Here is a 57,045-nt window from a genome sequence, read left to right as displayed (position 1 = left end):
CGGCGCGGCGCTGACCGGCTTTGCATTGCTCGCGCTGCCGGGATTACCGCTGCTGGTGCAGGCGGTGCTGTTCGCCCTGTTCACCACCGCGGCGGTCGGGCTGGGCCGGCGCTGGTACCACCAGAGCGAAGTCGCGACCGAAGATCCACTGCTCAACGACCGCACCTCTCGCCTGATCGGGACGACGGCCGAAGTGTGCGACGCCATCGCCGGCGGCGAAGGCCGCGTGAAGGTGGGCGACGGCGCCTGGAAGGCCCGTGGTCCTGACGCGGCCGCGGGCGCGCTGGTCCGGATCGTCGGGGCGACGGGCAGCGTTCTGCTGGTGGAGCCTGCCTGACGATTTGGGCTTGATTCAAATGCGGCGGAGATTGTCGCATGAGGCGCTGGACCGGATGCGTTGCGACGGTCCTGCTCTTTCTTATCGTTGGTCCGGACGCTCCCTGGGTTCCGGCTCCTCACCCCACGCATCGCCTCGGACGTGTTCAAGGGTCCACCGTGCCGCGTACAACGGGTTTTCGCACTTGTGGGGGTTTTCGCACTCGTGGACCGGTGGATGCCGGAACAAGCCCGGCATGACGGACGTAATCGATGCGCTCACCCGTTTGGAGCAGCCTCCATTCCCTGATCCATCCGAAAATTCCCTGTTATGCCGTGCAAAATTCCCTGTTATCCAATAACAGGGAATTCTGGGGCAAGGTTCTGATATACAGACATAAAATCTGCTCAAACATGCCGGAAAACGGGCAAAAAAAGAAATTCCCTGTTAATCGCCCATAACAGGGAATTTCCGGCTCGCGCCTGACCCTCAGCTCTTGCCGAACAGGCCCTTGGCGAAGCCGGCAATCTCGTTCATCGGATTGCCGTCACCGTCCTGGTCGATCATCCCGCCGACCTTGCCGAGCATGCCCGAGCCTTCCAGCAAGCCGGCGAACTTCCCCAACGCGCCTTCACCGCCGATATGGCCGATGATCTGCTGCAGCGTGTCCTCCGGCAGGCCGGTGGACGCGGCCGCCGTCGCGACCGTATCGGTGGGTGCCGTATGCGCCTGGCCGAGCGCGGTCACCGCGCTCTCGACCTGTTCGGGGGTCAGCCCGACCTTGGCCGCGAGGTTCTTGATGTCGACATTCTGGGCCACTTGTCCCAGCAGTCCGTCGAGCAGTCCCATGATGCGTTCCTAAGGCCATTTGATGTTCGGCCAGTGTATCACGGTACCGGAAGCAGCGCGAGGTCGGGTGCCGCGAATTTGCGCCGGGCCGCCACGGAAAACAGCCGGTTGCGGCTGTAGAAGCCAAGCGGCCAGTCGCGCGTGCCCATCGGACTCGCGAGCAAGGCATTGACGGCGTCGACAAGGGGTTCGTTCGCATCACGGCCGACAAGGTGCAGGCGAATGCCCGCCACGAACACATGCGTGATCGTATCGTGATAGCCCTGGGTGTCGTCATTCACGCCGCCAACGCTCTCATTGTAGCGCGCGATGATCTCGCCGATCCGCGCATCGACATCCACATCGGGGCGATCGCGGATCAGCCAGAGCGTGGCCGCGAGATGCGCCTCGTGAGTCCATTCGGCGCGCGGCAAGGTGCACGCGAGCAATCCTTCCCCGATCCGGCGGATCGAGGCGTCGTCAGCAAAGGGTCGGTACGGAAGGTCGGTCATCGATCGGGCTTTCTCTGGCCCGATCGATGACCGGGTCGGTTACGCGGCTTCTGCGGTCCTGGGAGCGGCCTGGCGCACCCCCTCGTCCACATCGTCCGCGAATTGCGCGAAATTATCGACGAACAGGTCGACCAGTCTGGCCGCCGTCGCGTCATATTCGTCCTTGTCCGGCCAGGTTTCGCGCGGATCGAGGATCGCGGTGTCGACGCCCGCGACGCTGACCGGGACCCGGAAGCCGAAATTGGGATCGGTACGGAATTCGGCGTTGTTCAGGCTGCCATCGAGCGCGGCGTTGAGCAGGGCGCGGGTCGCCTTGATCGGCATGCGCCGGCCGATGCCGTATTTGCCGCCGGTCCAGCCGGTATTGACCAGCCAGCAATCCACGCCGCCCTTGGCGATCCGCTCCTTGAGCAGATTGCCATAGACCGACGGGTGCCGCGCCATGAACGGCGCGCCGAAGCAGGTCGAGAAGGTCGCATCGGGCTCGGTCACGCCGATCTCGGTGCCGGCGACGCGCGCCGTGTAGCCCGAGAGGAAGTGATACATGGCCTGTTCCGGCGTCAGCTTCGAGATCGGCGGCAGGATGCCATAGGCGTCCGCCGTCAGCATCACGATGTTGCGCGGCACCGGCCCCATATTCTCTTCCGAGGCATTGGGGATGAAGTCGATCGGATAGGCGCCGCGGCTGTTCTCGGCGAGGCTGGCGTCGTCGAGGTCGAGCTGGCGCGTGACATTGTCCATCACGACATTTTCGAGGATCGTGCCGAACCGCTTTGTGGTCGCGAAGATTTCCGGCTCGGCATCGGCCGACAGGCGGATCATCTTGGCGTAGCAGCCGCCCTCGAAATTGAACACCGCCGTGTCCGACCAGCCATGCTCGTCGTCGCCGATCAGCGTGCGCGACGCATCGGCCGACAGCGTGGTCTTGCCGGTGCCGGACAGGCCGAAGAACACCGCGGTGTCCCCCTTTGGCCCGATGTTGGCCGAGCAATGCATCGGCATCACACCGGTCGGCGGCAGCAGATAGTTGAGCAGGCTGAACACCGACTTCTTCATCTCGCCGGCATAGCGCGTGCCGCCGATCAGGATCAGCTTCTCGGTGAAGCTGACCGCGATCACGGTCTCGCTGCGGCAGCCATGGCGCGCCGGGTCGGCACGGAAGGTCGGCAGGTCGATGATGGTGTATTCTGCCTCGAACCCGCGCAGCTCGCTCTCTTCCGGGCGCACCAGCATGGTGCGGATGAAGCTGTTGTGCCAGGCAAGCTCGTTGACGATGCGCACGCGGACGCGGTGTTCCGGCTGCGATCCGCCGAACAGGTCCTGGATGAACAGGTCTTCCTTTTCCTTCAGGGCGGCAATGAAGTCGGCCTTGAGCGCCGCGAAATGCTCCGGCGTCATCGACTTGTTGCTCTTGCCCCACCAGACGGTGCTCTCGGTCTCGGCGTCGCGGACGATGAACTTGTCCTGGGCCGACCGGCCGGTGTGCTGGCCGGTCTCGACGACCAGCGGGCCTTCGGCGGACAGCTTGCCCTCGCCGCGCGCGACGGCGGCCTCGATCAGGCGGGCCGTGACCAGATTCCAGTGCAGGGTAGCGCGTGTTTCAATGCCCTGCGCTTCGAGGCCTGCATCGGGAATACGATCGCTCACGGTCCTTGATCTCCTGTTTCGGGCGTGCGGTCGACACCGCTGGAATACTATCGTGACACGAGTCGCGCATATCGCCAGGAACGGGCAATTGTCCAGTCGAGACAATCGGACTGGGTAACCATATTTCACATTGAGTTGAGCCCCGGGTCAGTTTGGACTAGTCCACCCGCAACAGCACAAGGGTTGCACCGCCGATGACGGCTTCGATCGCGCTCGTCGACGACGACCGCAACATCCTCACCTCCGTATCGATCGCGCTCCAGGCCGAAGGATTCGTCACCCGGGTCTATTCCGATGGAGAAACCGCGCTGAAGGCGCTGATCGAGAATCCGCCGGATCTCGCCATCTTCGACATCAAGATGCCGCGCATGGACGGGCTCGAGCTGCTCCGGCGGCTGCGCGAGAAGAGCACCACCCCGGTGATCTTCCTGACATCCAAGGATGACGAGCTGGACGAGGCGCTCGGCCTGGCGATGGGCGCCGACGACTATATCTCCAAGCCCTTCTCGCATCGGCTGCTGATCGCCCGGATCCGTGCGATCCTGCGCCGATCGGAGCTGGCTGTGGCGGGCACCGCGGGCGAGGATGAGAATCCGGGTGGCACGCTGGTCCGCGGACGGCTGTCGATGGACACGGCCAGGCACAGGGTGACCTGGAACGACGCCGGCGTGACCCTGACCGTCACTGAATTCCTGATCCTGGAAACGCTGGCGCAGCGGCCGGGCATCGTGAAGACGCGCAATCAGCTGATGGATGCCGCCTATCACGACGACATCTATGTCGACGACCGCACGATCGACAGCCACATCAAACGCGTGCGCCGCAAGTTCCGGCAGATCGACCCCGAGTTCGATGCCATAGAGACCTTATATGGCGCGGGTTACCGATTCTCCGAGGAATGACGATCGCGAGCTGACGCTTCGCTGGTCAGGGCAGGTATCGCTCACGCCGCGCATCCTCGCGGTCAACATCATCGCGCTGGCGATGCTGGCCGGCGGCTTTTTCTACCTCGACAGTTATCGCAGCCGGATCGTCGACAACCGCGTGGCGCAGGCGAGCCGCGAGGCGCGGTTGATCGCCGAGGCGATGGGCGCGGTAACGCCGGATCGCCACAATATCCTCGCCCTGCGGCTGGCGCGCGACACCGGCGCGCGCATCCGGGTCTATGACAACCAGGGCAAGCTGGTCACCGACACGCGCGCGCTCGGCCTGCGCAACGTCGTGCTTCAGGATCCCGACAAGGAGGATTGGCAGCAGGACACCGCACGCTTCCTCGACGCGGTGATCGACACCGTGGTCGGCGCGCCTCGGGCGCCCCTGTACCGCGAGCGCGCCGAGGGCCTGGAATGGCCCGATGTCCATACCGCGCGCAGCACCGAGAGCGCGCCGGCGACAGTATGGCGCGCACCCGATCGGACGCCGGTGATCACGGCGGCGGCGGCCCTGCCAACCGGCGGCGTGGTGATGACCACGGTCAACGCCCGGGATATCACCCAGACGGTGCGGGTCGAACGCTTTCGGCTGGGCGTCGTGCTGGCGATCGTCTCGGCGATCTCGATCCTGCTCTCGCTGTTCCTCGCCCGGACGATCGTGCGCCCGTTGCGGCGTCTCGCGCGCGCCGCGGTGCGAGTGCGGCTGGGGCGCGCGCGCGAGGTCGTGGTGCCTCGCCTGCCCTCGCGCCGCGACGAGCTGGGCATGCTGGCCCGCGCCTTGTCGGACATGAGCCTCGCGCTGCGCGCGCGCATCGACGCGACCGAGGCCTTTGCCGCGGACGTCACGCACGAGATGAAGAACCCCCTCGCCTCGCTGCGGTCGGCAGTCGAAGGGCTCAATTCGGTCAAGGACCCGGAGCTGCAGGAGCGGCTGCTGGCGATCGTGCGCGACGATGTGCACCGGCTCGACCGGCTGATCACCGACATTTCGGAGGCCTCGCGCCTCGACGCGCAGCTCAGCCGCGCCAAGTTCGAGGATGTCGATATCGGCGCGATGATCGCCGCCCTACTCGATCAGCGCGCCGAACGCGGCGTCGAGCGCGACATCCAGATCCGCTTCGACCAGCGCAAGGGCGAGACGCTGATCGCGATGGGCGAAGGCGGCAGGCTCGAGCGCGTGTTCGAGAACCTGATCGAGAACGCCGTGTCCTTCTCGCCCGATGGCGGCCTGATCGTAGTGTCGGCAGCGCGGGACGGCGACGAGCTGGTCGTGCGGGTCGAGGACGAAGGCCCCGGCGTACCCGAGGAAGCACGCGAGCAGGTGTTCAGCCGCTTCCAGTCGCTCCGCCCCGATGGCGAAGAGTTCGGCAAGCATAGCGGGCTGGGCCTCGCCATCGCCCGGACCATTGTCGAAGGCCATCAGGGCGCGATCTCGGTCGAATCGCGCGAAGACCGCCTGGGCGGGGCGCGTTTCGTCGTGCGCCTTCCTATATCGGACAGAAGATGAGCGAGACGATCCATGCCTCGACCGTGGCGATCGGCGGCTATGCGGTGCTGATCGAAGGACCGTCGGGCGCCGGCAAGTCCGACCTGGCCCTGCGCCTGATCGATCGCGGCGCGGTGTTGGTGAGCGACGATTATACGATATTGGCCAGGGCGGACGATCGGTTGCTCGCCAGCGCACCCGCGACGATTGCCGGACGGATGGAAATCCGCGGCGTGGGAATCATCTCCGTTACCCATGTTGAGCCTGTGCCGGTGGCGCTGCTGATCCGGCTCGGCGCGCAAGTCGAACGCCTGCCGGAACCCGCGCCGCGCTGGTTCGAGGGCGTACTGGTACCGGCGATCGCCCTCGATCCGCGCGAGGCTTCGGCGCCGATCAAGGTGGAACTTGCCTTGAAGCACCTGCTAGAGCGCGCGCCATGAAGCGCGACCCCAAGGATATATTGCTCGTCACCGGCATGTCGGGCGCGGGCAAGTCGACCGTGCTGCGGACGCTCGAGGATCTGGGCTGGGAGGTGGTGGACAATCTGCCGCTGCTCCTGCTCGACCGGCTGCTTGGCGCCCCTTTGCCAGAAGGGGCCGAGCGGTCCTCGCAGCCGCTCGCCCTCGGTATCGGTGCCCGCACCCGCGATTTCGACCCCGATCGGATCGTGAAGCGGATCAAGAAGCTCCGCGAGGAACACGGCCATGACATCGGCACCCTGTTCCTCGATTGCTCTGGTGGCGAGCTCGAGCGGCGCTATTCGGAGACGCGCCGGCGCCATCCGCTCGCGCTCGATCGCCCCGCCTCGGACGGCATCGCGCGCGAGCGCGAGTTGCTCGCGCCGCTGCGGCGCTGGGCCAACCGGCTGATCGATACCACCAACCTCACCGGCAATGAGCTGGCGCAGCAGGTGCGATCGACCTTTTCAGGCGAGGGACTTGGCGAGCCGACGCTGTCGGTGATGTCGTTCGGCTATGCCCGCGGGCTGCCGCGCAACGCCGATCTGGTGTTCGACATGCGCTTCCTGCGCAATCCGCACTGGGTACCGGAGCTTCGTCCCGGAACGGGCCTGGACAAGGATGTCAGCGCTTATGTCGCAGCCGATCCGGCTTATGATATGGCGATGACGCAGATCGAGTCGCTGCTGCTGTTCCTGCTCCCGCGTTATCGGGCCGAGGGGAAATCCTATGTCACAATGGCCTTTGGCTGCACCGGCGGGCGGCACCGTTCCGTGCATGTGGCGGAGCGAGTGGCCGCAAGGTTGCGCGACGAAGGATTTTCGCCCACGGTCGCGCACCGCGATCTTGCTGCAGCGCCGCAAGACTCGCTCGAGGGTGCGGCAGAAAATGCCCAAGGGGACGGTCTTTCAGTGAGTGAAACTGCAATGAAAGAGTCGGGGCAATGATAGGCCTGGTTCTGGTGACGCACGGACGCCTCGCCGAGGAATTCGTGACCGCGATGGAGCATGTCGTCGGCAAGCAGGAACGCATCGCGACGATCGCGATCGGCCCTGACGACGATATGGAGGCGCGCCGCGCCGACATCGCGAAGGCGATCGCCGCGGTCGACAGCGGGCGCGGCGTGATCGTGCTGACCGATCTGTTCGGCGGCACGCCATCCAATCTTGCCATCTCACTGATGGAGCGCGGCCGTATCGAGGTCATCGCGGGCATCAACCTGCCGATGCTGATCCGGCTCGAATCGGCCCGCAAGGCAATGAAGGTGGTCGATGCCGTCGCTGCGGCGCGCGAGGCGGGACGCAAATATATCTCGGTCGCCTCCGAGGTTCTTGGCGAGGCGGCTGCCTGATGCCGGTCAGTCGCACGGTCCTCATCACCAACAAGCGGGGGCTTCACGCCAGGGCAAGCGCCAAGTTCGTCACCCTCGCCTCGACTCAACCCGTCGAAGTCGCGGTGGAGAAGGACGGCGCCGGCAGCGTGACCGGCACCTCGATCATGGGCCTGATGATGCTCGGCGCGGCGATGGGCGATTCGATCGTCATCAGCGCCGAGGGCGACGGTGCCGAACAGGCCGTCGGCGCGCTGTGCCAGCTGGTCGAGGCCAAGTTCGGGGAGGAGTGAGCCTCCCATGCCCCGCGAGATCACCGCTTATTCCAACCCGCTCATCAAGCGCGTGCGCGCGCTTCGCGAGAAAAGGCATCGTCGCGAGGAAGGCCTGTTCCTCGCCGAGGGCCTGCGCATCCTCACCGAAGCGCGCGAGAGCGGCCGCCTGCCCCAATATCTGTTCTTCGCCCGCGACAGCGCCAACCACGCCCTCGTCCGCGCGCTGATCGCCGATGTCGAGGCGGCGGGCGGCGAAGCGATCGAGACGGTGCCCGACATCCTCTCCAAGCTGTCCGGCAAGGACAACCCGCAGGCCGTGGTCGGCGTCTTCGCTGAATTCGCCAGCAGCCTTGAAAAGCTGGACCGCTCGAGCGCGACGATCTGGCTGGTCGCCGAGCGGCTGCGCGATCCCGGCAATCTCGGCACGATCCTGCGCACCGGCGATGCCGTCGGCGCGGGCGGGCTGATCCTGATCGGCGAGTGCGTCGATCCCTTCTCGGTGGAGGCAGTACGCGCGAGCATGGGGGCCCTGTTCACCGTGCCGATCGTCCAGGCCGGCTGGGCCGACTTCGTCCCCTGGCTCCGCGCCGCCCCGGGGCAGCTGGTCGGGCTGAGCCTCGATACCGAGCACGACTATCGCGCCGCCGCCTACACCGCCCCCACCTTCCTGCTGACCGGCAACGAAGCGCAGGGCATGCCGGCCGATTACGCCGCAGAATGCGACCTGCTGGTGAAAATCCCGATGCTCGGCAAGGCAGACAGCCTCAATGCTGCTGTCGCGACGGCGGTTATGGCCTATGAAGTACTCGCACAGACAAAGCCTTCGCGCGGCTGAACGGGTGCGTAACGACCGGTTCAGCCTGGCGTGCCTATCCGGCGGTCGAGGAGACCCGAGATGAAGTTCGCGCTTGCCCTGATCCCCGCCCTGTTGACTGCCGGCGCCGCCGCCGCGCAGCCGCGCGAGGTCCCTTACAAGGCCGTCGGTACGGAGCCCGGCTGGGCACTGACCATCGAGAAGGGTCTGATCCGCTATGTCGGCGACTATGGACGCACTCGTGTGACGACCGCCGCGCCCGTGCCCCGTCCAAGCTTCAACGGTCTGCGCTATGTCACGCCGCGCATCACGATCGACGTCACGCGCGCGCGGTGCAGCGACGGGATGAGCGACCGCGACTATCCCGACAGCGTGACCGTGACGGTAGGCCGCAGGACCGTGCGAGGCTGTGGCGGCGATCCGATCGCCCGCCCGCCCCACGCCGCGGTGATCGAGGGTAATTGGGAGATCCAGGCGATCGAGGGCCGCACGGTCCGCGGCCCCCGCCCGGCGACGATTTCCTTTTCCGGCAATACGATCAGCGGCAACAGCGGGTGCAACAGCTTCCGCGGCTCGTTCCGTTTCGAGCGCGGCTATCTGGTCACCGGCCCGCTGATGTCCACCAAGATGGCGTGCATGGGCCCGGCGATGGTGCAGGAACAGGCGATCATGTACCTGCTCGGCCAGCGGTTGAGCGTGAGCAGCAATCGCGACGGCAAGCTGGTACTGAGCGCCACTGGCTTGCGCACTCTGGTGCTGGTGAAAGCTGGGCCGCGCCTCCACTAACCCTGGCGCCGCACATATCGCCGGAACCTCGAACCTTGCCATATCGTTGAGCCCTGCAATAATTGCAGAGGGGGGCTCGATAAGATAGTGGATCCGGCCGGCCGGAACGGGCCGCTGAACCGGCGCGGGCGCGCCTGATGGGCCTCCCGTCGAACCAGGGTTCGGACGTCTTCATCGGCGCCAGTGAAATGGCGTCGCTGATGCGCGCCAAGGATTGGTCGCAAACCTCGCTCGGGCCGGTCGCCCACTGGCCCGAGGCGTTGCGCGTCGCCGTCCGCATTCTGCTTACCAGCAAGTTCGACATGTGGATCGGCTGGGGTCCCGACGTCGCCTTCCTTTATAATGACGCTTATCGCCCCACGCTCGGCCTGAAGCATCCGCGCGGCCTGGCGACGCCGACATCGGTTCTATGGTCGGAAATATGGTCGGATGTCGGGCCGTTGATCCAATCGGTCTATGAAACCGGCGAGGCCACCTGGAGCCAGGCGCTGCTGCTGTTGCTCGAACGCAGCGGTTATAGCGAGGAGACCTATCACACCTTCTCCTACAGCCCGATCTTCGACGATAGCGGCGCCGTGGGCGGCCTGCTGTGCGCCGTGGTCGAGGAAACCGATCGCATCATCACCGCCCGCCGGCTCGAAACGCTTCGGGCGCTTGCGTCGGACCTGACCGGGATGGACACGATATCGGCGGTAACCAGCGCCACTAGTGCGCGCCTGGCCGGCAACCCGCACGATCTCCCCTTCACGCTCCTCTATCTGTTCGAGGACGACGTCGCGCGGTTGATCGAGCAGACCGGCTTCGGCGCACCGCACGCCGCGGCCCCCACCCGGATCCGGCTCGACGAAATCTCGCCCTGGCCACTTGCCGGGGGCCAGGCGATCGTGTCGCTCGCCGACAGCGAGGCACTCCCGCGCGGCGCCTGGAACAAGCCGCCCGAGCACGCAGTGGTGCTTCCGTTACAACGTAGCGGCAGTGAGTTTCCGGTCGGCGCCCTGGTAGTCGGGCTCAACCCACATCGCCGCGCGGATGCCGACTATCTCGGGTATCTCGACCTTCTCGCCGGTCAGATCTCGTCCGCGCTGGCCAGTGCCGAGGCTTATGAAAGCGAGCGTAGCCGTGCCGCCGCGCTCGCCGAAGCCGGCCGGCTCCGCGAAGCGGCGGCGGAGGCGTTGCGGCAGGTCAATGCACGCCTTGCCTCGGAGGTCGAGGCCCGCACGCACGAACGTGACCGCCTTCGCGCCCTGTTCCAGCGCGCGCCGGGCTTCATGTGCGTGCTGCGTGGCCCCGACCATGTGTTCGAGTTCATGAACGAAGCCTATCTCCAGCTGATCGGCCACCGCCATGTGCTCGACATGCCGGTGCGCGAGGCGCTGCCGGAGATCGGCGGCCAGGGTTTCTTCGACCTGCTCGACCAGGTCTATCGTACGGGCCAGCCTTTTGTCGGGCAGAACATGGCGGTCGACCTGCAGCGGGAGCCGGGCAGTCCACTGGAGAAACGTTTCCTCAATCTCGTCTACCAACCGATCGTCGAAGGCGATGGGACGATCACCGGCATTTTCGCCGAGGGTCATGACGTCACCGATCAGGTCCGCAGCGAAGAAGCCCTGCGCGCGCTCAACGCCGATCTCGAACGTCAGGTGATCGAGCGTACCCAGGCACGCGGCATGACCTGGCATCTCAGTCCCGATCTTCTCGGTGCGCTGAATTCACAGGGTTATTTCGAAACGTCGAACCCGGCGTGGAAGAGCCTGCTCGGCTGGAGCGAGGAGGAGGTCGCAGGCATGTCGATCTTCGAAATGCTTCATCCCGACGATGTCGAACGCACGCGTGGCGGCTTCCAGCTGACTCAGCAGGGCGAGCCGGCGATCCGCTTTCCCAACCGCTATCGCTGCAAGGACGGCGGCTATCGCTGGATTTCCTGGGTCGGCATCCCCGAAGACGGCATGGTCTATTGTAACGGGCGTGACATCACCGAGGAAAAAGCCGCCGAGGCCGAGCGCGACCGGTTATGGACGCTGTCGGAGGACATGCTGGCACGTGCCGACTATCAGGGCGGCATGGTGGCGGTGAACCCCGCCTGGACCAAGGTACTGGGCTGGTCCGAGCAGGAGCTGCTGACCAACCCCTATGCCGATATCATCCACCCCGACAATGTGCCGGCCGTGACCAGCGCGCTGGAGGAAATGGGCCGGACGGGGCAGCCGACCCGGTTCGAGAACCGCATCCTGTCGGCCGACGGCGAGTGGATTCCGATCGGCTGGACGGTGTCGCCGGAGCCGGACGGCGTCCATTTCATCGCCGTTGGACGCGACCTGAGCGAGGACAAGGCTCGCGAACGCGAACTGCAACTGGCGCAGGAGGCCCTTCGCCAATCGCAGAAGATGGAGGCAGTGGGTCAGCTCACCGGCGGTATCGCCCATGATTTCAACAATTTGCTCGCTGGTATTGGCGGCAATCTCGAACTGCTCGAATTGCGCATCGGCCAGGGTCGGTTGGCCGGACTGGAACGGTATATCGGTGGCGCACAGGACGCGACCCGTCGCGCCGCGTCGCTGACTCAGCGCCTCCTCGCCTTCTCCCGCCGCCAGACTCTCGACCCCCGGCCTACTGACGTCAATCGCCTGATCGCCGGTCTCGAGGACCTGATCCGCCGTACCGTCGGCCCCAGCGTCGACGTGGAAGTCGTCGGCGCGGGCGGACTATGGCTGACCCGGGTCGATACCTCCCAGCTCGAGAACGCGCTGCTCAATCTGGCGATCAACGCGCGCGACGCGATGGCGGGCCATGGGCGCATCACGATCGAGACCGCCAACAAATGGCTCGACGATCGCGCCGCGCGCGATCGGGAATTGCCACCCGGCCAATATGTATCGCTGTGCGTGACCGATACCGGATCCGGCATGACGCCGGATATCGTGGCCAAGGCGTTCGACCCGTTCTTCACGACGAAACCGATCGGCCAGGGGACGGGGCTCGGCCTGTCGATGATCCACGGCTTCGTCCGCCAGTCGGGCGGACAGGTGCGGATCTACTCGGAGCCGGGAAAGGGCACGACGATGTGTCTGTATTTCCCGCGTTTCACGGGGGAACTCGGCGCAGGCGACGAAGGCGAGCAGGAATTCGCAGACCAGGGTCATGGCGAAACCGTGCTGGTGATCGACGACGAGGCGATCGTGCGACAGCTCGCGGTCGAGATCCTCGAGGACGCCGGCTATGCCGTCATGGAGGCCGCGGACGGGCCCGCCGGGCTGAAAATCATCCAGTCCGCCGCGCGTATCGACCTGCTGGTCACCGATGTCGGGCTGCCCGGCGGGTTGAACGGCCGCCAGGTCGCGGACGCGGCGCGCATCACGCGGCCGGACCTGAAAATTCTCTTCATCACCGGCTATGCCGAGAATGCGGCCGTCGGAAACGGCCTGCTCGACCCGGGCATGGAAGTGATCACCAAGCCCTTCACTGTCGTCGCGCTGGGCAACAAGGTGCGGGAGATGCTCGACCGGTAGATGCTGCCTCGATTGGTTACTCCGCGGCTTCGTTCAGCGAACCATCGATCAGGATCGGCGTGTCGCCATAGCGCGCCAGTGCTTCGACCGGTTCGACACCTTCGATCTCACGCGCGCCGGGCTCGATATTGAGGTCGCGCAGCTTGCGGGCGGTCACCAGAGTCCGGCTTTCGAAGCTGCTGACGAAAACATTGTAGTTGTTCACCGCTGACGTCAGTCCGCCACCCACCTTGCGCAGATCGCCCGCTGCCTTGGCCAGCCGATCATACAGCTCCTTGCCCAGTTCGCCGATCTGGCGCGCTTCCTTGGCGAGTCGTTCCTGCCGCCACACGGCGGAGACAGTGCGCGCGATCGCGATCAGGTTGGTCGGTGTGGCCAGCAGCACGCGCTTCTCGAAAGCGAAATCCCACAAGGTCGGATCATGTTCGAGCGCGGCGGAGAGGAAATGCTCACCCGGCACGAACATGATCACATAATCGGGCGCATCGGCGAACTGGCTCCAATAGGCCTTGTTGCCCAGGCCGTTGACGTGCGCGCGCATCGAGGCAGCATGCGCCGCCAGGCCGATCGTCCGCTGCGCCTCGTCGACCGAGCCGAACGCATCCTGATAGGCGTTGAGCGAGACTTTGGCGTCGATCACCAGCGATCGCCCGCCCGGCACCTTGATAATGGCATCCGGGCGAAGCCGCCCACCCTCGTCGCCGCCGGAAATGCTGACTTCAGTCTGGAAATCGGTATGTTCGGATAACCCACAGGTTTCCAACACATTCTTGAGCTGCTGCTCACCCCAGCGGCCGCGCGATTTCGGCGCGTTGCGCAGCGAGTTGACCAGCTTGGCCGCTTCGCTGCTGACCTTCTCCTGCCCGACGCGCAGGCCCTCTAGCTGGCCCTTGAGCTGGTCGAACGCGCCCTTGCGCTCATTCTCCACCTTGGTGACGGTTTCCTCATATTTCAGCAGGCGGTCGCTGACGGGCTGGAGCATCGATTTGAGGTTCTGGCCGGCCGTCTCCTCGGATTGCTTGAAGCGGGCCTCGGCCCGTTCGAGGAACTGCCTCTGCGCGTCGTTGAGCAGCTTTGCGGCGGTCTCGTTGAAATGACCCGTCATCGCCTCGCGCGAGTTCTTGAATTCAGCGAGCCGCGCTTCGAACGCCTCGGCATGAGCGCGAAGCGTGGCGTTCTCGGTACGGAAACCGTCCCGCTCCTCGCGGGTGATGTCGAGCTGGTCGCGAAGCTGCGCCGCCGTGCGAGCCCGTTCTTCCGCCCCCGCCAGGTCGATGATCGCGCGCTTGAACTCCTCGGTACGCGCGTCGAGTTCGGCCCGGATCTCGGCCACGCCGCGCTTGCCCAGCCACCAGCCGATGGCCAACGCCCCCAGGATGGCAAAAACGATAATGACGAGGGTAATCGGGTCCAACTTCTGCTCCTCCGGAACGAAGCGCGAACTTACCGCCCCGGGGCCGCGTTAACAAGTGCCGCGGGTTTCGGTTGGCCGCGCCGATCATGGCTGAGTCGTCGCAAAATAGGATCATGCCGAGCTTGCGGCCGGCCGGCCGTTCGCTACGACTGCGCGCCATGCTGACCGACATCGCCATCTCGCGCGCCGCCACCCTGAAACCCATCAACGACATCGCCGCCCGGCTCGCCATCCCGCCCGAGGCGGTCGAGCCCTATGGGCATTTCAAGGCGAAGATCGATCTGGCGCGCGTTCCGGCGACCGGACAGGTCGGCAAGCTGATCCTGGTCACCGCGATCAGCCCAACGCCGGCCGGCGAAGGCAAGTCGACCACTTCGGTCGGCCTCGCCGACGGCCTCAACCGCATCGGCCGCAAGACGGTGCTGTGCCTGCGCGAGCCATCGCTCGGCCCCTGTTTCGGCACCAAGGGCGGCGCGACCGGCGGCGGCTACGCTCAGGTAGGGCCGATGGAGGACATSAACCTCCATTTCACCGGCGATTTCCAYGCCATCACCASCGCGCACAACCTCCTSKCGGCGMTGATCGACAACCATGTCCATTGGGGGAATGCGCTCGACATCGACGTTCGCCGCATCGTGTGGCGTCGCGTGCTCGACATGAACGACCGGGCGCTGCGCGACATCGCCCAGTCCCTGGGCGGCCCGGCCAATGGGTATCCGCGCGAATCCGGCTTCGACATCACCGTCGCGTCGGAAGTGATGGCCATCCTGTGCCTGGCGAGCGGGCTGGAGGACCTTGAGGACCGGCTCGGCCGGATCGTTGTCGCCTATACACGCGACAAGCGCCCGGTGACGGCGCGCGACCTCAAGGCGGACGGCGCGATGGCGGTGCTGCTCGCCCAGGCGATCAAGCCCAACCTGGTGCAAACGCTGGAGGGCAATCCCGCCTTCGTCCATGGCGGACCCTTCGCCAATATCGCGCATGGCTGCAACTCGGTGATCGCCACGCGCGCGGCACTCGGGCTCGGCGACTATGTCGTGACCGAGGCCGGCTTTGGCGCCGATCTGGGCGCGGAGAAGTTCTTCGACATCAAATGCCGGCAATCGGGCCTGAAACCCGCCGCCGCGGTGATCGTCGCGACGGTGCGGGCGCTGAAGATGAATGGTGGCGTGGCCAAGGCCGATCTCGCCACACCTGATGTCGAGGCAGTGCGGCGCGGCGGCGTCAACCTGGCGCGACATATCGAGAATGTGCGGCAGTTCGGTGTTCCGGCGGTCGTCGCGATCAACTTCTTCGGGACGGACACCGAGGCCGAGATCGACGTGATCCGCGATATCGCGGCCAGCCACGGGTCCGAGGCGGTCCTGTGCACGCACTGGACGGACGGCGGTGCCGGTGCGGAAGCATTGGCCGCCAGGGTCGCCGATCTGTGCGACCATGCCACGCCGCAATTCGCGCCGATCTATGACGACGATCTGTCGCTGTTCGAGAAGATCAACACCGTCGCGACGCGCATCTACCGCGCCGAGGAAGCGATCGCCGATCCGAGTGTCCGCGCGCAGCTCAAGCGCTGGGAGGATGCCGGGTTCGGCCATCTGCCGGTGTGCATGGCCAAGACTCAGTACAGCTTCTCGACCGATCCCGCGAAGCTGGGGGCGCCGACCGGCCATGTCGTGCCGGTACGCGAAGTGCGTCTGGCGGCCGGCGCGGGCTTCGTGGTGGCGATTTGCGGGGAGATCATGACGATGCCCGGCCTGCCGCGCGTGCCGGCAGCCGAATCGATCCGGTTCGGGGTCGATGGGGAGATCGAGGGCCTGTTCTAACGACAGGCCCGGCGAGTAAGATCAGGCCGCCTTGCGGGCCTTGGCGAGCTTCTTCAGCACCATGTCGCGCTTCAGGCGGGAGATGTGGTCAATGAACAGCACGCCGTTCAGATGGTCGATCTCATGCTGGATGCAGGTCGAGAGCAACCCATCGAAATCATCCTCATGGACGGTCCCATCGAGGTCCAGCCATTTCACCCGGCACCGCGTCGGGCGCTCGACCTCGGCATATTGCTCCGGGATCGACAGACAGCCTTCGTTGTAGATCGACGTCTCCTCGCTGACCGAGACCAGCTCCGGGTTGATATAGACCAGAGGCGTGCGCACGGGCTTGGCGTCTTCCGCGTCGCTTTCGGGTTCCTGCAAGTCGATCACGACGATGCGCTGCTCGATGCCGACCTGAGTCGCGGCAAGGCCGATGCCCCGTGCGTCATACATGGTGTCGAACATGTCGGAGACGATCGTGCGGACAGCGTCGTCGATCGTGTCGACCGGCTTGGCAACGGCGCGCAGGCCCGGATGCGGGACTTCGAGGATTTCCAGAACAGACATGCAGGCGAGCTAGGAAAGCGCGGGCCCGCCGTCAAGCGACAGGTCGACGAGCCCGCAGTGCCTGGGCCAGCGTGCCCTCGTCGAGATAGTCCAGCTCGCCGCCGACCGGCAGGCCGTGCGCGAGCTGCGTGACGCGGATCGGGAAGCGCTCGATCCGTTCGGCGATGTAATGCGCCGTGGTCTGGCCCTCCAGGGTGGCGTTCATCGCCAGCACGACCTCGTCGATGCCGCCGGCCTCGATACGGCGGACCAGCGAATCGATGCTCAGATCCTCCGGGCGAACCCCTTCCAGCGCCGACAGCCGTCCGCCAAGAACATGAAACCGCCCCGGGAACAGCCGCGAGCGGTCGAGTGCCCAGAGATCGGCCACTTCCTCCACGACGCAGAGCGACCGCGCATCGCGGCGCGGGTCGGCGCAGACCCCGCAGGGATCAATCGTATCGATATTACCGCAAATCGAACAGGTTGAGAGCCTTTCCTCAACCGCGGTGAGGGCAGACAGCAATGGACCGAGCGCGACCTCGCGCTTCTTGAGCAGGTGAAGCACCGCGCGCCGCGCCGATCGCGGCCCGAGACCGGGCAACCGGGCCAGCGCTTGAGTGAGGGCTTCGATCTCGGGAGATGCCATGGAGAACAGATAGGGGGTTGCGTGCCCCTCTGCCAAGCGGCCAGAGCGTAACCATGCGGATCGTCTTCATGGGAACGCCCGAATTCTCGGTGCCAGTGCTTCAGGCGCTGGTGGATGCAGGCCATGACGTCGTCGCGGCGTACAGCCAGCCACCGCGCCGTGCCGGGCGCGGCAAGGCGCTGACGCCCTCCCCCGTCCAGGCGCGTGCCGAGGCGCTCGGCATCGCCGTGCGAACGCCGGTGTCGCTCCGCGATCCTGACGCCCAGGCCGAATTCGCGTCGTTCGGGGCAGATGTGGCGGTGGTGGCGGCGTACGGCCTCATCCTGCCGCGCGCGGTGCTCGAAGCGCCATCGCTGGGCTGCCTCAACGTCCATGCCTCGCTCCTGCCCCGCTGGCGCGGTGCCGCGCCGATTCAGCGCGCGATCCTCGCCGGCGATGCCGAGACCGGTGTCGGCATCATGCAGATGGAAGCCGGGCTCGATACCGGGCCGGTGCGGCTCGAGGGGAGGACGCCGATTGACGGCAAGACCGCCGGCGCCCTGACCGACGAACTGAGCGCGATGGGGGCAATGTTGATGGTCGAGGTGCTCGGCAACCTGACCGCTTATCCTTCGGTGCCGCAACCCGAGCAGGGCGTGACTTACGCCCCCAAGATCGACAAGGCCGAGGCACGGATCGACTTCTCCCGGAGCGCGGCCGACGTCGAGCGGCAGGTTCGGGCGTTCAACCCAGTCCCAGGCGCCTTTTTCGAGCTCGGCGCGGAGCGAATCCGGGTACTTGCCGCCGATGTGCTGCCCGATCGCGGCACGGAGGGTCGGGTTCTCGACGAGCGACTGGCCATTGCCTGCAACGACGGCGCAATCCGTCCGACGCTGCTGCAACGCGCGGGACGCGGCGTCATGACGTCATCGGAGCTGCTCCGCGGTTTCACGATACCACCCGGAACCCAACTCTCATGACGCGCTTTGCGCTGACCGTGGAATATGACGGCCGACCTTTCATGGGCTGGCAGCGCCAGGCGCACGGGCCGAGCGTGCAGGAAGCAATCGAGGCGGCCGCGCTGCAGATCACCGGCGAGGCCGTAGCGGTCCATGCCGCCGGGCGTACCGATGCCGGTGTCCATGCGACCGGCATGCGCGCGCATGTCGATATCGAACGGACGATCACGCCGTTCCGCCTGATGGAAGCGCTAAACGCCGTCGTGCGCCCAGCACCGGTCGCGGTCCTGGCGTGCGAGATCGTACCGGACGAATGGCATGCCCGTTTTTCCTGCCTGGCGCGTCATTATGAATATCGCATCGTCACTCGGCGCGCGCCGCTGACCTTCGAGAACGGACTGGCCTGGCGCGTTCCGACACCGCTCGATGCGGGCGCCATGGCAGAGGGTGCCGCGCGCCTTGTCGGCCGGCACGACTTCACCACCTTCCGCTCGGCACATTGCCAGGCGGACAGCCCGTTACGGACGCTGGATCGGTTGGACGTGGTGGCCAGTGGCGACCGGATCAGCGTGTTCGCTTCGGCCCGTTCGTTCCTGCATCATCAGGTAAGGTCGATGGTTGGCTGCCTCGGGCTGGTCGGGCAGGGAAAATGGTCGCCCGACGACATGCAGGCAGCTCTTGAGGCGCGGGACAGGTCGCAACTCGGTCTCAACGCGCCTCCCGATGGACTATATTTCCTGCGGGCGGACTATCCCTAGCGGCTGAACTTTGCCGCCAGTTCCACATGCGTCGACCAGCGGAACTGCCCAACCGGCTGAATCCATTCCAGCGTATATCCACCCTTGCACAATATCTCCGCGTCGCGCGCGAAGCTGCTGGGATTGCACGAAACATAGGCAATGACTGGCGTCTTCGCCTCGGCCAGTTGCACCACCTGCTCGCGCGCGCCTGCCCGGGGCGGATCGAGTATGATCGCGTCGAACCGGTCGCACTCCGCCGTCGTCAACGGCCGGCGGAACAGGTCGCGATGATCGGCAAACAGTTGCCGCCCGGCGCGAGCGCCCGCCCCCTTGAGTGACAGGATGGCGTCACGCGCCGCCTCCGCCGCATAGACGCGCGCCGATAGCGCCAGCGCGAACGTGCCGAGGCCGGAGAAGAGATCGGCCACCGTCCCCGCTCGCCCGATCGCCTCGCGCACCGCGGCGACCAGCGACGCCTCCCCCTCCCGCGTCGCTTGCAGGAAGGAATTGTGCGGCATCGGCACGGGCACACCCGCCAGCGTGATGGTGACCGGCTCCGGCTCCCACCGCGTCTCCGGGCCCAAGCCATTGTCGATCGACAGCCGCGCGACGCCGTGGCGTTGGCAAAACGCCGTGATCGCCTCGGCCGCTTCCAGCCCTTCCGCTTCGATGCCCTCGATCAGCAGGTCGATGCCCTGATCCGCTTCGGTGAGATGCAGCCGGGCGCGCCGATTGGCCTTGAGGAAGCGCCCGAGCAGCCCGCGCAACGGCGCCACCAGCGCGAACAAGGTTGGCGTCAGGATCCAGCACTCCTGGAGATCGACCAGTGCATGGCTCGATCCTTCGCTGAAGCCGATCCGGACACGCCCGGCCTTGGCCTCGGCCTGTAGCGCCGCGCGGCGCCGGGTGTGGGGCGGCGACAGTGCGGCGGGCCGGATATCGCCGGCCAGACCCTGCGCCTCGAGCGCCCCGGCGATGCGATCGCCGATAAAGCGCGCATAGCTCTCATCGTCGAGATGCTGGAGCTGGCAGCCGCCACAGGTCGGAAAATGGCGGCATGGCGGGACCTGATGATGCGGGCCGGGGACAACCTGCCCCTCCGCCGTCAACATGTCGCCGGGCGCCGCCAGCGCCGCATGCCGACCATTGGCGGTGATGCCGTCGCCCCGCGCGGCGACCCGGACGATCGTGTCGCTCACAACGTGGCCCGAGCGGCGCTGAGGGCCTCAGCCAGATCGTCAGCGATAAAGGCGGCGCCCAGCCTTGCGGCAGCCGCGCCGTGAAGCCAGACGCCGGCTCCGGCCGCATCGATCGCCGAGCCGGGCCGCGCCGCCAGCATCGCACCGATGGCGCCGGCCAGCACGTCGCCGGTTCCGGCGGTTGAAAGCCATCGGCTCGCGCCTTGGGCAACCCGAACCTGACCGTCGGGCGCAGCGATGACGGTGTCGGCCCCCTTGAAGACGATGATCGCACCGATACTCGCCACCGCCGCGCGGGCACGGTCGATCTTGCTGCCGTCATCCTTGCCGAACAACGCATCGAATTCGCCCGCATGCGGTGTCAGCACGACCGGGGCGGCATGGGCGCGAAGCCTTGCCAAGCGGTGCTCGTCGAGAAGGTGGAGCGCGTCCCCGTCGATGACGAGGGGGCGGGACGACGCCAGCGCCAGATCCAGCCGCGTTCCGGCGACCGCGCCCCTCCCCAAGCCGACCCCGATCACCACCGCCCCGATGCGCGTGTCGTTCAGTGCCTCCGCCGCGAACCGCCTGCGAACGATCGCATGCGGGTCTCCGGCAGTGCCGTCGGCTAGCAACAGGACATAGCCTGCCCCTGCCCGCATCGCCGCCAGAGCCGCGAGTTCGGCCGCGCCCGGCATCTCCCCGCCGATGATGGCAACCATGCCGCGTGTATATTTGTGGGAGTCCGGTCCCGGCGCGGGCAGGCGCGGCTCGCCGAGGATTGCGGCGTTGCTCGATACCGTCACGCCGATGTCGAGGACGCGAACGGTGCCGCAATGGCCCGCCGCGGGATAGAGCAGATGCGAAGGCTTGGCCGCACCGAGCGCCAGCGTCAGGTCGAACGCCGGAATCCGGTTCAGCACGGCCCCGTCATCGGTCGCGACGCCGCTCGGCAAGTCAACCGCGATCGCCAGCCTTGCCCGGTTGCGCAATCGGACAAGATCGGCGACGATCGCCTCGTCGAGCGCGCGAGACAGGCCGGTTCCGAACAGCGCATCCACGAGGATCGGCGCTGGCGCGGCCCTATCTAGCGTCTCGACCTCCCCGTTCCACCGCGCACGGGCGTGTTTCGCGGCATCGGTGCGGGGCTCAGCGCTGGCCGCGACACGGACCGGCACACCGGCTTCATGCAGGGCGGCTGCGGCGACATAGCCGTCTCCGCCGTTATTCCCCGGCCCGCACAGGACAAGCACATCGTTGCCCGAGCCCAAGCGCCGGACCATCTCCGCGACCTCGCGGCCGGCGCGATCCATCAGGCCCTGCACCGTGGCTCCACGGACGATCGCCGCTTCCTCCGCGGCCCGCATTTCTGCGGCTGTCAGCAGGGGCTTGCCGGCAAGCGACGTCATGGCATCTCGTTCGACGGCCCGCGCAGGGCCCCAAGCACCGCTCCGCTAGATATCCGCATAGACATGGGTTTCGGCGCTCGCTCCAGGATGCGTGACCGCGCCCTTATAGGCAGGGCCGACCGTGGCCGCATAGCGCCAGAGCGCGCCGGATTGATAGTCATGCGCGCGCGGCACCCATTTGGCACGGCGCTCGGCGAGCACATCCTCGGCTACATCAAGGTCGATCGTGCCGGCTTCTGCGTCGATGCTGATGATGTCGCCATTCTCGACCAGAGCGATCGGGCCGCCATCGGCCGCCTCGGGTCCGACATGGCCGATGCAGAACCCGCGGGTTGCGCCGGAGAAGCGCCCGTCAGTGATCAGCGCCACCTTCTCGCCCATGCCGAGGCCGTACAGCGCAGCGGTGGTGGACAACATCTCGCGCATGCCGGGGCCGCCCTTGGGACCTTCATAGCGGATGACGACGACTTCGCCTTCGTTGATCTCCCGCGCCTCGACCGCGGCGAAGGTATCCTCCTCGCAGTCGAACACCCGCGCCGGGCCGCTGAACTGCAGCCGGTGCATGCCGGCGACCTTCACGATCGCGCCATTGGGCGCGAGGCTGCCGCGCAGGCCGACGACACCGCCAGTCGGGCTGATCGGCGCCTTCACATCGTAGATGACCTTCTGGTCCGGGTTCCACGTCACCTGATCGATATTCTCTCCCAGCGTCTTGCCGGTGACCGTCAGGCAATCGCCGAACAACAGGCCATTGGCGAGCATCGTCTTCATCAGCATGTAGACGCCGCCTGCCTCGTACATGTCTTTGGCGACATACTTCCCGCCAGGCTTCAGGTCAGCGATGTAGGGCGTTGATTTGAATATCTCCGCGACGTCGAACAGGTCGAAATCGATGCCTGCTTCGCTGGCCATGGCGGGCAGATGCAGCGCGCCGTTGGTCGAGCCCCCCGTCGCCGCCACGATGCGCGCCGCGTTGATGAACGCCTCGCGCGTGCAGATGTCGCGCGGGCGGATATTGGCGGCGAGCAGTTCCATCACCTGCGCGCCTGCCGCGACGGCGATCTGCTCGCGCGTCGTGTAGGGCGCCGGCACCATGTTCGAATTGGGCAGCGACAGGCCGATCGCCTCGCCGACGCACGCCATGGTGTTGGCGGTGTACTGGCCGCCACAGGCACCGTGGCCCGGGCACGCGACCTTTTCCAGCTCGGTCAGGTCCTTGAGCGGGCAATTGCCGGCGGCGTGCTGGCCGACTGCCTCGAACACGTCGACCACGGTGACGTCACGGTCGTGATAGCGGCCGGGCAGGATCGACCCGCCATAGACGAAGATGCTGGGCACGTTGAGGCGGAGCATCGCCATCATCATGCCCGGCAGCGACTTGTCGCAGCCGGCAAAGCCGACCAGCGCGTCGTAGCAATGGCCGCGCACGCTGAGCTCGACCGAGTCGGCGATCACTTCGCGGCTGACCAGCGAGGACTTCATGCCCTGATGACCCATCGCGATACCGTCGGTAACGGTGATGGTGTTGAAGCGCCGCGGCATGCCGCCGCCCTGAATCACGCCGGCACGTGCCGCATCGGCCTGCGCATCAAGCGTGGTATTGCACGGCGCGCTGTCGTTGCCGGCGCTGGCGAGCGCCACGAACGGCTTGGCGATATCCTCCTCGGATATGCCCATCGCATAATAATAGCTGCGGTGCGGGGCGCGCTCGGGGCCGACCGAGACGTGCCGGCTCGGGAGCTTGGATTTGTCGAACTGGTGAGTCATGCGGCGCCTATGTCGCCAGAGGGGCCTTTCGCGCAAGACTATTGCTGATTTTTATCAGAATAGGCCCGAGAATGTCGGTCCAGCGCGCCAAACCCGCTGCATCGCGGATCAGATCGTTGCGGATTTCGATGGCGAGACTCGGGATACCATTGGCCTCACCATGCCGGTTGAGCGTCGCATTGAGCACCCGGCCGGAATAGGGCTCGTTGTCGCCAGTCTCGATTCCTTCGGCCTGCAACATCGCCACGGCGAGGTCGGCGGCGCGGCGATCACGATTGTACAGGATGCCGGCATGCCAGGGCCGAGCCCCTCCCCCGCCACTTTCCAGCTCGGGCGTGAAGCTGTGGATCGAGGCGAGCAAGGTCGGCCGCTGCGCCTTGATCAGCGCCGCCAGCGCACGGTGATAAGGTGCGTGGAAGCGCACGATCCGATCCGACCGGTCTGCATCGATATTGCCCGGGATCGCATGGCCGTCGCTCGTGGCCGGGATCAACGAAGGATGATCGGGCTGGCGATGGAGATCGATCACCAGCCGTGAGACCGTCGCGAGGATCGCAGGCGCCCCCAGCCGCGCGGCCAGCGCCTCGGTCAACGGCCCCGCCCCGATATCGATCGCGATATGCTTGTCGAACAGAGCGGTACCAATGCCGAGGTCGACGCCCGCCGGCACCGCATTCGAGGCATGATCGCAGATCAGCAGGATGCCGCCGGATGCGCCGGGCCGGATGATCGGCGCGCTCATATCACGCGAGCGTCGATTCGAGGCACCACCAGCCGGGACGCATGGCGCGGATGGCGCGCGCCGCGGTGGCGCGGTCCTCGGGCCGGTCATACAGGGCAAAGCAGGTGGCGCCCGAACCGGACATCCGCACAAGCCGCGTGCCGTCGCTGTCGAGCAGCAGCGCCAGCGCCTCGCCGATCGCCGGCGCGATCTTGCGAGCGGGTGCTTCGAGGTCGTTGCGGCCAAGCAAGGCGCGGCCGAGCAGGGCCCCCTCGCCGATCGGCCCGCGGTCCCGCCCATCCCAGGCAGCAAAGACTGGCCCGGTCGAGACCGCGACGCCCGGATTGACCAGCAGCACCGGCATGCCGGTCAGGCCGTCCACGGGCTCGAGCTGTTCGCCCCTGCCCCGCCCCAGCGCGCTGCGGCCGAGCAGGCAGGCGGGCACGTCCGACCCGAGCCGGTCAGCAATGTCGAACAGACGCGGATCGTCGAGCGCCACGCCGTCCCGCCGCGCCAGTGCCCGCAACGCCGCGGCAGCATCCGCCGATCCGCCGCCGATGCCGGATGCCACCGGCAAGCGCTTCACCAGGGTGAATGCCCCTTCGGCCGGAGCGGAAAAGGCCGTGGCATAGGTATAGGCCGCGCGCGTGACGAGATTGTCGCCTTCGCCCGCCAGCGCGCCGGCAAAGGGACCTTCCACGGCGAAGGACGGCGGTCCCTCGGCAAGCCGAACCTCGTCGCCGTCCTGCAGAAAGGCGAACAGGGTCTCGATCTCATGATAGCCGTCGTCGCGCCGCGCGCGGACGTGCAGCGCCAGATTGATCTTGGCCGGAGCCTGTTCGACGATCACGGTTTTGCGCGAAGCCCGTTGGCGATCTTGGCGGCGATCCGCGGCCCGTCCTCGGCATCCGCGACGATCGCAGCCGCCTGCCACGCGTAGCGCGCCTCGTAACGGCGCCCGAGCGACCAATAGGCGTCACCGAGATGCTCGTTGATCGTCACATTGGCCGGCTGTCCGCGCGCGGCCAGTTCCAGCATCGGCAGCGCCTTGCGCGTGTCACCGCGCCGGAAATAGGCCCAGGCGAGCGAATCGATGATCGATGCGTCGCCCGGCTGGAGCGCATTCGCCTTTTCCAGCAGCGCGATCGAGGCAGCGGGTTCCTCGCCATGCTCGAGCCGGGCATAGCCCAGATAATTGAGCGCGACCGCCTCGTCGGGCGCCATGTCGACCGCGCGCTCCAGTGCCTTGCGCGCCTCGGGCCAGCGGCCGGCCTGATCCAGCGCGCCGCCAAGTTGCAGGAACAGAGTCCAGGACGGCGCGTCTCCGGAGCGCTTGATCGCGAGCGAATAAGCGCGTGCCGCGTCGTCGAAACGCCCGGCGCTGGTCAGGAGATCGCCGACCCGCGCCGCGTCCATGCTGGTGGCATCCTTGCGACCGGACAGGATCGTCGCCGCGGCCAGCGCGCCGGCGCCCTCGCCCGCGCCGCTCAGCACCGCCACGCGCTCCTGAAGCCCCGCTTCATGAAACGGACTGGACGGCTCGACCTGCGCGAGCAGGGTCAGCGCCCGATCGCTCGCCCCGCCCCGTGCCAGCGCCTGGGCGAGGAGGATGCGCGCCCGGTCATTCGCCGGATCGAGCCGAAGCGACGCCCGTGCCAGCGCCGTGACGATCGGAGACGGCTCGCCCTCCGACAGATCGGCGGCAAGCCGCGCAAACAGCCGCGAGGCACCGAAGGCGCTCGACGGCGGCACGCCATCCCCGATCGTCCGGCGAAGCGCGACCACCGCGCTGTCGCTGCCGGTGAGCAGCGCCCTGGCGATATCGGCCCGCCCCTTGGCCGCGAACAGTTCAGCAGCATTGATCCGCAGGTCGAGGCTGCCTTGATCGGCACCGAGCAGCGCCTGAAGGGCAAGGGCGCCTTCATCGACCTTGCCGGTCGCGATCAACAGCAGCGCGCGGTTTTCCGCAGTGTAGCGACGCGCGACCGCATTTGCCTTGCCTTCGCTGAGCTTGGCGACGGGATCGCCGCCGGCGTCGAACGCTGCCCAGGCACCGAGCAGGTTCGCCACGAAATCGAACGGCCCCGCGCCGATCCGCGTCAGGATCGAGGCGGCAGCCGCCTTGTCCCCCGCGCGCACCGCCCCGGCATAGCTGAACAGGATTGCGTCCGGCGGTGCTGCGCGCGCCGCATCCAGGGTCACGATCGCACGGTCGGCCAAGGCATCGTCGCCGGCCTCCATCGCCTCCCGATAAGCCCGGCGCGCGATGGCTAGATTGCCCGGCGCGCCGGACAGCGCAGTGGCATAGCCCGCCGCGGCCTGCTCCACCCGGCCGTCGCCATCGGCGGCGCGGGCGCGGGCGTAGGCGGCCAGATCGTCCGCACCGCGGTCAGCCCAGGCGGGCGTCGCGACGGTCAGCGCCAGCAGCGTCAGGCCCAGTCGATCACATGTTCGGATAATTCGGTCCTCCGCCGCCTTCCGGCACCACCCAGTTGATGTTCTGGGTGGGATCCTTGATGTCGCACGTCTTGCAGTGGACGCAATTCTGCGCGTTGATGACGAACTTCGGATCGCCGCTTTCCTCGCCCACGATCTCGTAAACGCCCGCGGGGCAATAACGCTGCGCCGGCTCGTCGTACATCGGCAGATCATAGGCGACCGGGATGGTCGGGTCCTTGAGCGTCAGATGGACCGGCTGGTCCTCCTCATGATTGGTGTTCGACAGGAACACCGAGGAAAGCCGGTCGAAGGTCAGCACGCCGTCGGGCTTGGGATAATCGATTTTCTTGACCTGGTCCTTGCGCCACAGGCTCTCGTTGTCCGGGTGATGCTTGAGCGTGAACGGCATCTTGATGCCGAAATTCTCCAGCCACATGGTGATGCCCGACAGGCCCGATCCGAGGAAATCGCCGAAGGTCTTTACCAGCGGCACCACGTTGCGGACGATCGAGAGCTCCTTCTTCACCCAGCTCTGCTCGAACGCCTCGGGATAGGCGGTCAGTTCGTCGCTCGTCCGCCCGGCCTGGATCGCGTCATAGGCCGCGTCCGCCGCCATGATGCCGCTCTTCACCGCGGTGTGGCTGCCCTTAATGCGGGGCACATTGAGGAAACCGGCCGAATCCCCGATCAGCGCCCCGCCCGGGAAGACCAGCTTCGGCACCGACTGAAGGCCGCCGTCGCTGATCGCCCGCGCGCCATAGGAGACCCGCTTGCCGCCCTCCAGCATCGACGCGATCGCGGGATGAGTCTTCCAGCGCTGCATCTCCTGGAACGGCGAGACATAGGGGTTGGTATAGTTGAGCCAGGTGACGAAGCCGATTGCGACCTGCCCGTTCGCCTGGTGATAGAAAAAGCCGCCGCCGCTCGTGCCGTCGGACAGCGGCCAGCCCTGGGTGTGGATGACGCGGCCGGGAACATGATGCTCCGGCTTGATGTCCCACAATTCCTTGATGCCGAGACCATAGACCTGCGGCTGCGCGTCCTTCGCCAGGTCGAAGGTGCGGATCAGTTCCTTGCTCAGATGCCCGCGCACGCCCTCGCCGAGGAAGGTGTACTTGGCGTGGAGCTCGAGGCCTGGCGTATAATCGGGTTTGTGCGTGCCGTCGCGCGCCACGCCCATGTCGCCGGTCGCGACGCCCTTGACCGACCCATCCTCATTGAACAGCACCTCGGCCGCGGCGAAGCCAGGAAAGATCTCGACGCCGAGTTCTTCCGCCTGGCCGGCCAGCCAGCGGCACAGATTGCCGAGCGACCCGGTATAGGTGCCCTTGTTGTGCATGAAAGGCGGGGTGAGAAGATGCGGCAGGCCGAACTTCTTCTTTTTCGTCAGGATCCAGTGCTGGTTGTCGGTGACCGGCACCTCGGCCAGCGGACAGCCCTTGTCGCGCCAGTCGGGGATCAGTTCGTCGAGCCCCTTGGGATCGACCACCGCGCCGGACAGGATATGCGCGCCGACCTCCGAGCCTTTTTCGAGCACGCAGACCGAGATTTCGCCGCCCTTTTCGGCCGCCAGCTGCTTCAGCCGGATCGCGGCGGACAGGCCAGCAGGCCCGGCGCCGACGATCACGACGTCATAGGGCATGGACTCGCGTTCGCTCATTATCGTCTCCAATAGGGACGAAGTGCGCGCTCTCGTCGCGCCACAGCAACGTCCTGTCCATTCAGCGGTGCCAGCGAATTGACCGCGTCGTCAACACTCGACTCTATAGGAACATCATGGGGGCGGACCAAAATATCGATTGGCGAACGGCAGCAGCAAGCGCGCTGGATTGGTGGCGCAACGCCGGCGTCGATGCGTCGATCGACGAGGCGCCGCGCGACTGGCTGGCTCCAGTCGAAGCGCCCAAGCCGGTCCGGCACGCGCAGGCCGTAGCGGAACCGGCGGTCGCGCTGCCGATGCCCGGCACGCTGGCCGCGTTCGAGGCCTGGCGGATCGGGCCGGACGCGCCGGAGGCCGGCTGGCCCGGCCAGCCGATCGCGGCGCAAGGCTCTTCCGCATCCGATATCATGGTGCTGATCGACGTGCCCGAACGCGAGGATGCCGAATCGGGTCAATTGATGAGCGGCCCGGCCGGCCGCCTGTTCGACCGAATGCTCGCCGCGATCGGCCGGGACCGGGCTTCGATCTATCTCGTGCCGGTCTGCGCGACGCGACCGGTTGCCGGGCGTATCGCCCCCGAAATCGAAGAGCGGCTGAACGACGTCGCGCGCCATCATGTCATGCTCGCGAGCCCCAAACGGCTTTTGCTGCTCGGCAATGCGCCGAGCCGCGCGCTGCTCGGCGCTGACATGATGGGGATGCGCGGCACGGTGCACAGGGTTGACCTTCACGGCGATGACGCTGCTGCGCCGCAGGCGGTGGCGAGTTTTCATCCCCGCTTCCTGATCGAGCGACCGGCCGCCAAGGCCGAAGCTTGGAAAGATTTGCAGATGCTGACCAGGGATCTGGAAAAATGACCGCAAAATTCATCCTGGCCTGCGCGATCGCGCTGGCGCCGCTCGGCGTGGTGCACGCCGCCGATGTGGAGCGTACCGGTCCCATCGCTGTTCGTGCCGTGCCCGACCAGCTCGATGCCGAGCAGCGCGCCGGCTACCGCGCCGTGTTCAAGAGCATTCGCGACCAGAAATGGCTCGACGCCCAGATCCAGCTCGATTCGATGAAGCCCGGCCCGCTTCACGCCATCGCCCGCGCCGAGCTGCTTACCGCCAAGGGCTCGCCCAAGGCCGATCTCGATCCGCTGGTGAAGCTGCTGAGCGAGGCCCCGGAGCTTCCCCAGGCGCAGCAGATCGCCGTGCTGGCGAGTTCGCGCGGGGCCGTCGGACTTCCGCCCCTGCCCGAAGCGCGCAGGCTCACCTGGATCGACGGTGCCCCTGCCCGTCTGCGCGCCAAGAGCATCAAGAGCGACATGGTCGCGGCCGAGCTCGCCATCCGCATGCAGCCCTTCGTGAAGGCCGATGACGGCGTTTCGGCCCAGGCGCTGCTCGAATCGATGAGCAGCCTGTCTCCCGACGCGCTGACCGAGTGGCAGCAAAAGGTCGCCTGGATGTATTTCCTGGCGGGCGACGACAACAACGCCCGCACCATGGCGACCAGGGCGTCGGCGGGGACCGGCGACTGGTCGGTGCAGGGCGAATGGGTCGCTGCACTCGCCGCTTGGCGCCAGCGCGACTGCGTCGCCGCCGGTCAGGGCTTCGCCCGGGTCGCGGCGCGCGCCAATGATATCGAGCTGCGCGCGGCGGGCCTTTATTGGGCATCGCGCGCCGACATGCAGTGTGGCCGTCCCGACCTGATCGAAGGCCGATTGAAGAACGCCGCGCAATATCGCGAAACCTTTTATGGCCTGCTCGCCCGGCAGACGCTCGGCATCCGCGATCCGGCCGGTCGCCCGGCCGATGTCATGCTCGCCAATGACTGGCAGACCCTGGCGCGTCGCCCGAACATCCGCGTTGCCGCCGCGCTGGCCGAGATCGGCGAAAATGCACTGGCGGACGAAGTCATCCGCCAGCAGGCAAGAATCGGCGATGCCGCAGAATTTCCGGCCCTGGTCCGGCTGACGGGCGCGCTCAACCTGCCTTCCACCCTGGTCTGGCTCTCGCATAACGGCCCGGTCGGTGCCACGCCGCCGGTGGAGGCCCGCTTCCCCGCGCCGAACTGGACGCCCGATGGCGGCTGGCGCGTCGACAAGGCGCTGGTCTTTGCCCACACGCTGCAGGAATCCCGTTTCCGCACCGATGTGGTCAGCTCGGCGGGCGCCTACGGCCTGATGCAGGTCCGCCCCGGCGCCGCGACCGACATCGCCCGCAAGCAGGGCCGCACCTTCGATCGCTCGGCGCTGAGCAACCCCGGCACCAATATGGAGGTCGGCCAGAGCTATCTCGAGCAGCTGCGCGACCAGCCCTGCACTGGGGGCCTGCTGCCCAAGGTGATCGCCGCCTATAATGCCGGACCGCTGCCGGTCGAGGCGTGGAATGCCCAGGCGCGCGATGGCGGCGATCCGCTGCTCTACATTGAATCGATCCCGTTCTGGGAGACGCGCGGCTATGTCATCACCGTGCTGCGCAATTACTGGATGTATGAGGGACAGACCGGCAAGACCGCGTCGCCCAGCCGTGTGGCGCTGTCGCAGGGTCTGTGGCCGCGCTTTCCCGGCATGGCCGGCGCCAGCTCCGTGCGCCTCAGTTCCAGCGCGACCAATCCCAACGCGCTGAGTTCCGTCTCCGTACCCGCCTCGGTCGCCAGTGCCAATTGACGAGAACGCCGCGTTCCTACCGGTCAGGATCGCGGTGCTCACCATCTCCGACAGCCGGACCCTGGCCGACGACCGATCGGGCGACACGCTGGTCGCGCGGCTGAGCGCGGCGGGCCATGTCCTGGCGGATCGCGCGATCGTCACTGATGACGTCGCCGCGATCGTCAGCCGCCTCCATGGCTGGATCGACGATCCGCAGGTCGATTGCGTCATCACCACCGGGGGCACCGGCGTGACCGGGCGCGACGTGACGCCCGAGGCGATCGAGCGAGTCCAGGACAAGCCGATCCCCGGCTTTGGCGAGCTGTTCCGCTGGCTCAGCTACAAGACGATCGGCACCTCGACCGTCCAGTCGCGCGCCTGCGCCTGCGTGACGCGCGGCACCTATATCTTTGCGCTGCCCGGATCGACCGGCGCGGTGAAGGATGGATGGGACGGTATCCTCAGGGACCAGCTCGACAGCCGTCACCGGCCCTGCAACTTCGTCGAGCTGATGCCGCGCCTGATGGAGCGCTGATCCTCGCCACGGTCCGGCGAGCAGTTTCCCGGTTATCGCCGGTGGGATCATGGAAAATTGTGGGGCGACCAGCGGCATTGATGATTGCAACGATTAGAAAGAGCTGACCCGGATCTGGCAGACTGGCGGCAACGCGCGTGCCTGATCGAATGTTGAATCGATGCCCTGCGTAAGAAGCGTGTTTCGTCACCTGGATAGGTGTAAATTCACTCTGACCCCTTTTCCCCCGCGACTCAGCATGAGACCTAGGTTCCAGGCTTGCTTCCAGCCGCAGCGTCGCGCTTCTCCTTGATGAATCCGCTCAATTCGGAGTCCATCGAGGCGTACCAGTCGATATAATCCTTGAAATTCTCGTATGTCATGTTGCCCAGGGCCGAGACGTAGAGATATTCGGCAAGGTCCCCGTCGCTGTCGATGGCAACCTTAAGGAAGCGCTTTTTCACATTCCACTCGTTCGCCATGTCGGCCGAGAAGAAGGGCTCTTTCTTGAAATAACTGTAGAATTCGAAGGAATTACACCCCGTATCGTTTTTGCAGCCGTAAAAATTCAGCTGGAATCCACTGCCGTTGGCGCCGCTCGTTATATAGCTGTCGCCGTCATCGCCCTTCTTGATCTCGGCCTTGTACCCCGCTTCCTGAAGAAGCGCGGCAACGCCCTTCACGCTGCTGACATCGACCACCCGATCGGCGGCCATCGCCGTCGAAGGCGCCGTCACCGCCGCGAGCGCGAGCGCCAATAGTCGAATCCGCATATCCCTTTTCCCCCAAAGCCCGACCGGCATGACCTGACCATATGATGCCCGATAACGACATGCCACCCGCCGTCATGCGGGTGCGTCGGGCTGCATCACGGCAAGCTCATGACCCGCCGGATCCCGGAAGTGGAAACGCCGGCCGCCAGGAAAGGCGAAGATCGGCAGGGTGAGCGTCCCGCCGGCCGCGCTCACCGCCGCTTCGGCCGCCTCGAGATCATCCACTTCGATCACCGGCAGCAGCTGCGTGGTGGATTGCGACGAATCGCCGTTGAGGCCGAGATCGGTGTCGCCGGTCATGGTCGCGGCATAGTCCGGCCCGAAATCGGTGAAGGTCCAGCCAAAGGCCGATGCGTAGAAGGACTTGACCGCAGGCACGTCGCGCACGGGCAGTTCGAGATAGTTGAAACGAGCCATGAAGCCTCCTGAAATGGCAAGACTGTTCTTGCTATGTTCTCATCGATCCTCTATGCCGAGTCAATGCCAAATTCCGGGCCGAAACCAGGCGTCAAATCCCGTGCCGTCCGCGGCGCTACGTTGAACCAGGAAAGTAGCAGGTTCAACCTGCCGGAGCGCGAGGCGGATGGCGACTGGCTCGACGATCGCGAATTGCTTGACGAAGGACCGCCGCCGCTGCGGACCATAGTGACGGTCGAGATGCCGCGCACGATCATCACCCGGAACAGCTCGCCGGACATCGGTTTCGATCGTTCGATCAACCCCTATCGCGGCTGCGAACATGGCTGCATCTATTGTTTCGCGCGGCCGACCCACGCGTTCCACGACCTGTCGCCGGGCCTGGATTTCGAAAGCAAGTTGTTCGCCAAACCGGATGCCGCCACCCTCCTCCGTGCCGAACTGGCCAAGCGCGGGTATGTCGTGCGGCCGATCGCCTTCGGGACCAATACAGACCCCTATCAGCCGATCGAGGCCGACTGGCGCATCACCCGGCAATGCATCGAGGTGCTCGCGGAAACGGGGCATCCGCTGACCATCACCACCAAGTCGGACCGGGTCACGCGCGATATCGACCTGCTCGCACCGATGGCGGCCAGGGGGCTCGCCGCGGTCGCGGTGTCGGTCACGTCGCTCGATCCGCGCATCGCCATGACCGTCGAGCCGCGCGCGCCGGCACCGGAACGGCGGCTGGCCGCCGTGCGCAAGCTCGTCGACGCCGGCATCCCGACCTATGTTTCGATTGCCCCGGTCATCCCGCAGATCACCGATCACGAACTGGAGCATCTGGTCGAGCGCGCGGCGGAGGCAGGCGTACACGGCGTCACCTTCCTCCCCGTCCGCCTCCCCTATGAGGTCGCGCCGCTGTTCAGGGCCTGGCTCGACGCGCATTTCCCGGATCGCGCCGGCAAGGTCATGGCGACGATCCAGTCGATTCGCGGTGGGCGTGACAATGATCCGAACTTCCACACGCGCATGCGCGGCAGCGGCGCCTGGGCCGAGCTGCTCCGGACTCGCTTCACGATCGCCTGCCGCAAGCACAACCTGGTCGGCGCCTGGAAGCCGCTTCGCACCGACCTGTTCAGGCCACCGCCGGGGCGTCAGGGCGATTTGTTCGGCTGAACCCCGGCCAGTGCCTCAGGGAGCAGTCCCCGGCCGGTCGGCCGGCGGCTCGTCCCCGCCGACCGGCACCGCGCCCGGCCGGCCGTGCCCGCCGCCGGGCCCGCCGGATATCCGCGGCAATTCCTTGCGCTCGATCTTGCCGTCACCATTCTTGTCGAGCATCGCGAACCGGGTTTCGGCCGCGCGCTGGAATTCGGCCGGGTCGACCCCGCGATTGAAATTGGTGTCGGCGATCGTCACCGGCTCCGGAAAGTCGAAATAGCTGAACCGGGCAGCGCCCTGCTTGCCATAGGTCATGCGCGTCTCACCGCCGCCCGGCGCCCCGCTTTCGCCGCCGCCGCTACCGCCGACCCGATGGCCACCACCACCGCCGCCGCGATGCCCCCCGCCGCCACGGCCAGCGCCGCCCGCGAAACGGCCGCCGCCCCCGCCCCCACCGCCGACGCGGATTTCAGGGGCCAAGACGGTCTCGTAATAGTCGATATCGTCGGGATCGATCTCGCCGTCATGGCCGCGATCGAGCACGGCGAAGAAGCGCGACGCGTCCCTTGCGAATTCGGCACGGCTCAGCGCGCCATCATGGTCGGTATCGGCATTCTGGAACCAGATGTCCGAAGGGTCGCCTGCGCCGCGGTCACCGCGGAACGGCTCGCCCATCGGGCTGATGAACAACGGGCCGCGCGGCCCCTCTCCTTCCGCGCCACCACGGTGAAACCCGCCAGGTGGCCCATGCCGGAATTTGGGGTGCTCGCTACCCGCGCAGCCGGCGGTCAGCAGGACAAGAGAGGTCAGAAGGACAAGACGCATAAACTACCCGCTCACTTGAGGAGCCCCCGGGACCTGCGACAAACGACCCGATCTGTGGCGATTTCAAGGAGCGAAGGACCACTTTGGACCCAAGGCCCGGTCGCCAACTTCGCTGTTCCGGGCAAAGAACAGGGAAGTTAACAGGGAAATTGTCTTTTTCTCCGGCACTTCGGTCAAAATATCCATGATTTATCTATCAATATCAATAGCTTGGTCTGATTTCCCTGTTCCGGAATAACAGCGAACGTCGCATACCGAACAGGGAATTCGATCGTAGGAACAGGGAAGTGCGTTTTACCGGCGTGGACCATGAAAAAGAGCCGAGCCCCGGCAACGCGCCGCGCCCGACATCATGCTGCGCCGATTGCCCGCTATGTTGAATCGATCCGGCTCAGGAAGCAGGAGGCCAGGACGGACCGATCCTGGCCTGAAGCAGGCCGGCGAGACGCTGGTGGTCCTCCAGCGATGGGTGCCCATCGCAGCCGTCCAGATCGAGGCCCCCGAAATGAACGGTCGCAATCCGCCCCGGCGCGCCGGGCACCAGCTCGGCCGCAACCTGCTCGACATCGGCGATAAAGGCGTCCGACCCCATCAGGATCAGCCTGGCCTGTGGCTGCCGTGCCATCACATCGCGCGCGAAGCCGACATAACGCGCCCGATAGGCAGCGTGCAGCGCGGCCTGGTCCTTCCAGGCCTCCCCGGCGTGGAGCGGCGTCGAGAAATCGTTGGTGCCCAGATTGATGACGATGATCTGAGGGCGCCAGCCGCCCGGATCGGACTCCACCGCCGACGGATCCGAAGGGATGAGCCTGGGATAGAGACCAGGCATGGTTTCGCCCGCCCGGCTGCCGTCATAATTGCGCACGATGCCGAACCCGGAATAGGCGTTGACGCGATAATCCGCGCCGAAGCGTCGCGCGAGCAACGGGCCAAAGGCGCGTTGCGTATCAGTGGCCCGATGCATCTCGGCGTTCGTGCAGGTCGGCACCGGTGAGCTGTCGCCGTATCCGACCGTGTAGGAATCGCCGATGAACTCGATCTGCCGCCCGGTCCTGGCAGGCGGGGCGAGCGGCGCGCCGCTCTTGCCCGGATAGAAACCGATCAGGCGCGTGACGTCGCTCTGGGTCTCGCTGAGCTTTTCCAGCCTGACGTCATGCTGCCCATCGCCGAGGCGATCGATCGTGACGTCGATGTTTCCCGAGCTTTCGAACCGCTGCCGTTCCACGCCGTCGATCAGCAGCCGCAGGCGACCATAGCCGTTGCGCAACCGGACCGTCAGGCTGGTTCCGGTGAAGCGCCCCTCGACATAGACCCCCGGCCAGCCGAACAGCGTCGCCCCGTCCGGCTCGACCACGGCGCGTCCGCCGACATAGACCGGCAGCGGCGCGCCGTAATTCTTCGCGCCGCAGCCGGTGGCGACGGCGAGGAATCCGACGGCAAGGGCGGTACGAAGCCACATTCCCGGGCCAGCGCTCACGCCTTGCCGGCGCGGCATTTCATCAACGGCTGAATCCGGGTGCCAAAGGCTTCCACGCCCTCGATGAAATCGTCGAAGGTCAGCAGGACACCGCCTGTATTCGGCACTTCGGCCATCTCGTCGAGCATGCGCGCCACGTTCTCATAGCTGCCTACCAGGGTTCCCATATTGATGTTCACCGCGCCTTCCGGCGCGGCAAGCTGGCGGACATTGGTGGTGGCGTTATGCTTGTCGGCCGCGCCCTGATCGGCGAGCCAGGCGATCGCCTCGAGATCGACGCCGTCATTGTAGGATTTCCACTTCGCCATCGCCTCCTCGTCCGTCTCGGCGGCGATGATCATGATCAGCACGAAGATGGAGACGTCGCGGCCGGTCTTCGCGGTCGCGACGGCGAGGCGCTCGTTGTTCGCGGCAAAGGCCTTGGGCGTGTTGACGCCCTTGCCCAAACAAAAGGCATAGTCCGCCCATTTGGCCGAGAAGGCGAGCCCCTCGTCGGAGGAGCCGGCGCAGATGATCTTCATGTCCCCGGTCGGCGTCGGCCGCACGCGGCAATCATCCATCTGGTAATAGTCGCCCTTGAAGTCCGAAACGCCCGTCCCCCAAAGCTCGCGCAGGATGCCAGCATATTCGTCCAACATCTGGTATCGATTGCGGAAATGGTCGTCCCCGGGCCACAGACCCATCTGACTGTACTCGGGCCGCTGCCAGCCGGTGATCAGATTTAGCCCGAACCGCCCATGGCTGATCGAGTCTATCGTGTTGCACATGCGCGCGGCGAAGGCGGGCGGGATGACGAGGGTGGGACAGGTTGCGTAGATCTTGATCTTCTCGGTGACGGCGGCGAGCCCGGCCATCAGGGTGAAGCTCTCCAGCCCATATTCCCAGAACTCGGTCTTGCCGCCGAACCCGCGCAGCTTGATCATGGAGAGCAGGAAATCGAGCCCGTGCTTCTCGGCGCTCAGCGCGATCTCCTTGTTCATGTCGAAGCTCGGCTTGTACTGCGGCGCGTTCTCCGAGATCAGCCAGCCATTATTGTTGATGGGCACGAAAACGCCGACTTGCATGTGCTTAGCTCCCCAGAAATTCGAGCACGAGTGAAGTGAAACCATCGGGATCGGTGACGTTGCAGGCATGACCACCCCACGCCATGGTCGCGAGYCTGGCCTGTGGCAGCCGATCGGCGAGATTCCGCGCGCAACGCGACGGCACGAGCATATCGTCCTCCGACGCAAGCACCAGAATATCTGCCGCCACATCGTCGGGGAGTTCGAACGCTTTCGCCGCGGCGATGCGCTTTTCGAGGATGTCGGCCGGCGGAAACTGCGCCAGCTGATGCACGCCCTCGGCATCGAGCTGCGCGCTATTTTCCGAAATCCAGTTGGCCGGATAGAGTAAGAGCGGCTGCGCGCGGACATAAGCGGCCGGCCCGCTTTTGTGCAGCAGCTCAAGCCGCGTCTCGAAACACCGCTCGAAATGCGGATCCAGGCTCGCCCAGCCGTTGATCACGACGACCTTGCCGATCCCCGGGAAGATCCGCGCCAGCTCCAGGCCGATCAGCCCGCCCAGCGCATGGCCGATAAAATGCGCCTGCCCGATGCCGAGCTCCGCAAGGAGCGCCAGCACGTCCGTTGCCATGGTGGCAATGGTGACCTCACCCGCCAGCGTCCGGTCGCTCCGCCCCGTCCCGCGATGATCGTAGAGCAATATGCGGTAGTCCGCGGCGAGCGCATCGAGGTTGGGCGCCCAATATCCAGCCGAGCCGCCCATGCCGGGCGACAGGACGACGACCTCGCCACGTTCGGGTCCATGCCATTCATACCAGAGCCCGGCCGCGTGAGGCATCAGCCGATATGCGCCACGCTGGCAATCTCGACCAGGCAATCGGGCTTCACCAGATCGCATCTGATGCAATAGCGCGCGGGCTTCGCGCCGGGGAAATACTCGGCATAGACCGCGTTGAACGCGGCATAGTCCGACAGGTCCTTCAGGAAGATGTGGTTCATCGCCACATCCTCCAGCGTCGCGCCGCCCGCCTCGAGCGTGATGCGGATGACGTCGAGCACATGCCGGGTCTGGCCTGCGACATCGCCGACATGGAGCACGGCACCGCCCTCACCCAGCGCCAGCACGCCCGAGACATAGACCGTGTTGCCCGCCCTGGCGCCGGCCGAATAGGGCGCGATCGGGGTCGGGAATTGCGGCGGATTGATCGGTTCGAAGGGCATTTCGGTTCCTCGTTCTGTCAACCGTTCGCTCTGAGCTTGTCGAAGAGCCGTTCTTCTTCGCGACGTCGCAGAAGAAAGGACAGTGCTTCGACAAGCTCAGCACGAACGGGGATGAATTTCATTTCTCCGGAACCTGGCCGAAGCTGCCGCAGAAATCGGCGACGGTGGAGACCCAGCCGAAGAATTTCTCGACATTGTAGACGGTGGCCTGCTGGATGAACTCGGGGCCGAGATGATGCGTCGCATCCTCCAGCATCACCCCGAAATATTCGAGGTGGAAGCCGTCGCGCAGGGTCGATTCGACGCACACATTAGTCGCGATGCCCACGAACACGATGTTGCGAATGCCGCGCGCGCGGAGCGTGCTGTCGAGCTGCGAGTTGAAGAAGGCGGAATAGCGCGTCTTGTGCAGGCTGATATCGCCCGGCTGCGGCTTCAGCGCGTCGACCAGGTCATAATCCCACCCACCCCGCGCCAGCAGCGTGCCCGCCAGTTCGGGCCGCTTGCGCATCGTCTTCAGCGCGTTGGACTTGTGCCAGTTCGGCGATCCCGGCCCGCCCGCCTCGACATAGTCGGGATCCCAGCCATTCTGCAGATAGATCACCTGCACCCCCGCGCGCCGCGCCGTATCGAGCACCGTGGCGATCTTCCCGATCGTGCCTGCCGCGCCCGAAATGTCGAACCCGGCCTGGTCGACATACCCGCCGGGCGAGGCATAGGCGTTCTGCATGTCGATCACGACGACGGCGGTCTCGCCCGGCGACAGGCGCAGCGCCTCGGGCCGGGCCGGCAACGTCACCGCGCCGGCCGCGCTGCCCACATTCACCGTCGCGCCGTCGTCCGCCACATTTCGCTCCCCAATGCCAGGATCATGAATCCAGCCGGGGAACTTGAACCACTCCCGCCTCACCCGCAAGCGGTGCTTGCCCGGCGCTCACGCTTTGCCCATGATGCCATGACGGGTCGCTTTCCAACGAGGGAGCGCACGCATGATATCAACCGACACCCTGATTCTCCAGCTGAGCTACGCGCTGCTGGTCGTCGCGCTGGTCGTGCGCACGCCGCGACGTATGCGGATGTTGATCGCCGCTGCGGGCTTCGCGACGCTGGTGCATGCCGTGCTGCGGTCCGATTACGCCGCGCTCGGCTGGATGCTGCTCCTGCTCGGGATCTGGCTGATCAAGCTGTGGGGCGACCGGAACGAAGGCAGGAAGATCCGCTTCACGCCGTCCGAGGAGTCGATGCGTGGCACCTGTCTCGACCAGCTGCCCCGCGGCGCCGCGCGCCAGTTCATCGATCTGGGCCTGTGGCTGCACGGCGACGCCGGCGATGTACTGACCCGGGAAGGCGCGCCGGTGGCCAACCTCTATTATCTGATCAGCGGCGAGGCCCGCGCGACGATCAGGGGTCGCGAAGTCGGCGCCTGCCGTGCCGGCGACCTGATCGGCGAGGCGACCATCCTGTCGCGCGATGACGCGACCGCCACCGTCACCCTGACCGGGCCCGCCACCTTCTGGTGCGCGCCGACACCGACGGTCACGCGCTTCCTCGACGATCATGAAGGGCTGCGCAGCGCGATCGAGCGGAGCTTCTCCAGCGCGGTGAAGGACAAATTGCGCGCGACCAACCTCGCGATCGCCGAGGCGGACCGCGCCGGCCGGGATCAGGCCGCCGCCAGCTTGTGATCCTTGAACCGGGCGCGCAGCTCGGTCTTGAGCAGCTTCCCGGTGGCGGTGTGCGGCAGATCGTCGACAAAGACGATCTCGTCCGGGAGCCACCATTTGGCGACATGGTGCGACAGATGCGCGGTGATATCGCTGGGCGACACCGCGCTGCCCGCCTTGCGGACCACCAGCAACAAGGGCCGCTCGTCCCATTTGGGATGGTGTACGCCGATCGCCGCGGCCTCGGCCACGCCCGGGCAACCGACCGCCGCGTTCTCCAGATCGACCGAGCTGATCCATTCGCCGCCCGATTTGATCACGTCCTTGGCCCGGTCGGTGATCTGCATCGTCCCGTCGGGATGCAGCACCGCCACATCGCCGGTGTCGAACCAGTTCTCCGCATCCACCGCATCGGCATCGGCCTTGAAATAGCGCTTGATCACCCAGGGCCCGCGGATCTGAAGCCGGCCGGAACTCGTCCCGTCGCGCGGCAGCACGACGTCATCGTCATTCACCACGCGCAGCTCCACGCCGAACGGAACCTGGCCCTGTTTGGAGACATGGTCGAGCTGATCCGACAGGCTCATCTCGTCCCAATCCGGCGGCGGCGCGCCGGCCGTGCCGATCGGCGAAGTCTCGGTCATGCCCCAGAGATGCTTGACCGTCACGCCCATGCCCATGATCCGCTCGATCATCGCGCGCGGCGCCGCGGAGCCGCCGATCGTCACCTGCTGGAGATGGCGCGGCGCCTCGCCGGTCGCATCCATATGCTGGAACATGCCGAGCCAGACAGTCGGCACGCCGGCCGAATGCGTAACTTTCTCCTGGTTCATCAGCCGGCACAGGACCACCGGGTCGTTGACTGCCGCATAGACGAATTTCGCCCCCGCCAGCGCGCCCGCGAAGGGCAGGCCCCAGGCGGCGGCGTGGAACATCGGCACGACCGGCAGCACCACGGAGCGCGACGAGAGATTGAACACCGCCGGTGCCACCTCGGCCATCGCATGGATCATCGTCGAGCGATGCTGATAGAGCACGCCCTTGGGATTCCCGGTGGTGCCGCTGGTGTAGCAGAGCATGCAGGGATCGCGCTCCGGCCCCTCGACCCAGGCATAATTCCCGTCCTCGCCCGCGATCAGCGCCTCGAACCCGTCATCGCCGTCGCTGTCGAACACCACATAGCGCTCGATGCTGGTCCATTGGGGTTTCAGGCGGTCGACGATCGGCTGGAACACCCGGTCGTAGAACAGCACCAGGTCCTCGGCATGATTGGCGATATAGACCAGCTGCTCGTCGAACAGGCGCGGGTTGATGGTGTGGATCACCCCGCCCATGCCGATCGCGCCATACCAGGCGACGAGATGGCGGCTGTGGTTCATGCCAAGCGTGCCGATGCGGTCGCCCGGCTTGCAGCCTATTTTCTCAAGAGCTTGCGACAGCTTCCTCGCGTCGCGTGCGATGCCGGCCCAGTCCGTCCGCGTTTCCTGCCCATCGGCCCAGACGCTGACGATCTCGCGCCCGCCATGCTCCCGCTCGGCATGCTCCAGCAATCGCGGCACCCGCAGCTCGAAATCCTGCATTCCGCCCAGCATTCGCCCTCTCCCGGCTTGTTCCACCGGTACTGTCGCCCGCTTTGCGCCCGTTTGTACAGTCCCGGCCCCGCGTCGATCGATAACGGGTTGACGCGAACGTCATGCATGTCGGCCGCGTCGTCAAGCCGGACACGGCCCGGCAACATGCTTCCCGCTCAGCCGACCAGCGCGAGCCTCGTCTCCGAGGTCTTCAATACGACATTGCTGATGCCGTCCAATGTCTCGATCCGCGCGGCGAGTTCGCCGTCGAGCAGAAAATCCCGGCCGAGCAGCACGCGCGCGGCACCGCCTTCGGGCAGCGCCGCGTTGACCCAGACCTGGCCGCGCGCGCCACGCGCTTCGGCGAGCAGTGCGCCCAGCGTCGCCATCGCCGCCGGCGTGTCGACCGACAGCTCGACCACGAAACGCGCGGTGTTGGCGAGCGACTCGAAGGGCTGAATGCGCTTGATGCTGACGCGGGGGCTGTCCTCGCCCGGCCGGCGATCGAGTTCGACTGTCAACAGCCCGCAGCCGCCATTGCGCGCTGCCTCTTCCAGGTCGGCCGCCACCGCATCGTCGAAACAGGTGGCGACGAACTGGCCCGAGGGATCGGACAGCGTCGCCATCATATAGCGCTTGCCCCGCGCAGAGGTCCGCCAGCGCGCATCCTCTACCAGAGCCGCCATCGTCGCACCGGCGCGCGTGCCGTCGTCGGGGATGGACAGTTCGCCCAACGCGGCGAAGCTGCGCGCGCCGTGCATCTTCGCCAGATGGCCATGCCGGTCGACCGGGTGCGCCGAGAAATAGAAGCCGAACGCTTCCTTTTCCTGATCCATGCGCTGCGCCAGGGTCCAGCGCGCCGACAGCGGCAGCTTGATCGCCGGCTCGACCGCGTCGGCGGTACCGAACAGCCCGCCCTGCCCGCTGGTCTTCATGTCGTGCACGCGCGCCGCCGTGGCCAGGATCGTCTCCGCCGTCGCGAAGATGCCGGCGCGGTTCGGGTCGATCGAATCGAACGCGCCCGCCGCCGCCAGCGTCTCGAGCTGCCGTTTGTTGAGCAGCCGCGGATCAACCCGGCGGGCGAGATCGTCGAGTGTATCGAACGGGCCATTCTCGTCGCGTTCGGCGACCAGTTTCTCCATCGCGCCTTCGCCGACGCTCTTCAGCGCGGCCAGGGCATAGCGCACCGCCAGACCGTCCTCGGTGCTCTCGACCGAGAATTCCGCTTCGCTGCGGTTGATGTCGGGCGGCAGRCAGGCGACGCCCATGCGCCGCATATCATCCGCGAACACGCCGAGCTTGTCGGTCAGGGTCATGTCGAAGCACATCGACGCGGCGTAGAATTCTTCCGCATAATGCGCCTTCAGCCAGGCCGTCTGATAGGCGAGCAGCGCATAGGCGGCGGCGTGAGACTTGTTGAAGCCGTATCCGGCGAACTTGTCGATCAAATCGAACAGCTCGTTCGCCTTGCCTGCCGGGATCTTGTTGACCGCCAGGCAGCCCTCGACGAACCCGGCACGCTGCGCGTCCATCTCCGCCTTGATCTTCTTGCCCATCGCGCGGCGCAGCAGATCGGCCTGGCCCAGGCTGTAGCCCGCCAGGATCTGCGCGGCCTGCATCACCTGTTCCTGATAGACGAAGATCCCATAGGTTTCGGCCAGGATGGTTTCGAGCAGCGGGTGCGGATAGGTGATCTCCTCGCGCCCGTTCTTGCGCGCGCCGAAGCTCGGGATATTGTCCATCGGACCCGGGCGATAGAGCGAGACGAGCGCGATGATATCGCCGAAGTTGGACGGGCGCACCGCCGACAGCGTGCGCCGCATGCCTTCCGATTCCAGCTGGAACACGCCGACCGTGTCGCCCTTCTGGAGCAGCTTGTAGACGCCCTCGTCTTCCCATTCGAGCGCATCCAGATCGATGATGACGTTACGGGCCTCGAGCAGCTGAACTGCCTTTTTGAGCACCGACAGCGTCTTCAGACCGAGAAAGTCGAACTTCACCAGGCCCGCGCCCTCGACATATTTCATGTCGAACTGAGTGACGGGCATGTCCGATCGCGGATCGCGGTAGAGCGGCACCAGCTCGGCCAGCGGCCGGTCGCCGATCACCACGCCGGCGGCGTGAGTCGAGCTGTGGCGCGGCAGGCCCTCCAGCTTCATCGCGAGGTCGAGCAGATGCTTCACCCCGCTGTCGCTCTTATACTCGGCGAGCAGTTCCGAGACGCCGTTCATCGCCCGCTCGAGCGTCCAAGGGTCGGTCGGATGGTTTGGCACCAGCTTCGCCAACCGGTCGACCTGGCCATAGCTCATCTGCAGCACGCGCCCGGTATCCTTGAGCACCGCGCGTGCCTTCAGCTTTCCGAAGGTGATGATCTGCGCGACCTGATCGCGGCCATATTTCTCCTGGACGTAGCGGATCACCTCGCCGCGACGGGTTTCGCAGAAATCGATGTCGAAGTCGGGCATCGACACGCGTTCCGGATTGAGGAAGCGCTCGAACAGCAGGCCCAGCTTGATCGGGTCGAGATCGGTGATGGTCAGCGACCAGGCGACCACCGAGCCAGCGCCCGAACCGCGGCCCGGGCCGACCGGGATGTCATGATCCTTCGCCCATTTGATGAAGTCSGCGACGATCAGGAAATAGCCCGGAAAGCCCATCTGGATGATGACGTCGAGTTCGAACTCCAGGCGATCCCGATAAGCCTGGCGCCAGTCTACCGGGGCGCGCCCCTCTCCGTTCGTTTCGAGCGACGTCGAGAAACCTTGCTCAGCGTCGAGGGCCTGTTTCTCGACTTCGCTCGAAACGAACGGGGGTCGGGCTACCGTCTTTTGAGATGGCGCAGCAACCGGCGACGAATGAAGCGACAGTTCCTCGATCCGCTTGAGCCGTTTCTCCAGCCCGGCCCGCGCATCGACGCGCAGCGCTTCGGCCTCGGCTTCCGGATCGCCGGCAAGGCTGGGCAGGATCGGCTTGCGGTACGGCGCCATGACCGCGCAGCGCTGCGCCACCACCAGCGTGTTGGCGATCGCCTCGGGCAGGTCCTCGAACAGCATGCGCATGTCCTTGGCCGGCTTCATCCAGGCGTCGGGCGAACTGCGCGGGCGGTCCTCGCTCGCGATATAGGTCGAATTGGCGATGCACAGCATCGCGTCGTGCGCGTTGCCGAATTCCTGGTCCGCATAGCAGCACGGGTTGGTCGCGACGATCGGCAGGTCGCGCTCATAGGCCAGATCGAGCAGCCCCGCCTCCGCCCTGCCCTCGGTCTCGTCGAGCCGACGCACCAGCTCGATATAGAGCCGGTCGTAGAACAGCGACTGGAGCCGGTCGGCATAGGCCATGGCCCGCTCGGTCTGGCCCTCGGCGATCAGCCGGGTGAGCCCGCCCTCGCCGCCAGCAGTGAGGGCGATCAGTCCGTCGGTCCTGCCCTCGAGCGCGGCGAAGTCGACATGCGGCGACAATTCCAGCGGCCGGTCGAGGTGTGCCCGCGAGACCAGCGCACAGAGATTCTCGTAGCCGCGCTCGTCCTGCGCGTAGAGCGCGATCCAGTCGATCGGGGCGTCGACGCCCTCGGGCATGTCGGGGCGGGCGATGCCCAGCATCGCGCCGATGATCGGCTGCACCCCGGAAGACTTGCACGCATCGGAATAGGCCATTGCCGCATACAGGCCGTTGCGATCGGTCAGCGCGGCGGCGGGAAAGCCCAGTTCCTGCGCGCGCTTGGCGATCGCCTTGGGCTCGATCGCGCCGTCGAGCATCGTGTAGGACGAAAAGATACGCAGGGGCACGAAGGCGGAATGCGGCATCGTGTCACTATGGGTCCCCGGTCCGATTCTGGGAAGTGTCACAGGTGAAATAGCTGTGGATTGCATTCGATGTCGTGACAACGTAAATGGTTGTCATGACATTAACTATCCACAAACATACGGATCGGGTGCTCCATTGGCACGATCGGGTATCGCAGGTCGTGCAGGGCGACCTCGAACGCCGCTTCGCGGCTTTCGGCGTGACTCCAGCGCAATTCCGCCTGCTCGCGGTACTGGCACGGCGCGATGTCGACACGGTTCGCGGCATCGCCGCGGCGCTGCTGCTCGACGGCGCGGCGGTCACCCGCCTGGCCGACCGGCTCGAGGCCAAGGGTCTGGTGGCGCGGCAGCCCGATCTTACCGATGGCCGCTCCGTGCGGCTGTCGCTTACCGAGACGGGCGTGGATCTAGTGCCCAAACTCGATGCCGAGGCGACCGCGCACGAACGCGCCTGGTTCGGATCGCTCAGCTTTGCCGAGCTGCGCCAGTACAAGCTCGTTCTCGCCAAGCTGCTCAAGCATGCTGATGACGGCCCGGATGAGGTCTGGCTCCGGCGCGCGCTATACTGAAGCGTCAGTCCCGATAGCGCAGCGCCTCGACCAGCAGGCTGAACGCGGCCGAAGGCTGCCGCCGGCTCGGATAATAGAGATGATAGCCCGCAAAAGCCGGGCACCAATCCTCCAGTACGCGGACCAGACGCCCGTCGGCCAGGTGCGCGGCGACGTGATTCTCCATGACGAAGCCGAGGCCGAAGCCCGCCTCGGCGGCCCGGACGATCATCGTCGTGCTGTTGAAGGCGAGCTGCCCCTCGACCCGGACCCGCACTTCCCGGCCGTCCTTCTCCAGCTCCCAGGCATAAAGGCCGCCCGAGCTCATCATGCGCAGGTTGATGCACATGTGATCGGCCAGATCCTGTGGCGTGCGCGGCACGGCACGGTCAGCGAAATAGGCCGGTGCCCCGACCACCGCCATGCGGAGATCGGGCCCGATCTTCACGGCGATCATGTCCTTGGCCAGCGCCTCGCCCAGCCGCACGCCGGCATCGAACCGCCCCGCGACGATGTCGGTGAAGCCGGAGTCGACATCGATCTCGACATGCACGTCCGGATAGCGCCGCAGCAACGCCTCCAGCCGGGGCCAGAGCACCGTGTCCACCGCATGCTGCGCGGCGGTGATGCGGATCGTTCCCGCCGGCTTGTCGCGCAGGTCGCCCAGCGAGGCGAGTTCGGCACCGATATTGTCCAGCGCAGGCCTGAGCGTGGCGAGCAGGCGCTCGCCTGCCTCGGTCGGCGCGACGCTACGGGTCGTCCGGGTCAACAGGCGCACCCCCAGCCGCGTCTCGAGCCGCCGGATGGTATGACTCAGCGCCGATTGCGACGTGCCCAGCCGGGCCGCGGCACGCGTGAAGCTGTGCTCCTCGGCCACGGTCATGAAGGCATTGAGATCGACCAGCTCCTCGCGGCGCATTCATGAACTCCGGATATGACTATATGCGCTTTGTAGCGCCTAATCGCCCGGCCCTGTCGTCCTTATTTTACCAGACACCGGGCGCCCGCGCGTTTCCGGTCGGCAACCACAGGGAGCAAGGCAATGGATATCAAACGCAGCGGCGCCCAACCCTCGGCAAAGGGATCTGCCGATTATTTCACCGGGACGGTGCGCATCGATGCGCCCTTCAAGGGCAGCGGCTCGCTGAGCGGCGCCACCGTCACCTTCGAGCCCGGCGCGCGTACCGCCTGGCATACCCACCCGCTGGGCCAGACCCTGCTGGTCACCGCCGGGCTGGGGCGGGTGCAGCGCGATGGCGGCCCGGTCGAGGAAATCCGCCCAGGCGACATCGTCTGGTTCGAACCCGAAGAGAAGCACTGGCACGGTGCCGCGCCGGACTGCGCAATGACTCATATCGCGATCGCCGAGATGAAGGACGGCAAGGCGGTCGACTGGCTCGAGAAGGTCAGTGACGCCGATTATGGGGTCGCCGAACCCCATTCATGATTACTGCGCATAATAGCATGCCGATCTGATGATCTAATCGTCGCAGTGACGGCCGCCTATTTTCCGGCGCACCAATCGTCGAACGCCTGCGGGCGGAAGGAAGAATGACATGGAAAAGCGAATTCTCGGCAGGAACGGTCTCGAGGTCTCCGCCATCGGCTTCGGCTGCATGGGGCTGAACTTCGGTTACGGCACCTCGGTGAGCAAGGAGGAAGGCATCAGCCTGATCCGCGCCGCGGTCGAGCGCGGCGTCACCTTCTTCGACACCGCCGAGGTCTATGGCCCCTTCACCAACGAGGAAATGGTCGGCGCGGCGCTCGCGCCGGTGCGCGACCAGGTGGTGATCGCGAGCAAGTTCGGCTTCAAATTCGAGGACGGCAAGCAGGCCGGGCTCGATAGCCGGCCCGAGAATATCCGCAAGGTCGCCGACGCGTCGCTGAAGCGCCTCGGCGTCGACTCGCTCGACCTGTTCTACCAGCACCGCGTCGACCCCGCCGTGCCGATCGAGGATGTCGCCGGCGCGGTCAAGGAGCTGATCGCGGAAGGCAAGGTCAGGCATTTCGGCATGTCCGAACCGAGCGCCGAGACCTTGCGCCGGGCCCATGCCGTCCAGCCGGTCGCCGCGCTGCAGAATGAATATTCGCTCTGGACGCGCGGGCCGGAGACCAATGGGACGCTCGCTGCCTGCGAGGAACTCGGCATCGGCTTCGTGCCCTACAGCCCGCTCGGCAAGGGGTTCCTCACCGGCGCGATGAGCAAGGATACGAAACTGGGCGAAAAGGATTTCCGCGCGATCCTGCCGCGCTTCACGCCCGAAGCGATGGCGGCGAAACAGGCGCTTGTCGGCTTGCTCAAGCGGATCGCGGAAGAAAAGGACGCGACCCCCGCACAGATCGCCATCGCCTGGCTGCTCGCGCAGAAGCCCTGGATCGTACCGATCCCCGGCACCACCAAGCTGCACCGGCTCGAGGAGAATCTGGGCGCAGCGGATGTGGTGCTCACAGCGGAAGACCTTGCCGAGATCGAACGCTCCGCGGCGCAGATTGACGTTGAAGGCGAACGCTACCCCGCCCATCTGATGGCGACCGTGGGCCGCTGACGCACCGCCAGACCTTTTCAATGGAGCGAGACATGACTCAGAACATCACCAACAAGGTCGTCGTCATCACCGGCGCAAGCAGCGGTCTCGGCGAAGCGACCGCCCGGCACCTTGCGGCCAAGGGCGCCAGGCTCATACTTGGCGCGCGCCGGCTCGACCGGCTTCGCGCGATCGCCGCCGATATCGGCCTGCCGCCCGAAGCGGTGATCGAAACCGACGTCAGCGACGCGGCCCAGGTCAAGCGTCTGGTTGATTCAGCCGTCGCCGCGCATGGCCGCATCGACGTCCTCCTGAACAATGCCGGCCTGATGCCGCAATCCCCTATCGAACGCGGCAAGATCGACGAATGGGACCGGATGATCGACGTCAACATCAAGGGCGTGCTCTACGGGATCGCCGCCGCCCTGCCCCATATGACCGCGCAGAAGAGCGGACACATCATCAATGTGTCGTCGGTCGCCGGCCACAAGGTCCGTCCGGGCAGTTCGGTCTATGCCGCGACCAAGGCCGCGGTGCTCATGCTGTCGGAAGGCCTGCGGCAGGAAGTGAAGCCCTATAATATCCGTACCACGGTCATCTCGCCCGGCGCGGTCCAGTCCGAGCTGCCGAACACCATCACTGATCCCGACGTCGCCCAGCGCATCAACGACTTCTACGAAGCCTATGCCATCCCGGCCGACAGCTTCGCGCGCATGGTCGCCTTCGCGATCAGCCAGCCGGACGATGTCGACATCAACGAGATCCTGTTCCGCCCGACCGCGCAGGATCTTTGAGCTTGGGTGCCGCTACCGGTTGGGTGCGTCGAACCTCGTCCCTATAGCAGCTTCTCGATATCGCTCTCGATATCTTCGGGCTTGGTTGTCGGGGCGTAGCGCGCGACCGTCTTGCCGGTGCGGTCGACCAGGAACTTGGTGAAGTTCCACTTGATCGAGGTCGAGCCCATCAGGCCCGGCGCTTCCTTGCGCAGCTTCTCGAACAGCGGATCGGCGTTGGACCCATTGACGTCGATCTTGGCGAAGACGGGGAAGGTCACATCATAGGTCAGCGTGCAGAAATTGGCGATCTCGGCCGCATCGCCGGGCTCCTGCGCGCCGAACTGGTTGCACGGGAACCCCAGCACCTCGAACCCGCGATCCCTGTATTTGCGGTGCAGCGCCTCCAGCCCCTCATATTGCGGGGTGAAGCCGCATTTCGATGCGGTGTTGACGATCAGCAGCACCTGCCCCGCATAGGCCGACAGATCGGCGGGTGTGCCGTCGGCTGCCGTCACGCTCATCTCGGTAATCGCGCTCATCGCTGCCTCTCCTTGTGACGCGCCATCAGATAGGGCGGGTTGGCGCCCTATGCGAGCCTGCCCTCGTGCAGCCTCACCACCCGGTCCATCTTCAGCGCCATGCGTTCGTTATGGGTGGCGACCAGCGCCGCCGAGCCTTCGCCGCGCACGAGGCGCAGGAACTCAGCCAGCACGATGTCGGCGGTCGCTTCGTCGAGGTTGCCGGTCGGCTCGTCCGCCAGCACCAGAGCCGGCTTGTTGGCGAGCGCCCGGGCAACTGCCACGCGCTGCTGCTCGCCGCCGGAAAGCTGGCTTGGCCGGTGCGTGAGCCGGTGGCCGAGGCCGAGCGAGGTCAGCAGCGATATGGCCCGCTCGTCCGCCTCGGCGCGAGTCCGGTCGCGGATCAACTGGGGCAGCACGACATTCTCGGTCGCGTTGAAATCCGGCAACAGGTGATGGAACTGGTAGACGAAGCCCAGATAGTCGCGGCGCACCATGGTGCGGCCATGCGCGTCCAGCTTTGCCGCTTCCTCCCCGGCGATGCGGATCGATCCGCTGAACCCGCCTTCGAGCAGCCCAACTGCCTGGAGCAGGGTAGACTTGCCCGAACCCGACGGGCCGAGCAGCGCGACGATCTCGCCCTCTCCCACCGTCAGATCGACGCCGCGGAGCACCTCGATCGTGGCGTCGCCCTGGGTGAAGCTGCGGGTCAGGCCGGTGACGGCCAGCACGGGATTACTCATAACGCAACACCTGCACTGGGTCGGTGCTCGCCGCCTTGAAGGCGGGGTAGAGCGTGGCGAGGAACGTCAGCAGGAACGCGATCAGCACGATCGCGATCATCTCGAACGGGTCGGTCTTGGACGGCAGGATCGTGAGGTATCGGATCGTCGGATCCCACAGATTCTGCCCACTGATCCACTGGACGAAATCGACCACGTCCTGCCGGAAGATCAGGAAGGTGAAGCCGAGCACCAGCCCCGCGATGATGCCGAGCGTCCCGATCGTGGTGCCCACCGTCATGAAGATCTTGATCATGCCCTTCCGGGTCGCGCCCATGGTGCGCAGGATCGCGATGTCGCGGGTCTTGGCGCGCACCAGCATGATCAGCGACGAGGCGATGTTGAAGGCAGCGACGAGGATGATGATGCACAGCACGCAGAACATCACGACCCGCTCGATCGCCAGCGCCTCGAACAATTGYGCGTTCATCTGCCGCCAGTCCGCGATCACTCCCCTGCCCGCGACCTTGTCCGCCAGCGGCGCCAGGATCGTGCCGACCTGGTCGGCATTGACCGTCTGCAATTCGATCATGCCGACCGAATCGCCCATCATCAGCAAGGTCTGGGCATCCTGCATCGGCATGACGACATAGGCCTTGTCGTAATCATAGACGCCGATCTCGAAGATCACGCCGACCGTGTAGGAAACGATGCGCGGCACTGTGCCGAATGGGGTGGTTTGCCCCTGTGGGCTGATCAGCGAGATCTCGCTGCCGACCTGCGCGCCAAGCACCTCCGCCAGCCGCGATCCGATCGCGATCCTGTTGCTGCCGTCGGTCAGGCTCGCGAGCGAGCCGACCACGACCTTGGAGCTGATGATCGGGTTGCGCCGGATATCCTCCACTCGCATGCCGCGGACCAGCACGGCCTCGACCCGGCCATTATAGCTGGTCATCAGCGGCTGCTCGATCAGCGGCGTCGCGCTGGTCACGCCCGGCGTGGCCTTTGCGAGCTGAACGATGTTGCGCCAGTCGGGCATCTGTCCGCCAATGCCCTGTACCACCGCATGGCCGTTCAGCCCGACGATCTTGTCGAACAGCTCGGCGCGAAAGCCGTTCATCACGCTCATCACGATGACGAGCGCGGCAACGCCGAGCATCACGGCGCCGAGGCTGAAGCCGGCGACAAGCAGGATGAACGCCTCGCCCTTGCCCGGCAGCAGATAGCGGCGGGCAATCATGCGTTCGTAGCGCGACAGGATCATGATGTTGGGAACAACCCGCCCGATGGTGATGGTCCGACCGCTCTAAGGCCGGTGTGCATTGCTGGCAACTGAACGCGCGTGTTGCGCAATCGCCACAGGGTCGCCGCAATCCGTTCGGCGCCGCCACATTCCCGGTGACAATCGCCGGGTCCGCTCCTAGCACTCACCTCACTGAGACACAGGCAACGGCCGTGGTTCGGGGAATGCTTTCAGCGCCGCCTTCAGGGGCCGGGTTGCGGAAGCGGGACAAGGGGGCTGACGAGCAGTCGTCACGCAGGCGCCCGGGCTGGAAACAGCCCGGGCGTTTCGCGTTCCGGGTCCCCTCGCCCGTCATCCGACGGGCGAGGGAAGTCGATCAGAACGACTTGCTGATGGTGCCGCCAAAGGTCCGCGGATCGCCCGGCTGACCGACGATCAGGCCGGTGCTGCCGGACTGAGTCGAGAGCAGCTCGAAATAGTCGCGGTCGAACGCGTTGCGGACCCAGGCAAAGACATTGAAGCCGTCCTTGCGGTAACCGGCACGGAAGTTCGACAACGACCCGCCTTCGATCCAGGTATAGGCGGATGGCGACGGGTTGGACGAGAAACGCGAGCGATAGCTGCCGTCGTAACCGACATAGACCTCACCGCCCGATCCGCCCACCGGCACATTATATTCACCGCCGAAGGACAGGGACCATTTGGAGATGCCCGGCAAGCGCTGGCCGGAGATGTCGCAATAAGCCGGGCTGCGGCCACCCGCCGTTCCCGCAGGGTCGGTTACGCCGCCTGGCGCGGTCGCCGTGCCGCCGGACAGTTCGGGCGGGCATGGCGCGTTGGTGAACTTGACATATTTGGCGTCCGTGAACGCCCCGTTGAAGTACAGGTTGACCCGCTGGCTTGGCCGGAAGCTCGAGTCGAATTCGAACCCGCGCGAGCGCACCTTGCCCGCATTGGCGAGGTAACCGCGGATCACGTTGATCGCGTTGTTGTTCACCGTCGCCTGGTAATCGGTGATGTCAGTCCAGAACCCGGCCAGGTTCAATGTCAGGCGGCGGTCGAGGAACTGAGTTTTCAAGCCCAACTCGAACGCATTGACCTTTTCCGGCTTTACCGTCTGCGTGGTGAGGTCAACGCCGGTGCTGGTCGAGTTGAGCGGCAGACCTGAAAGGTTGATGCCCCCGGACTTGAACGAGCGTGAGTAGGTCGCATAGCCGTGGACGTCGCGCGCGAAGTCATAGGATGCGGTGATGTCGCCCGAAACGTTCCAGGCACTGAATTCCGGACTGTACCGCTGTGGGGCAAGCGTATTGATCTGATTCTGGAATGTCGTGCGGGCAGCGCTCGGATTGGGTTTTGCAGCCAGCAGCGCCGCGACGTTGTCCGCCGTGGCGACAAAATCATACTGGTTGTTGTGGATGCTGACGATCGCTTCGTAGAAGCCGGACTTCTTGTCATAATTGACGCGCAAGCCGGGCTGAAGGTGGAGGCCGTCAAACGCCTCCCAGTTGAGCTTGCCGAACACGGCGAAGCTGGTGTTGTCGAAATTGATCGTGTTGGTCGACGTCAGGCCGTTGAGCACATTGGGGTTCGACGCGTCAGCGCCCGACAACAGCCATCGGCTCGCGGCTGCCCCTTGAACCTGGGAGCCCTGGGTGTTGATCGTCTGATGGAAGAAGAAAGCGCCGAGCGTGTAGTCCAGCTTGTTCGAACCGTTCGAGGCGAGGCGGAGTTCCTGCGAAACCTGCTTTTGCTGTGACGGGTTCTGTGACACGGTCGTGATGGGCAAACCGATAAAGTCGCGGTCGTTCTGCGGTTGCCAATCCCAATAGCGCCATGCGCTGACTGAGGTCAGGGTGGCGAAACCGACATCCCAATTGGCCACCAGGGAGACACCGCCGATTTCCTGCCGTGAATTGATGCTGGCATCGAGATCGGTCACCCGATCGAACGGGTTCTTGCTCGGTGGCGTGTAACCCAAAGCAGCGGCGAGTGCGTCATATTGGCGGGCGGTCGGCCGCTGGGTGGCACCTACCCGCGCATAATATTGTACGCAGCAATCGGGGCTCTGCACGTTGAAATCGCCCGAAAGGGTCAGGTCGATGGTGTCGGTCGGCTTCCACAGCAGCGCGCCGCGCAGGCCCAGGTTGCGCTGACGGTGCAGATATTCGTCCGACTTCACATTGTAGATCGTGCCCTTGCGCGTCGTCCCCGAGGCCGAGAGTCGCACCGCGAGATTGTCGGACAGCGGACCCGATGCCGAGACCTTGGCCTGAACGAACTCGTAATTGCCGCCGCTGATCTCGACTTTCGCCTCGGGCGAGAAACTCGGCGCGCGTGTGGTGATGTTCAGCGCACCCGAGGTGGTGTTCTTGCCGTAGAGCGTCCCCTGCGGGCCGCGCAGAACCTCGACCTGCGCGACATCGACGAAATCGAAGGTCGAGGCGCCGATCCGGCCGATATAGACGCCGTCGACATAGAAGCCGACGCCCTGCTCGATGCCGTCGTTGGTCAGGCCGAACGGCGCGCCAAGACCGCGGATGTTGATCGCGGAGTTGCGCGGGTTGCTCGAATAGAATTGCAGCGAAGGCTGTTGCTGCTGGAGCCGGTTGACGTTGAACGCCCCGGTCTTTTCGAGCTCGGAACCGCCGATCACCGACATGGCGATCGGCACTTCCTGTGCGCGCTCCTCGCGCCGGCGCGCGGTGACGACGACATCGCCTGACGCGGCCGGCGTCTCGCCAGCCTGGTCCTGCGCCGGGTCATCGGCCACTGGCGCGGCAGCGGCAGGCGCGGCGGCCGTTGACACCGCGCCTGCTTCCGTAATCGCCACCGTCTGGGAGGCGAGCGCTGTTTGGGCAAGCAGCAGCATAGGCAAGGTAGCGAGCATTGGTGTCCCCTTTAGAGCTCGTAGTTCGAGTCGCGACTATAATTCCCATCTAATCGCTATGGTTTCACCATCGTAAGAACTTGCCGAACGCAAAGCTGAGCTTTCACCCACGCAAATCGGCCATTTCAGCTCTTGAACCGGCGCCAGGACGCCCCAGATCTGCGGTGTGCGGTGCCGATTGGGCCGCGCGAAAAGCGGGTGTCGCGCCGTTGCGGGCACCCATGACGTCCAACTCGCTTTGAATGAGGAGACCAACATGCGTCAGTTCGATTTGACCCCCTATCGCCGTTCGACGATCGGCTTCGACCGCCTGTTCGACATGCTCGAAACCAGCGCGCGTCAGTCGGCGGCGGACAATTATCCGCCCTTCAACCTCGAAAAGGTCTCCGACGACCGCTACCGTATCACGCTCGCCATCGCCGGCTTCGGGCGTGACGAGATCGAGATCGTCGCGCAGCAGAATCTGCTCCAGGTGAAGGGCAACAAGGCCGAAAAGGAAGGTGCCAGCGGCTCTTTCCTGCATCTCGGTATCGCCAACCGCAGCTTCGAGCGCCGCTTCGAGCTGGCCGATTTCGTTCGCGTGGACGACGCGCGGCTCAATGACGGCCTGCTGACGATCGACCTCGTCCGCGAAGTACCCGAGGCGATGAAGCCGAAGACGATCGCGATCAAGACGGGCGCGCCGCTCGCAGCGATCGATGGCGGCAAGGATAGCGAGGCGGCGTAATCCCCCAACGCCGCTCGCGCGGAAGAGGCGCCCGGGCCAAGTGCCTCGGGCGCCTCTTTTTTCATCCGAATCGGAACCGTTGATTCAGAACGACGTTCTTGCCGGATAGAAGGTCTGTTCGATCCGGGGGAATCCGATGAGAGCGCGTACCGACTCCGTAACTTCGCCGGCCGATCCGGCTCTGCTGGTGGCCACTGGACCCGACACGATGCTTGCCGAAAATCCCGAAATCGAGACGCTGCACCGAAAGGCCGACCGGTGTCGCCGGCTCGCCCTGACGGTTGGCGACCGGCATACCGTCGAGACGCTCATCGCCATGGCGCGGGAATATGAGGCCCAGGCCGATCAGGTGGCCCAGACCGCCCACTGAAAGCATGCCGCGCGTAGGTAGCGCCGCGCACGACCGTTCGCGACGATTGCCTCAGACGAGCCGCGACTGCCGCACCGCCGCTTCGATGAAGCTCGCGAACAGCGGGTGGGGATCGAACGGTTTGGACTTCAGCTCCGGGTGAAACTGCACGCCCACGAACCAGGGATGGTCCGGCCGCTCCACGATCTCCGGCAACATGCCGTCCGGCGACATGCCCGAAAAGACCAGGCCGCCCTTTTCGAGCGCGTCGCGATAGCCCGTATTCACCTCGTAGCGATGCCGATGCCGCTCCGAGATGTCGGTGCCGCCATAGATGGAGGCGACCACGCTGTTGCCGTCGAGCTTCGCGTCATAGGCGCCGAGCCGCATCGTGCCGCCCAGGTCGCCGCCCTCTTCGCGCTTCTCGATGCCGGCTTCGGTCATCCACTCAGTGATCATGCCGACCACCGGCTCGTCGGTAGGGCCGAATTCGGTCGAGCTGGCATTCGTGATGCCCGCGAGGTCCCGGGCGCCCTCGATGCATGCCATCTGCATGCCGAAACAGATGCCGAAATAGGGGATTTCCCGTTCGCGCGCGAAGCGCACGCTGGCGATCTTGCCCTCGGCACCGCGCTCGCCGAACGCGCCGGGCACCAGGATCGCGTGCAGCGGCTCGAGCTTCGCCGCGACATCGCTGTCCTTGGCCTCGAACAACTCGGCATCGATCCACTCGATATTGACCTTCACGCGATTGGCGATGCCGCCATGCACCAGCGCTTCGTTGAGTGATTTGTAGGCATCCTGCAGGCCGACATATTTGCCGACCACGCCGACGGTGACCTCGCCTTCCGGGTTGGTCAGCCGATCGACGATGTCGGACCAGCGCGACAGGTCGGGCGCTTCGCCGGGCTCGATGCCGAAAGCACGCAACACTTCGGCGTCCAGGCCTTCAGCATGATACTGCATCGGCACGGCGTAGATGCTCTTGGCGTCCAGCGCCGGTATGACCGCTTCCTTGGGCACGTTGCAGAACAGCGCGATCTTGGCGCGGTCGCTTGCCGGCAGCGGCTGTTCGCAGCGGCAGACCAGCACATCGGGCTGGACCCCGAGCGCGGCGAGCTCGCGCACCGAATGCTGGGTCGGCTTGGTCTTCAGCTCGCCCGCGGCCGCGATGTACGGCACCAGCGTCACATGGATGCTGACCGACTGGCCCCGGCCCAGATCGTTCCGCAGCTGGCGGATCGCTTCGATGAAGGGCAGCGATTCGATATCGCCGACCGTGCCACCGATCTCGCACAGCACGAAATCGAGATCCTCGGTCTCGGCCTGCGCGAATTCCTTGATCGCGTCGGTGACGTGCGGAATCACCTGGACGGTCGCGCCCAGATAGTCGCCGCGACGCTCGCGCGTGATGATCTGCTGATAGATGCGGCCGGAGGTGACATTGTCCGACTGGCGCGACGCCACGCCGGTGAAGCGCTCATAATGGCCGAGATCGAGATCGGTCTCCGCCCCGTCGTCGGTCACATAGACTTCGCCATGCT

The 57,045-nt window shown here is 65.8% G+C and carries 53 protein-coding genes (2 of these 53 only partly in view); 24 read left to right on the top strand and 29 right to left on the bottom strand.

From position 1 onward, the window contains the following. Positions 1–337: the 3' portion of an NfeD family protein gene (locus tag AC1DX5_RS03355; RefSeq protein ID WP_465173281.1), read on the top strand. Its footprint begins 113 nt before the window's first position; only the last 337 of its 450 coding nucleotides appear in the window; its start codon lies off the left edge, out of view; it ends in the stop codon at positions 335–337. A 468-nt stretch (positions 338–805) separates the two neighbouring features. Here AC1DX5_RS03355 and AC1DX5_RS03350 read toward each other — a convergent pair whose 3' ends face one another. Genes AC1DX5_RS03350 through AC1DX5_RS03340 form a run of 3 tightly spaced genes read right to left on the bottom strand, consistent with a single transcriptional unit; the run spans position 806 to position 3,303 of the window. Continuing rightward, positions 806–1,165 (bottom strand): hypothetical protein, encoded by a 360-nt coding sequence (locus AC1DX5_RS03350; protein WP_465173280.1) that lies wholly within the window; start codon positions 1,163–1,165, stop codon positions 806–808. A gap of 38 nt (positions 1,166–1,203) precedes the next feature. After that, positions 1,204–1,656 carry a hypothetical protein gene (locus AC1DX5_RS03345; RefSeq protein WP_465173279.1) on the bottom strand — a complete coding sequence of 151 codons (453 nt, stop codon included), beginning with the start codon at positions 1,654–1,656 and terminating at the stop codon, positions 1,204–1,206. Positions 1,657–1,695: 39 nt separating this feature from the next. Further along, a complete protein-coding gene (locus AC1DX5_RS03340; protein WP_465173278.1) occupies positions 1,696–3,303 on the bottom strand; it encodes a phosphoenolpyruvate carboxykinase in 1,608 nt (535 codons plus the stop codon). A 194-nt stretch (positions 3,304–3,497) separates the two neighbouring features. Between AC1DX5_RS03340 and AC1DX5_RS03335 the strand changes: the two genes are divergently transcribed. The 9 genes from AC1DX5_RS03335 (at position 3,498) to AC1DX5_RS03295 (ending at position 12,890) form a co-directional block, all read left to right on the top strand. Next, positions 3,498–4,205, top strand: a complete 708-nt coding sequence (locus tag AC1DX5_RS03335; protein WP_465176667.1) for a response regulator transcription factor — start codon at positions 3,498–3,500, stop codon at positions 4,203–4,205. Then, on the top strand, positions 4,174–5,742 hold the full coding sequence (locus AC1DX5_RS03330) for a sensor histidine kinase (protein WP_478014166.1): 1,569 nt from the start codon (positions 4,174–4,176) through the stop codon (positions 5,740–5,742). The genes AC1DX5_RS03335 and AC1DX5_RS03330 overlap by 32 nt, the downstream gene beginning before the upstream one ends. After that, positions 5,739–6,161, top strand: a complete 423-nt coding sequence (locus AC1DX5_RS03325) for an HPr kinase/phosphorylase (RefSeq protein ID WP_465173275.1) — start codon at positions 5,739–5,741, stop codon at positions 6,159–6,161. The genes AC1DX5_RS03330 and AC1DX5_RS03325 overlap by 4 nt, the downstream gene beginning before the upstream one ends. Beyond that, complete coding sequence (gene rapZ, locus AC1DX5_RS03320; RefSeq protein ID WP_465173274.1) at positions 6,158–7,126, top strand: RNase adapter RapZ; 969 nt, start codon at positions 6,158–6,160, stop codon at positions 7,124–7,126. The genes AC1DX5_RS03325 and rapZ overlap by 4 nt, the downstream gene beginning before the upstream one ends. Beyond that, positions 7,123–7,530: a PTS sugar transporter subunit IIA gene (locus AC1DX5_RS03315; RefSeq protein WP_465173273.1), complete on the top strand. Its 408-nt coding sequence runs from the start codon at positions 7,123–7,125 to the stop codon at positions 7,528–7,530. The genes rapZ and AC1DX5_RS03315 overlap by 4 nt, the downstream gene beginning before the upstream one ends. Continuing rightward, positions 7,530–7,802 (top strand): HPr family phosphocarrier protein, encoded by a 273-nt coding sequence (locus AC1DX5_RS03310; RefSeq protein ID WP_465173272.1) that lies wholly within the window; start codon positions 7,530–7,532, stop codon positions 7,800–7,802. The genes AC1DX5_RS03315 and AC1DX5_RS03310 overlap by 1 nt, the downstream gene beginning before the upstream one ends. Positions 7,803–7,809: 7 nt before the next feature. Further along, positions 7,810–8,619: a TrmH family RNA methyltransferase gene (locus AC1DX5_RS03305; RefSeq protein ID WP_478014165.1), complete on the top strand. Its 810-nt coding sequence runs from the start codon at positions 7,810–7,812 to the stop codon at positions 8,617–8,619. A gap of 60 nt (positions 8,620–8,679) precedes the next feature. Further along, positions 8,680–9,384, top strand: a complete 705-nt coding sequence (locus AC1DX5_RS03300) for an META domain-containing protein (RefSeq protein ID WP_478014163.1) — start codon at positions 8,680–8,682, stop codon at positions 9,382–9,384. A 137-nt stretch (positions 9,385–9,521) separates the two neighbouring features. Continuing rightward, positions 9,522–12,890, top strand: coding sequence for a PAS domain S-box protein (locus AC1DX5_RS03295; protein ID WP_478014161.1), 3,369 nt, complete (start codon positions 9,522–9,524; stop codon positions 12,888–12,890). A gap of 16 nt (positions 12,891–12,906) precedes the next feature. On the opposite strand, the gene AC1DX5_RS03290 is transcribed toward AC1DX5_RS03295, so the two are convergent. After that, a complete protein-coding gene (locus tag AC1DX5_RS03290) occupies positions 12,907–14,304 on the bottom strand; it encodes a DNA recombination protein RmuC (protein ID WP_465173268.1) in 1,398 nt (465 codons plus the stop codon). Positions 14,305–14,462: 158 nt separating this feature from the next. Here AC1DX5_RS03290 and AC1DX5_RS03285 point away from each other — a divergent pair, with 158 nt between their 5' ends. Next, complete coding sequence (locus AC1DX5_RS03285; RefSeq protein WP_478014344.1) at positions 14,463–16,127, top strand: formate--tetrahydrofolate ligase; 1,665 nt, start codon at positions 14,463–14,465, stop codon at positions 16,125–16,127. Between the two features lie 21 nt (positions 16,128–16,148). Here the strand turns inward: AC1DX5_RS03285 and def are convergent, their stop codons facing one another. Together def and recR are read right to left on the bottom strand one after the other, a co-directional pair. Next, a complete protein-coding gene (gene def, locus AC1DX5_RS03280; protein WP_478014159.1) occupies positions 16,149–16,679 on the bottom strand; it encodes a peptide deformylase in 531 nt (176 codons plus the stop codon). Positions 16,680–16,710: 31 nt separating this feature from the next. After that, on the bottom strand, positions 16,711–17,307 hold the full coding sequence (gene recR / locus AC1DX5_RS03275) for a recombination mediator RecR (RefSeq protein WP_465173266.1): 597 nt from the start codon (positions 17,305–17,307) through the stop codon (positions 16,711–16,713). Positions 17,308–17,360: 53 nt separating this feature from the next. Here recR and fmt point away from each other — a divergent pair, with 53 nt between their 5' ends. Continuing rightward, the gene (gene fmt, locus AC1DX5_RS03270) at positions 17,361–18,266 is read left to right on the top strand and encodes a methionyl-tRNA formyltransferase (RefSeq protein WP_465173265.1); all 906 of its coding nucleotides are present in this window, start codon (positions 17,361–17,363) and stop codon (positions 18,264–18,266) included. Beyond that, entirely contained in the window at positions 18,263–19,003 is a 741-nt protein-coding gene (gene truA / locus AC1DX5_RS03265) for a tRNA pseudouridine(38-40) synthase TruA (RefSeq protein WP_478014158.1), read from the top strand. The genes fmt and truA overlap by 4 nt, the downstream gene beginning before the upstream one ends. On the opposite strand, the gene AC1DX5_RS03260 is transcribed toward truA, so the two are convergent. The 7 genes from AC1DX5_RS03260 to AC1DX5_RS03230 all read right to left on the bottom strand — a co-directional run bounded on the left by AC1DX5_RS03260 (position 19,000) and on the right by AC1DX5_RS03230 (position 28,159). Then, positions 19,000–20,184 carry a class I SAM-dependent RNA methyltransferase gene (locus tag AC1DX5_RS03260; RefSeq protein WP_478014157.1) on the bottom strand — a complete coding sequence of 395 codons (1,185 nt, stop codon included), beginning with the start codon at positions 20,182–20,184 and terminating at the stop codon, positions 19,000–19,002. The genes truA and AC1DX5_RS03260 overlap by 4 nt on opposite strands. After that, positions 20,181–21,572 carry an NAD(P)H-hydrate dehydratase gene (locus AC1DX5_RS03255; RefSeq protein WP_478014156.1) on the bottom strand — a complete coding sequence of 464 codons (1,392 nt, stop codon included), beginning with the start codon at positions 21,570–21,572 and terminating at the stop codon, positions 20,181–20,183. Before AC1DX5_RS03255 ends, AC1DX5_RS03260 begins: the two co-directional genes overlap by 4 nt. Before the next feature lie 45 nt (positions 21,573–21,617). After that, positions 21,618–23,339, bottom strand: a complete 1,722-nt coding sequence (gene ilvD / locus AC1DX5_RS03250; RefSeq protein ID WP_478014155.1) for a dihydroxy-acid dehydratase — start codon at positions 23,337–23,339, stop codon at positions 21,618–21,620. Positions 23,340–23,346: 7 nt separating this feature from the next. Continuing rightward, positions 23,347–24,081 (bottom strand): N-formylglutamate amidohydrolase, encoded by a 735-nt coding sequence (locus AC1DX5_RS03245; RefSeq protein ID WP_465176660.1) that lies wholly within the window; start codon positions 24,079–24,081, stop codon positions 23,347–23,349. 1 nt (position 24,082) lies between these two features. Further along, positions 24,083–24,910, bottom strand: a complete 828-nt coding sequence (locus AC1DX5_RS03240) for a 4-(cytidine 5'-diphospho)-2-C-methyl-D-erythritol kinase (protein WP_465176659.1) — start codon at positions 24,908–24,910, stop codon at positions 24,083–24,085. Next, positions 24,907–26,388 (bottom strand): tetratricopeptide repeat protein, encoded by a 1,482-nt coding sequence (locus AC1DX5_RS03235; protein ID WP_478014154.1) that lies wholly within the window; start codon positions 26,386–26,388, stop codon positions 24,907–24,909. The genes AC1DX5_RS03240 and AC1DX5_RS03235 overlap by 4 nt, the downstream gene beginning before the upstream one ends. A 115-nt stretch (positions 26,389–26,503) precedes the next feature. After that, the gene (locus AC1DX5_RS03230) at positions 26,504–28,159 is read right to left on the bottom strand and encodes an electron transfer flavoprotein-ubiquinone oxidoreductase (RefSeq protein WP_478014153.1); all 1,656 of its coding nucleotides are present in this window, start codon (positions 28,157–28,159) and stop codon (positions 26,504–26,506) included. A 116-nt stretch (positions 28,160–28,275) separates the two neighbouring features. Between AC1DX5_RS03230 and AC1DX5_RS03225 the strand changes: the two genes are divergently transcribed. The 3 genes from AC1DX5_RS03225 to moaB are packed head-to-tail and all read left to right on the top strand — an operon-like array spanning position 28,276 to position 31,326. Next, the gene (locus tag AC1DX5_RS03225; protein ID WP_465173256.1) at positions 28,276–29,016 is read left to right on the top strand and encodes a uracil-DNA glycosylase; all 741 of its coding nucleotides are present in this window, start codon (positions 28,276–28,278) and stop codon (positions 29,014–29,016) included. After that, on the top strand, positions 29,013–30,809 hold the full coding sequence (locus AC1DX5_RS03220) for a lytic transglycosylase domain-containing protein (RefSeq protein ID WP_465173255.1): 1,797 nt from the start codon (positions 29,013–29,015) through the stop codon (positions 30,807–30,809). Before AC1DX5_RS03225 ends, AC1DX5_RS03220 begins: the two co-directional genes overlap by 4 nt. After that, positions 30,799–31,326, top strand: a complete 528-nt coding sequence (moaB, locus tag AC1DX5_RS03215) for a molybdenum cofactor biosynthesis protein B (RefSeq protein WP_478014152.1) — start codon at positions 30,799–30,801, stop codon at positions 31,324–31,326. Before AC1DX5_RS03220 ends, moaB begins: the two co-directional genes overlap by 11 nt. Before the next feature lie 245 nt (positions 31,327–31,571). Here the strand turns inward: moaB and AC1DX5_RS03210 are convergent, their stop codons facing one another. Both AC1DX5_RS03210 and AC1DX5_RS03205 read right to left on the bottom strand, forming a co-directional pair. Further along, positions 31,572–32,063, bottom strand: a complete 492-nt coding sequence (locus AC1DX5_RS03210; RefSeq protein ID WP_478014150.1) for a YbjN domain-containing protein — start codon at positions 32,061–32,063, stop codon at positions 31,572–31,574. Positions 32,064–32,150: 87 nt separating this feature from the next. Then, positions 32,151–32,495, bottom strand: a complete 345-nt coding sequence (locus AC1DX5_RS03205) for a VOC family protein (RefSeq protein WP_478014149.1) — start codon at positions 32,493–32,495, stop codon at positions 32,151–32,153. Positions 32,496–32,558: 63 nt separating this feature from the next. On the opposite strand from AC1DX5_RS03205, the gene AC1DX5_RS03200 reads away from it, so the two are divergent. Continuing rightward, the gene (locus AC1DX5_RS03200) at positions 32,559–33,656 is read left to right on the top strand and encodes a PA0069 family radical SAM protein (protein WP_478014147.1); all 1,098 of its coding nucleotides are present in this window, start codon (positions 32,559–32,561) and stop codon (positions 33,654–33,656) included. A gap of 15 nt (positions 33,657–33,671) precedes the next feature. Here the strand turns inward: AC1DX5_RS03200 and AC1DX5_RS03195 are convergent, their stop codons facing one another. The 6 genes from AC1DX5_RS03195 to rutB form a co-directional block, all read right to left on the bottom strand. Next, the gene (locus tag AC1DX5_RS03195) at positions 33,672–34,463 is read right to left on the bottom strand and encodes an EF-hand domain-containing protein (RefSeq protein ID WP_478014146.1); all 792 of its coding nucleotides are present in this window, start codon (positions 34,461–34,463) and stop codon (positions 33,672–33,674) included. Between the two features lie 391 nt (positions 34,464–34,854). Next, complete coding sequence (locus tag AC1DX5_RS03190) at positions 34,855–35,922, bottom strand: SGNH/GDSL hydrolase family protein (protein WP_465173250.1); 1,068 nt, start codon at positions 35,920–35,922, stop codon at positions 34,855–34,857. A 14-nt stretch (positions 35,923–35,936) separates the two neighbouring features. Then, entirely contained in the window at positions 35,937–37,004 is a 1,068-nt protein-coding gene (gene rutA, locus AC1DX5_RS03185) for a pyrimidine utilization protein A (RefSeq protein WP_465173249.1), read from the bottom strand. Positions 37,005–37,008: 4 nt separating this feature from the next. Further along, on the bottom strand, positions 37,009–37,782 hold the full coding sequence (gene rutD / locus AC1DX5_RS03180; protein WP_478014144.1) for a pyrimidine utilization protein D: 774 nt from the start codon (positions 37,780–37,782) through the stop codon (positions 37,009–37,011). Next, entirely contained in the window at positions 37,782–38,165 is a 384-nt protein-coding gene (locus AC1DX5_RS03175) for a Rid family hydrolase (RefSeq protein ID WP_465173247.1), read from the bottom strand. The genes rutD and AC1DX5_RS03175 overlap by 1 nt, the downstream gene beginning before the upstream one ends. 118 nt (positions 38,166–38,283) lie before the next feature. After that, positions 38,284–39,012 carry a pyrimidine utilization protein B gene (gene rutB, locus AC1DX5_RS03170; protein ID WP_478014142.1) on the bottom strand — a complete coding sequence of 243 codons (729 nt, stop codon included), beginning with the start codon at positions 39,010–39,012 and terminating at the stop codon, positions 38,284–38,286. 142 nt (positions 39,013–39,154) lie between these two features. Between rutB and AC1DX5_RS03165 the strand changes: the two genes are divergently transcribed. Next, positions 39,155–39,850, top strand: a complete 696-nt coding sequence (locus AC1DX5_RS03165) for a cyclic nucleotide-binding domain-containing protein (protein WP_478014140.1) — start codon at positions 39,155–39,157, stop codon at positions 39,848–39,850. Here the strand turns inward: AC1DX5_RS03165 and AC1DX5_RS03160 are convergent. Together AC1DX5_RS03160 and dnaE are read right to left on the bottom strand one after the other, a co-directional pair. Beyond that, positions 39,829–41,421 carry a long-chain fatty acid--CoA ligase gene (locus AC1DX5_RS03160; RefSeq protein ID WP_478014138.1) on the bottom strand — a complete coding sequence of 531 codons (1,593 nt, stop codon included), beginning with the start codon at positions 41,419–41,421 and terminating at the stop codon, positions 39,829–39,831. The genes AC1DX5_RS03165 and AC1DX5_RS03160 overlap by 22 nt on opposite strands. A 155-nt stretch (positions 41,422–41,576) precedes the next feature. Next, entirely contained in the window at positions 41,577–45,203 is a 3,627-nt protein-coding gene (gene dnaE, locus AC1DX5_RS03155) for a DNA polymerase III subunit alpha (protein WP_478014137.1), read from the bottom strand. Positions 45,204–45,298: 95 nt separating this feature from the next. On the opposite strand from dnaE, the gene AC1DX5_RS03150 reads away from it, so the two are divergent. Then, positions 45,299–45,772, top strand: a complete 474-nt coding sequence (locus tag AC1DX5_RS03150) for a MarR family winged helix-turn-helix transcriptional regulator (RefSeq protein WP_478014136.1) — start codon at positions 45,299–45,301, stop codon at positions 45,770–45,772. 4 nt (positions 45,773–45,776) lie between these two features. On the opposite strand, the gene AC1DX5_RS03145 is transcribed toward AC1DX5_RS03150, so the two are convergent. Next, a complete protein-coding gene (locus AC1DX5_RS03145; RefSeq protein ID WP_465176643.1) occupies positions 45,777–46,670 on the bottom strand; it encodes a LysR family transcriptional regulator in 894 nt (297 codons plus the stop codon). A gap of 123 nt (positions 46,671–46,793) precedes the next feature. On the opposite strand from AC1DX5_RS03145, the gene AC1DX5_RS03140 reads away from it, so the two are divergent. From AC1DX5_RS03140 to AC1DX5_RS03130, 3 genes are all read left to right on the top strand, one after another. After that, on the top strand, positions 46,794–47,198 hold the full coding sequence (locus AC1DX5_RS03140) for a (R)-mandelonitrile lyase (RefSeq protein WP_478014134.1): 405 nt from the start codon (positions 46,794–46,796) through the stop codon (positions 47,196–47,198). Between the two features lie 109 nt (positions 47,199–47,307). Further along, on the top strand, positions 47,308–48,297 hold the full coding sequence (locus AC1DX5_RS03135) for an aldo/keto reductase (protein WP_478014132.1): 990 nt from the start codon (positions 47,308–47,310) through the stop codon (positions 48,295–48,297). Between the two features lie 32 nt (positions 48,298–48,329). Next, positions 48,330–49,070 carry an SDR family oxidoreductase gene (locus AC1DX5_RS03130; protein ID WP_478014130.1) on the top strand — a complete coding sequence of 247 codons (741 nt, stop codon included), beginning with the start codon at positions 48,330–48,332 and terminating at the stop codon, positions 49,068–49,070. Between the two features lie 41 nt (positions 49,071–49,111). On the opposite strand, the gene AC1DX5_RS03125 is transcribed toward AC1DX5_RS03130, so the two are convergent. From AC1DX5_RS03125 to AC1DX5_RS03110, 4 genes are all read right to left on the bottom strand, one after another. Further along, on the bottom strand, positions 49,112–49,591 hold the full coding sequence (locus AC1DX5_RS03125; protein ID WP_478014128.1) for a glutathione peroxidase: 480 nt from the start codon (positions 49,589–49,591) through the stop codon (positions 49,112–49,114). A gap of 47 nt (positions 49,592–49,638) precedes the next feature. After that, complete coding sequence (locus AC1DX5_RS03120) at positions 49,639–50,313, bottom strand: ABC transporter ATP-binding protein (RefSeq protein ID WP_478014126.1); 675 nt, start codon at positions 50,311–50,313, stop codon at positions 49,639–49,641. Beyond that, the gene (locus AC1DX5_RS03115) at positions 50,306–51,556 is read right to left on the bottom strand and encodes a lipoprotein-releasing ABC transporter permease subunit (protein WP_478014124.1); all 1,251 of its coding nucleotides are present in this window, start codon (positions 51,554–51,556) and stop codon (positions 50,306–50,308) included. The genes AC1DX5_RS03120 and AC1DX5_RS03115 overlap by 8 nt, the downstream gene beginning before the upstream one ends. Before the next feature lie 355 nt (positions 51,557–51,911). Beyond that, positions 51,912–54,425, bottom strand: a complete 2,514-nt coding sequence (locus tag AC1DX5_RS03110; protein WP_478014122.1) for a TonB-dependent receptor — start codon at positions 54,423–54,425, stop codon at positions 51,912–51,914. 256 nt (positions 54,426–54,681) lie between these two features. On the opposite strand from AC1DX5_RS03110, the gene AC1DX5_RS03105 reads away from it, so the two are divergent. After that, positions 54,682–55,152 carry an Hsp20 family protein gene (locus AC1DX5_RS03105; RefSeq protein ID WP_465173233.1) on the top strand — a complete coding sequence of 157 codons (471 nt, stop codon included), beginning with the start codon at positions 54,682–54,684 and terminating at the stop codon, positions 55,150–55,152. A gap of 187 nt (positions 55,153–55,339) precedes the next feature. Continuing rightward, positions 55,340–55,522, top strand: coding sequence for a hypothetical protein (locus tag AC1DX5_RS03100; RefSeq protein ID WP_478014120.1), 183 nt, complete (start codon positions 55,340–55,342; stop codon positions 55,520–55,522). Positions 55,523–55,573: 51 nt separating this feature from the next. Here the strand turns inward: AC1DX5_RS03100 and AC1DX5_RS03095 are convergent, their stop codons facing one another. Next, positions 55,574–57,045, bottom strand: the 3' portion of a protein-coding gene (locus AC1DX5_RS03095) for a CTP synthase (RefSeq protein ID WP_465173231.1). Its footprint extends 163 nt past the window's final position; the window shows 1,472 of its 1,635 coding nt (coding positions 164–1,635); the start codon falls outside the window, past its right edge; it ends in the stop codon at positions 55,574–55,576.

This window comes from Sphingomonas sp. P2_B6 (assembly GCF_056404755.1).
The sequence above is the reverse complement of the archived record's forward strand: the minus strand, read 5'-3'. Positions and strand labels throughout refer to the sequence as shown.

Coding starts and splice junctions, on each gene's coding strand:
- AC1DX5_RS03190 (WP_465173250.1), bottom strand. CDS start 35,922: ATGTGGCTTCGTACCGCCCTTGCCGTCGGATTCCTCGCCGTCGCCACC.
- AC1DX5_RS03205 (WP_478014149.1), bottom strand. CDS start 32,495: ATGGCTCGTTTCAACTATCTCGAACTGCCCGTGCGCGACGTGCCTGCG.
- AC1DX5_RS03200 (WP_478014147.1), top strand. CDS start 32,559: ATGCCAAATTCCGGGCCGAAACCAGGCGTCAAATCCCGTGCCGTCCGC.
- AC1DX5_RS03305 (WP_478014165.1), top strand. CDS start 7,810: ATGCCCCGCGAGATCACCGCTTATTCCAACCCGCTCATCAAGCGCGTG.
- AC1DX5_RS03110 (WP_478014122.1), bottom strand. CDS start 54,425: ATGCTCGCTACCTTGCCTATGCTGCTGCTTGCCCAAACAGCGCTCGCC.
- AC1DX5_RS03150 (WP_478014136.1), top strand. CDS start 45,299: ATGACATTAACTATCCACAAACATACGGATCGGGTGCTCCATTGGCAC.
- AC1DX5_RS03345 (WP_465173279.1), bottom strand. CDS start 1,656: ATGACCGACCTTCCGTACCGACCCTTTGCTGACGACGCCTCGATCCGC.
- AC1DX5_RS03335 (WP_465176667.1), top strand. CDS start 3,498: ATGACGGCTTCGATCGCGCTCGTCGACGACGACCGCAACATCCTCACC.
- AC1DX5_RS03300 (WP_478014163.1), top strand. CDS start 8,680: ATGAAGTTCGCGCTTGCCCTGATCCCCGCCCTGTTGACTGCCGGCGCC.
- AC1DX5_RS03120 (WP_478014126.1), bottom strand. CDS start 50,313: ATGAGTAATCCCGTGCTGGCCGTCACCGGCCTGACCCGCAGCTTCACC.
- truA (WP_478014158.1), top strand. CDS start 18,263: ATGACGCGCTTTGCGCTGACCGTGGAATATGACGGCCGACCTTTCATG.
- AC1DX5_RS03350 (WP_465173280.1), bottom strand. CDS start 1,165: ATGGGACTGCTCGACGGACTGCTGGGACAAGTGGCCCAGAATGTCGAC.
- AC1DX5_RS03125 (WP_478014128.1), bottom strand. CDS start 49,591: ATGAGCGCGATTACCGAGATGAGCGTGACGGCAGCCGACGGCACACCC.
- AC1DX5_RS03255 (WP_478014156.1), bottom strand. CDS start 21,572: ATGACGTCGCTTGCCGGCAAGCCCCTGCTGACAGCCGCAGAAATGCGG.
- AC1DX5_RS03325 (WP_465173275.1), top strand. CDS start 5,739: ATGAGCGAGACGATCCATGCCTCGACCGTGGCGATCGGCGGCTATGCG.
- AC1DX5_RS03330 (WP_478014166.1), top strand. CDS start 4,174: ATGGCGCGGGTTACCGATTCTCCGAGGAATGACGATCGCGAGCTGACG.
- ilvD (WP_478014155.1), bottom strand. CDS start 23,339: ATGACTCACCAGTTCGACAAATCCAAGCTCCCGAGCCGGCACGTCTCG.
- AC1DX5_RS03230 (WP_478014153.1), bottom strand. CDS start 28,159: ATGAGCGAACGCGAGTCCATGCCCTATGACGTCGTGATCGTCGGCGCC.
- AC1DX5_RS03165 (WP_478014140.1), top strand. CDS start 39,155: ATGATATCAACCGACACCCTGATTCTCCAGCTGAGCTACGCGCTGCTG.
- AC1DX5_RS03225 (WP_465173256.1), top strand. CDS start 28,276: ATGGGGGCGGACCAAAATATCGATTGGCGAACGGCAGCAGCAAGCGCG.
- AC1DX5_RS03135 (WP_478014132.1), top strand. CDS start 47,308: ATGGAAAAGCGAATTCTCGGCAGGAACGGTCTCGAGGTCTCCGCCATC.
- AC1DX5_RS03160 (WP_478014138.1), bottom strand. CDS start 41,421: ATGCTGGGCGGAATGCAGGATTTCGAGCTGCGGGTGCCGCGATTGCTG.
- AC1DX5_RS03140 (WP_478014134.1), top strand. CDS start 46,794: ATGGATATCAAACGCAGCGGCGCCCAACCCTCGGCAAAGGGATCTGCC.
- def (WP_478014159.1), bottom strand. CDS start 16,679: ATGTCTGTTCTGGAAATCCTCGAAGTCCCGCATCCGGGCCTGCGCGCC.
- fmt (WP_465173265.1), top strand. CDS start 17,361: ATGCGGATCGTCTTCATGGGAACGCCCGAATTCTCGGTGCCAGTGCTT.
- AC1DX5_RS03130 (WP_478014130.1), top strand. CDS start 48,330: ATGACTCAGAACATCACCAACAAGGTCGTCGTCATCACCGGCGCAAGC.
- rutA (WP_465173249.1), bottom strand. CDS start 37,004: ATGCAAGTCGGCGTTTTCGTGCCCATCAACAATAATGGCTGGCTGATC.
- AC1DX5_RS03295 (WP_478014161.1), top strand. CDS start 9,522: ATGGGCCTCCCGTCGAACCAGGGTTCGGACGTCTTCATCGGCGCCAGT.
- AC1DX5_RS03315 (WP_465173273.1), top strand. CDS start 7,123: ATGATAGGCCTGGTTCTGGTGACGCACGGACGCCTCGCCGAGGAATTC.
- AC1DX5_RS03175 (WP_465173247.1), bottom strand. CDS start 38,165: ATGCCCTTCGAACCGATCAATCCGCCGCAATTCCCGACCCCGATCGCG.
- AC1DX5_RS03145 (WP_465176643.1), bottom strand. CDS start 46,670: ATGCGCCGCGAGGAGCTGGTCGATCTCAATGCCTTCATGACCGTGGCC.
- rapZ (WP_465173274.1), top strand. CDS start 6,158: ATGAAGCGCGACCCCAAGGATATATTGCTCGTCACCGGCATGTCGGGC.
- AC1DX5_RS03195 (WP_478014146.1), bottom strand. CDS start 34,463: ATGCGTCTTGTCCTTCTGACCTCTCTTGTCCTGCTGACCGCCGGCTGC.
- recR (WP_465173266.1), bottom strand. CDS start 17,307: ATGGCATCTCCCGAGATCGAAGCCCTCACTCAAGCGCTGGCCCGGTTG.
- AC1DX5_RS03310 (WP_465173272.1), top strand. CDS start 7,530: ATGCCGGTCAGTCGCACGGTCCTCATCACCAACAAGCGGGGGCTTCAC.
- AC1DX5_RS03245 (WP_465176660.1), bottom strand. CDS start 24,081: ATGAGCGCGCCGATCATCCGGCCCGGCGCATCCGGCGGCATCCTGCTG.
- AC1DX5_RS03105 (WP_465173233.1), top strand. CDS start 54,682: ATGCGTCAGTTCGATTTGACCCCCTATCGCCGTTCGACGATCGGCTTC.
- AC1DX5_RS03220 (WP_465173255.1), top strand. CDS start 29,013: ATGACCGCAAAATTCATCCTGGCCTGCGCGATCGCGCTGGCGCCGCTC.